Origin of the sequence: Thalassolituus pacificus, from assembly GCF_025318105.1 — a bacterium.
Lineage (GTDB): Bacteria > Pseudomonadota > Gammaproteobacteria > Pseudomonadales > Oceanobacteraceae > Venatoribacter > Venatoribacter pacificus.
In genome coordinates, this window is the sequence record NZ_JAOANI010000028.1 from 348,732 (window position 1) to 404,827 (window position 56,096).

Annotated in this window: 60 protein-coding genes (2 of these 60 cut by a window edge); 27 read left to right on the plus strand and 33 right to left on the minus strand. The window is 53.2% G+C overall.

Annotated features, from left to right (window positions below; all coding sequences use genetic code 11):
- The 6 genes from fis to NYR02_RS16305 all read right to left on the minus strand — a co-directional run.
- On the minus strand, positions 1–274 hold the 5' portion of the coding sequence (fis, locus tag NYR02_RS16280) for a DNA-binding transcriptional regulator Fis (protein ID WP_260977410.1). Its footprint begins 59 nt before the window's first position; the window shows 274 of its 333 coding nt (coding positions 1–274); it begins with the start codon at positions 272–274; its stop codon lies off the left edge, out of view.
- Positions 271–1,260, minus strand: a complete 990-nt coding sequence (dusB, locus tag NYR02_RS16285; protein ID WP_260977411.1) for a tRNA dihydrouridine synthase DusB — start codon at positions 1,258–1,260, stop codon at positions 271–273. The genes fis and dusB overlap by 4 nt, the downstream gene beginning before the upstream one ends.
- Positions 1,261–1,407: 147 nt before the next feature.
- The gene (locus NYR02_RS16290; protein WP_260977412.1) at positions 1,408–2,694 is read right to left on the minus strand and encodes a DUF3426 domain-containing protein; all 1,287 of its coding nucleotides are present in this window, start codon (positions 2,692–2,694) and stop codon (positions 1,408–1,410) included.
- 9 nt (positions 2,695–2,703) lie between these two features.
- The gene (prmA, locus tag NYR02_RS16295; RefSeq protein WP_260977413.1) at positions 2,704–3,594 is read right to left on the minus strand and encodes a 50S ribosomal protein L11 methyltransferase; all 891 of its coding nucleotides are present in this window, start codon (positions 3,592–3,594) and stop codon (positions 2,704–2,706) included.
- Between the two features lies 1 nt (position 3,595).
- Positions 3,596–4,045, minus strand: a complete 450-nt coding sequence (gene aroQ, locus NYR02_RS16300; protein WP_260977414.1) for a type II 3-dehydroquinate dehydratase — start codon at positions 4,043–4,045, stop codon at positions 3,596–3,598.
- A gap of 233 nt (positions 4,046–4,278) precedes the next feature.
- On the minus strand, positions 4,279–5,880 hold the full coding sequence (locus tag NYR02_RS16305; RefSeq protein ID WP_260977415.1) for a GGDEF domain-containing response regulator: 1,602 nt from the start codon (positions 5,878–5,880) through the stop codon (positions 4,279–4,281).
- A 69-nt stretch (positions 5,881–5,949) separates the two neighbouring features.
- Between NYR02_RS16305 and NYR02_RS16310 the strand changes: the two genes are divergently transcribed.
- The 3 genes from NYR02_RS16310 (at position 5,950) to NYR02_RS16320 (ending at position 9,209) form a co-directional block, all read left to right on the plus strand.
- The gene (locus NYR02_RS16310) at positions 5,950–6,711 is read left to right on the plus strand and encodes a transglutaminase-like cysteine peptidase (protein ID WP_260977416.1); all 762 of its coding nucleotides are present in this window, start codon (positions 5,950–5,952) and stop codon (positions 6,709–6,711) included.
- Between the two features lie 2 nt (positions 6,712–6,713).
- Complete coding sequence (locus tag NYR02_RS16315) at positions 6,714–8,702, plus strand: EAL domain-containing protein (protein WP_260977417.1); 1,989 nt, start codon at positions 6,714–6,716, stop codon at positions 8,700–8,702.
- Between the two features lie 81 nt (positions 8,703–8,783).
- Positions 8,784–9,209: a copper chaperone PCu(A)C gene (locus NYR02_RS16320; protein ID WP_260977418.1), complete on the plus strand. Its 426-nt coding sequence runs from the start codon at positions 8,784–8,786 to the stop codon at positions 9,207–9,209.
- 113 nt (positions 9,210–9,322) lie between these two features.
- Here the strand turns inward: NYR02_RS16320 and NYR02_RS16325 are convergent, their stop codons facing one another.
- The gene (locus NYR02_RS16325; protein WP_260977419.1) at positions 9,323–11,011 is read right to left on the minus strand and encodes a phytoene desaturase family protein; all 1,689 of its coding nucleotides are present in this window, start codon (positions 11,009–11,011) and stop codon (positions 9,323–9,325) included.
- 151 nt (positions 11,012–11,162) lie between these two features.
- Here NYR02_RS16325 and NYR02_RS16330 point away from each other — a divergent pair, with 151 nt between their 5' ends.
- Together NYR02_RS16330 and NYR02_RS16335 are read left to right on the plus strand one after the other, a co-directional pair.
- Positions 11,163–11,699 (plus strand): PadR family transcriptional regulator, encoded by a 537-nt coding sequence (locus NYR02_RS16330; RefSeq protein WP_260977420.1) that lies wholly within the window; start codon positions 11,163–11,165, stop codon positions 11,697–11,699.
- 18 nt (positions 11,700–11,717) lie between these two features.
- Positions 11,718–12,656, plus strand: coding sequence for a DUF808 domain-containing protein (locus NYR02_RS16335; RefSeq protein WP_260977421.1), 939 nt, complete (start codon positions 11,718–11,720; stop codon positions 12,654–12,656).
- A gap of 25 nt (positions 12,657–12,681) precedes the next feature.
- On the opposite strand, the gene yacG is transcribed toward NYR02_RS16335, so the two are convergent.
- From yacG to NYR02_RS16375, 8 genes are all read right to left on the minus strand, one after another.
- Positions 12,682–12,882 (minus strand): DNA gyrase inhibitor YacG, encoded by a 201-nt coding sequence (yacG, locus tag NYR02_RS16340; RefSeq protein ID WP_260977422.1) that lies wholly within the window; start codon positions 12,880–12,882, stop codon positions 12,682–12,684.
- A 56-nt stretch (positions 12,883–12,938) separates the two neighbouring features.
- Entirely contained in the window at positions 12,939–13,538 is a 600-nt protein-coding gene (coaE, locus tag NYR02_RS16345; RefSeq protein ID WP_260977423.1) for a dephospho-CoA kinase, read from the minus strand.
- Positions 13,539–13,554: 16 nt separating this feature from the next.
- Positions 13,555–14,394, minus strand: a complete 840-nt coding sequence (locus tag NYR02_RS16350; protein WP_270049648.1) for a prepilin peptidase — start codon at positions 14,392–14,394, stop codon at positions 13,555–13,557.
- Between the two features lie 41 nt (positions 14,395–14,435).
- Positions 14,436–15,662 (minus strand): type II secretion system F family protein, encoded by a 1,227-nt coding sequence (locus tag NYR02_RS16355; RefSeq protein ID WP_270049649.1) that lies wholly within the window; start codon positions 15,660–15,662, stop codon positions 14,436–14,438.
- 47 nt (positions 15,663–15,709) lie between these two features.
- Entirely contained in the window at positions 15,710–17,407 is a 1,698-nt protein-coding gene (gene pilB / locus NYR02_RS16360) for a type IV-A pilus assembly ATPase PilB (RefSeq protein ID WP_260977424.1), read from the minus strand.
- 139 nt (positions 17,408–17,546) lie between these two features.
- Complete coding sequence (locus NYR02_RS19465) at positions 17,547–18,041, minus strand: pilin (RefSeq protein WP_270049650.1); 495 nt, start codon at positions 18,039–18,041, stop codon at positions 17,547–17,549.
- A 259-nt stretch (positions 18,042–18,300) separates the two neighbouring features.
- A complete protein-coding gene (gene nadC, locus NYR02_RS16370) occupies positions 18,301–19,161 on the minus strand; it encodes a carboxylating nicotinate-nucleotide diphosphorylase (protein ID WP_260977425.1) in 861 nt (286 codons plus the stop codon).
- Positions 19,136–20,518: an alanine/glycine:cation symporter family protein gene (locus tag NYR02_RS16375; RefSeq protein WP_260977426.1), complete on the minus strand. Its 1,383-nt coding sequence runs from the start codon at positions 20,516–20,518 to the stop codon at positions 19,136–19,138. The genes nadC and NYR02_RS16375 overlap by 26 nt, the downstream gene beginning before the upstream one ends.
- A 143-nt stretch (positions 20,519–20,661) precedes the next feature.
- Here NYR02_RS16375 and ampD point away from each other — a divergent pair, with 143 nt between their 5' ends.
- A complete protein-coding gene (ampD, locus tag NYR02_RS16380) occupies positions 20,662–21,219 on the plus strand; it encodes a 1,6-anhydro-N-acetylmuramyl-L-alanine amidase AmpD (protein ID WP_260977427.1) in 558 nt (185 codons plus the stop codon).
- Positions 21,220–21,228: 9 nt separating this feature from the next.
- Positions 21,229–22,104, plus strand: coding sequence for a regulatory signaling modulator protein AmpE (ampE, locus tag NYR02_RS16385; RefSeq protein ID WP_260977428.1), 876 nt, complete (start codon positions 21,229–21,231; stop codon positions 22,102–22,104).
- A 310-nt stretch (positions 22,105–22,414) separates the two neighbouring features.
- Here ampE and NYR02_RS16390 read toward each other — a convergent pair whose 3' ends face one another.
- The 3 genes from NYR02_RS16390 to NYR02_RS16400 all read right to left on the minus strand — a co-directional run bounded on the left by NYR02_RS16390 (position 22,415) and on the right by NYR02_RS16400 (position 25,221).
- Positions 22,415–23,152, minus strand: a complete 738-nt coding sequence (locus NYR02_RS16390; RefSeq protein ID WP_260977429.1) for an FprA family A-type flavoprotein — start codon at positions 23,150–23,152, stop codon at positions 22,415–22,417.
- Between the two features lie 39 nt (positions 23,153–23,191).
- Positions 23,192–23,791: a hypothetical protein gene (locus tag NYR02_RS16395; protein ID WP_260977430.1), complete on the minus strand. Its 600-nt coding sequence runs from the start codon at positions 23,789–23,791 to the stop codon at positions 23,192–23,194.
- 92 nt (positions 23,792–23,883) lie between these two features.
- Positions 23,884–25,221, minus strand: coding sequence for an alpha/beta hydrolase family protein (locus NYR02_RS16400; RefSeq protein WP_260977431.1), 1,338 nt, complete (start codon positions 25,219–25,221; stop codon positions 23,884–23,886).
- A gap of 154 nt (positions 25,222–25,375) precedes the next feature.
- Between NYR02_RS16400 and rpe the strand changes: the two genes are divergently transcribed.
- Together rpe and NYR02_RS16410 are read left to right on the plus strand one after the other, a co-directional pair.
- Positions 25,376–26,050 carry a ribulose-phosphate 3-epimerase gene (rpe, locus tag NYR02_RS16405; protein WP_260977432.1) on the plus strand — a complete coding sequence of 225 codons (675 nt, stop codon included), beginning with the start codon at positions 25,376–25,378 and terminating at the stop codon, positions 26,048–26,050.
- A gap of 3 nt (positions 26,051–26,053) precedes the next feature.
- Positions 26,054–26,752, plus strand: coding sequence for a phosphoglycolate phosphatase (locus tag NYR02_RS16410; protein WP_260977433.1), 699 nt, complete (start codon positions 26,054–26,056; stop codon positions 26,750–26,752).
- A 94-nt stretch (positions 26,753–26,846) separates the two neighbouring features.
- On the opposite strand, the gene NYR02_RS16415 is transcribed toward NYR02_RS16410, so the two are convergent.
- Positions 26,847–27,338: a GNAT family N-acetyltransferase gene (locus NYR02_RS16415; RefSeq protein WP_260977434.1), complete on the minus strand. Its 492-nt coding sequence runs from the start codon at positions 27,336–27,338 to the stop codon at positions 26,847–26,849.
- Positions 27,339–27,658: 320 nt separating this feature from the next.
- On the opposite strand from NYR02_RS16415, the gene NYR02_RS16420 reads away from it, so the two are divergent.
- The 3 genes from NYR02_RS16420 (at position 27,659) to groL (ending at position 30,305) form a co-directional block, all read left to right on the plus strand.
- Positions 27,659–28,147: an FxsA family protein gene (locus NYR02_RS16420; RefSeq protein WP_260977435.1), complete on the plus strand. Its 489-nt coding sequence runs from the start codon at positions 27,659–27,661 to the stop codon at positions 28,145–28,147.
- A 168-nt stretch (positions 28,148–28,315) separates the two neighbouring features.
- Positions 28,316–28,609, plus strand: coding sequence for a co-chaperone GroES (locus NYR02_RS16425; protein WP_260977436.1), 294 nt, complete (start codon positions 28,316–28,318; stop codon positions 28,607–28,609).
- A gap of 55 nt (positions 28,610–28,664) precedes the next feature.
- Complete coding sequence (gene groL, locus NYR02_RS16430; RefSeq protein ID WP_260977437.1) at positions 28,665–30,305, plus strand: chaperonin GroEL; 1,641 nt, start codon at positions 28,665–28,667, stop codon at positions 30,303–30,305.
- A gap of 84 nt (positions 30,306–30,389) precedes the next feature.
- Here the strand turns inward: groL and NYR02_RS16435 are convergent, their stop codons facing one another.
- Positions 30,390–31,358, minus strand: coding sequence for an AraC family transcriptional regulator (locus tag NYR02_RS16435; RefSeq protein ID WP_260977438.1), 969 nt, complete (start codon positions 31,356–31,358; stop codon positions 30,390–30,392).
- A 136-nt stretch (positions 31,359–31,494) separates the two neighbouring features.
- Between NYR02_RS16435 and NYR02_RS16440 the strand changes: the two genes are divergently transcribed.
- The 5 genes from NYR02_RS16440 (at position 31,495) to NYR02_RS16460 (ending at position 34,668) form a co-directional block, all read left to right on the plus strand.
- Positions 31,495–32,319, plus strand: coding sequence for an SDR family oxidoreductase (locus tag NYR02_RS16440; RefSeq protein ID WP_260977439.1), 825 nt, complete (start codon positions 31,495–31,497; stop codon positions 32,317–32,319).
- On the plus strand, positions 32,316–32,795 hold the full coding sequence (locus NYR02_RS16445) for an anthrone oxygenase family protein (RefSeq protein ID WP_260977440.1): 480 nt from the start codon (positions 32,316–32,318) through the stop codon (positions 32,793–32,795). Before NYR02_RS16440 ends, NYR02_RS16445 begins: the two co-directional genes overlap by 4 nt.
- 7 nt (positions 32,796–32,802) lie before the next feature.
- Entirely contained in the window at positions 32,803–33,201 is a 399-nt protein-coding gene (locus NYR02_RS16450; RefSeq protein ID WP_260977441.1) for a hypothetical protein, read from the plus strand.
- A gap of 682 nt (positions 33,202–33,883) precedes the next feature.
- Positions 33,884–34,300, plus strand: coding sequence for a hypothetical protein (locus NYR02_RS16455; RefSeq protein ID WP_260977442.1), 417 nt, complete (start codon positions 33,884–33,886; stop codon positions 34,298–34,300).
- A gap of 14 nt (positions 34,301–34,314) precedes the next feature.
- Complete coding sequence (locus NYR02_RS16460; RefSeq protein ID WP_260977443.1) at positions 34,315–34,668, plus strand: SH3 domain-containing protein; 354 nt, start codon at positions 34,315–34,317, stop codon at positions 34,666–34,668.
- Positions 34,669–34,740: 72 nt separating this feature from the next.
- On the opposite strand, the gene NYR02_RS16465 is transcribed toward NYR02_RS16460, so the two are convergent.
- The 5 genes from NYR02_RS16465 to NYR02_RS16485 all read right to left on the minus strand — a co-directional run bounded on the left by NYR02_RS16465 (position 34,741) and on the right by NYR02_RS16485 (position 37,712).
- Positions 34,741–35,322 carry a nucleoside 2-deoxyribosyltransferase gene (locus tag NYR02_RS16465; RefSeq protein WP_260977444.1) on the minus strand — a complete coding sequence of 194 codons (582 nt, stop codon included), beginning with the start codon at positions 35,320–35,322 and terminating at the stop codon, positions 34,741–34,743.
- A 152-nt stretch (positions 35,323–35,474) separates the two neighbouring features.
- Positions 35,475–35,681 carry a DUF2798 domain-containing protein gene (locus NYR02_RS16470; protein WP_260977445.1) on the minus strand — a complete coding sequence of 69 codons (207 nt, stop codon included), beginning with the start codon at positions 35,679–35,681 and terminating at the stop codon, positions 35,475–35,477.
- 130 nt (positions 35,682–35,811) lie between these two features.
- Positions 35,812–36,372: a hypothetical protein gene (locus NYR02_RS16475; RefSeq protein ID WP_260977446.1), complete on the minus strand. Its 561-nt coding sequence runs from the start codon at positions 36,370–36,372 to the stop codon at positions 35,812–35,814.
- Positions 36,373–36,500: 128 nt separating this feature from the next.
- Positions 36,501–36,899, minus strand: coding sequence for a GFA family protein (locus NYR02_RS16480; RefSeq protein WP_260977447.1), 399 nt, complete (start codon positions 36,897–36,899; stop codon positions 36,501–36,503).
- A 12-nt stretch (positions 36,900–36,911) separates the two neighbouring features.
- Positions 36,912–37,712, minus strand: a complete 801-nt coding sequence (locus tag NYR02_RS16485) for a hypothetical protein (RefSeq protein WP_260977448.1) — start codon at positions 37,710–37,712, stop codon at positions 36,912–36,914.
- 157 nt (positions 37,713–37,869) lie between these two features.
- Here NYR02_RS16485 and NYR02_RS16490 point away from each other — a divergent pair, with 157 nt between their 5' ends.
- Both NYR02_RS16490 and NYR02_RS16495 read left to right on the plus strand, forming a co-directional pair.
- Positions 37,870–38,352: a hypothetical protein gene (locus tag NYR02_RS16490; protein ID WP_260977449.1), complete on the plus strand. Its 483-nt coding sequence runs from the start codon at positions 37,870–37,872 to the stop codon at positions 38,350–38,352.
- The gene (locus NYR02_RS16495) at positions 38,349–38,930 is read left to right on the plus strand and encodes a hypothetical protein (RefSeq protein ID WP_260977450.1); all 582 of its coding nucleotides are present in this window, start codon (positions 38,349–38,351) and stop codon (positions 38,928–38,930) included. The genes NYR02_RS16490 and NYR02_RS16495 overlap by 4 nt, the downstream gene beginning before the upstream one ends.
- Before the next feature lie 43 nt (positions 38,931–38,973).
- Here NYR02_RS16495 and NYR02_RS16500 read toward each other — a convergent pair whose 3' ends face one another.
- Complete coding sequence (locus NYR02_RS16500; protein WP_260977451.1) at positions 38,974–39,591, minus strand: TetR/AcrR family transcriptional regulator; 618 nt, start codon at positions 39,589–39,591, stop codon at positions 38,974–38,976.
- Positions 39,592–39,716: 125 nt separating this feature from the next.
- Here NYR02_RS16500 and NYR02_RS16505 point away from each other — a divergent pair, with 125 nt between their 5' ends.
- Positions 39,717–40,205: an HPP family protein gene (locus NYR02_RS16505; protein ID WP_260977452.1), complete on the plus strand. Its 489-nt coding sequence runs from the start codon at positions 39,717–39,719 to the stop codon at positions 40,203–40,205.
- A gap of 105 nt (positions 40,206–40,310) precedes the next feature.
- A complete protein-coding gene (locus NYR02_RS16510; RefSeq protein ID WP_260977453.1) occupies positions 40,311–41,561 on the plus strand; it encodes a glycosyltransferase in 1,251 nt (416 codons plus the stop codon).
- A gap of 100 nt (positions 41,562–41,661) precedes the next feature.
- Here NYR02_RS16510 and NYR02_RS16515 read toward each other — a convergent pair whose 3' ends face one another.
- Positions 41,662–43,479, minus strand: coding sequence for a 5'-nucleotidase C-terminal domain-containing protein (locus NYR02_RS16515; RefSeq protein ID WP_260977454.1), 1,818 nt, complete (start codon positions 43,477–43,479; stop codon positions 41,662–41,664).
- Positions 43,480–43,543: 64 nt separating this feature from the next.
- Here NYR02_RS16515 and NYR02_RS16520 point away from each other — a divergent pair, with 64 nt between their 5' ends.
- Entirely contained in the window at positions 43,544–43,723 is a 180-nt protein-coding gene (locus NYR02_RS16520; protein WP_260977455.1) for a hypothetical protein, read from the plus strand.
- A 56-nt stretch (positions 43,724–43,779) separates the two neighbouring features.
- Positions 43,780–44,898 (plus strand): putative solute-binding protein, encoded by a 1,119-nt coding sequence (locus tag NYR02_RS16525; protein WP_260977456.1) that lies wholly within the window; start codon positions 43,780–43,782, stop codon positions 44,896–44,898.
- Between the two features lie 46 nt (positions 44,899–44,944).
- Here NYR02_RS16525 and NYR02_RS16530 read toward each other — a convergent pair whose 3' ends face one another.
- Positions 44,945–45,532: a class I SAM-dependent methyltransferase gene (locus NYR02_RS16530; protein ID WP_260977457.1), complete on the minus strand. Its 588-nt coding sequence runs from the start codon at positions 45,530–45,532 to the stop codon at positions 44,945–44,947.
- Between the two features lie 128 nt (positions 45,533–45,660).
- Between NYR02_RS16530 and NYR02_RS19630 the strand changes: the two genes are divergently transcribed.
- Positions 45,661–46,050, plus strand: a complete 390-nt coding sequence (locus tag NYR02_RS19630; RefSeq protein WP_420864307.1) for a VF530 family protein — start codon at positions 45,661–45,663, stop codon at positions 46,048–46,050.
- A gap of 20 nt (positions 46,051–46,070) precedes the next feature.
- Here NYR02_RS19630 and NYR02_RS16540 read toward each other — a convergent pair whose 3' ends face one another.
- From NYR02_RS16540 to NYR02_RS16560, 5 genes are all read right to left on the minus strand, one after another.
- Complete coding sequence (locus NYR02_RS16540; protein ID WP_260977458.1) at positions 46,071–47,198, minus strand: ABC transporter permease; 1,128 nt, start codon at positions 47,196–47,198, stop codon at positions 46,071–46,073.
- Positions 47,198–50,017, minus strand: coding sequence for a ribosome-associated ATPase/putative transporter RbbA (rbbA, locus tag NYR02_RS16545; RefSeq protein ID WP_260977459.1), 2,820 nt, complete (start codon positions 50,015–50,017; stop codon positions 47,198–47,200). The genes NYR02_RS16540 and rbbA overlap by 1 nt, the downstream gene beginning before the upstream one ends.
- A 116-nt stretch (positions 50,018–50,133) precedes the next feature.
- Positions 50,134–51,108 (minus strand): HlyD family secretion protein, encoded by a 975-nt coding sequence (locus NYR02_RS16550; protein WP_260977460.1) that lies wholly within the window; start codon positions 51,106–51,108, stop codon positions 50,134–50,136.
- A gap of 499 nt (positions 51,109–51,607) precedes the next feature.
- Positions 51,608–52,822 (minus strand): cation:proton antiporter, encoded by a 1,215-nt coding sequence (locus NYR02_RS16555; protein ID WP_260977461.1) that lies wholly within the window; start codon positions 52,820–52,822, stop codon positions 51,608–51,610.
- Positions 52,823–52,839: 17 nt separating this feature from the next.
- Positions 52,840–53,166, minus strand: a complete 327-nt coding sequence (locus NYR02_RS16560) for a hypothetical protein (protein WP_260977462.1) — start codon at positions 53,164–53,166, stop codon at positions 52,840–52,842.
- 106 nt (positions 53,167–53,272) lie between these two features.
- On the opposite strand from NYR02_RS16560, the gene NYR02_RS16565 reads away from it, so the two are divergent.
- The 3 genes from NYR02_RS16565 to NYR02_RS16575 form a co-directional block, all read left to right on the plus strand.
- Positions 53,273–54,634, plus strand: coding sequence for a DsbA family protein (locus NYR02_RS16565; RefSeq protein ID WP_260977463.1), 1,362 nt, complete (start codon positions 53,273–53,275; stop codon positions 54,632–54,634).
- Between the two features lie 313 nt (positions 54,635–54,947).
- The gene (locus NYR02_RS16570; protein ID WP_260977464.1) at positions 54,948–55,709 is read left to right on the plus strand and encodes an SDR family NAD(P)-dependent oxidoreductase; all 762 of its coding nucleotides are present in this window, start codon (positions 54,948–54,950) and stop codon (positions 55,707–55,709) included.
- 7 nt (positions 55,710–55,716) lie between these two features.
- On the plus strand, positions 55,717–56,096 hold the 5' end (the start) of the coding sequence (locus tag NYR02_RS16575) for an acyl-CoA dehydrogenase family protein (protein ID WP_260977465.1). It continues 769 nt past the right edge of the window; only the first 380 of its 1,149 coding nucleotides appear in the window; its start codon is at positions 55,717–55,719; the stop codon falls past the right edge of the window.

Genomic DNA, 56,096 nt, shown 5'->3' on the forward strand with positions numbered 1-56,096 from the left:
CAACGGACGCTTTGGTCTGATTGTCGCGGGTATACTTCATGACGGTTTCCAGCAGTGGGGCTTCCACTTCGGACAGTACCATGTCGTAGATATCGACAACGGCCTGACCATCCAGGTGGTCAAAGTAGTTTTGCAGTGCTTTTTCCACACTGTCACGCAGGGTTTGTGTCGCTTCTAACGGGGTACGCAGATATTGCTGCAAGTCTGCTGAATCGGTCACTGTCTCAACCTTCCTTCTTTCGATTACTTCGCGGTTCAATGTATCGGTGTTCATGCTGCCAATTCCTTCTTCCGGATCGTATCCTTAAAAAACTGCCTCACCGCGTGTTGCTGCTCGGTGCTGCCTTCCAGCCGGTTAAAGCGGCTACGGAAATCGCCATCGCTGTTCTGATACTGGAGATACCAGCTCACGTGTTTGCGGGCGATCCGTACGCCCAGAAAATCGCCGTAAAATTCGTACAGCGCATCCAGGTGGCTTAATAAAATCTGTTCAACTTCCTGCAGTTGTGGGGCAGGGAGTTCTTCGCCGGTGGCCAGGTAGTGAGCCACTTCGCGGAAAATCCAGGGCTGGCCCTGGGCGGCGCGGCCAATCAATACGCCATCGGCACCGGTGTATTGCATGACCTCAAAGGCTTTGCGGGCGCTGGTGATGTCGCCGTTGGCAAAGACCGGAATTCCGACGCTCTGTTTGATGGCGCGGATGGTGTCGTACTCGACGGTATTTTTGTAGCCACAGGCCCGGGTGCGACCATGTACCGCCAGCGATACAATGCCGGCCTCTTCGGCGATACGTGCAATACGCTCGCCATTGCGGTTGTCCGGGTCCCAACCCGTCCGGATCTTGAGGCTGACCGGTACATCAACAGCACCGACCACGGCCTGTAATATGTCTTTCACCAAAGCTTCATCTTTCAGCAACGCTGAACCGGCAGCCTTATTACAGACTTTCTTGGCCGGGCAGCCCATATTGATGTCGATGATCTGGGCACCGTTGGTAACGTTAAATCGCGCGCCCTGAGCCATGATTTCAGGATCACCGCCCACGATCTGTACCGCGATTGGCTCGGGCTCGCCGGTGTGATCCAGGCGCAGCTGCGATTTACGCGTATGGCGCACATCCGGGCTGGATGACACCATTTCGCCGACCACCAGTCCGGCACCTAACTGGCGGCAGAGCTGACGGAACGGACGATCAGTTACCCCTGCCATTGGCGCCAGAACTACTGGATTGGGTAGTGTGTAAGGGCCAATCGAAGGCATGCGAAACCGCTGAGTTTTGATCAAAAAATGTGCTGTGAAAAAGTCGCGGTATGATACTCATAACCCCCTGCTGAATAAAGGGGGAGTTGGCTGCTTTTGTGTGAATAGTGTTAAAAATTCTGACGGCGGCCACTTGACCGCCAGGAATTATTGGTTGCTGACGATCTGTATGGCGTAGCTGACGGCTTCCGGGCCGGGATCGACAATTTCCAGTGCGATATGAATCGGTGCCTGGTTGGGCATATCACTCTGGCCGGCCAGCTCGCCGGACAGGTATTGTGCCGGGGTGAACTGGCGGCTGGCGACGACGTTGTCGTTCAGATCCCGGAATACCAGGGTCAGATCCGGGAACGGTTGTTCGTAGGCGGCTTTATTCAGCAGCAGGGTGTCGACCACCAGTGCCCGTTGTAAGTCGGGATGGGCACGTACCACCAGATGCTGGGTGGTCATTTCACGGATGTTCTGAATTTTCGGCAGACGGCAATCCATAACTCCGCAGATTTTTGCATAGTAAGGCCGCCATTGTGGCGTGCGCGCCCAATGATCAAATTGAAAATATAACGTCTGCGCAGCGGCGGCGAGCAGCATCAGAATGACACCACTGAACCATCCCCAGGGAAAACGGCGGCCACGGCGCTTTTTGGCCAGTTGCAGCGGTTCTTCCTGCAGGCCGGCAATGCTGTTGGTGGGCAGGTTAATTTCCATGGTTTCAGTCTGCAGACCATCATCACCCCCAAGGGTGAAGTCGTTACGGCCACGATGAGTGTCGTCATCGTCGTCCTCATCGAGGAAACCGTGAAAATCGTCTTCTTCCGGCGGCGGCAGGTCGAAGTTGAAGTCATCATTGCCACTCAGTTTGAGTTTGGCCGATGTGACCTTCTCTTCTTTCATCTGCCGGATGCTGTCATCGTCGTCATTCAGCAGGGCATTGGCCCAGGACTCGTCATCGTCGCTGGATTTTCCTTCTTCATCAAGGCTGAAATCGATGGTATCGCTGCTGGCATTGCGCAGGCTGAAAATAGAGTCATCCATTTCCAGCTCAATGCGTGGCTTGGGACGCTTCTGGTGATCGGGTGCGCGCAGATTGAAGTCGGTGAACGGATCGTCGGCCAGAGTTTCGGAAATCGGATCGTCATCCATATCATCATGAATCAGACCGGAGTCATCATCATCTTCAGGCTCCGGCTTGCTGACTGCGGGTTGGACAGGCGTTGCCGCCGGCTTAGCAGGGGCCGCGGGTCTGACTGCGGCCTGAGCCGGTGAGGCTGCGGTTTTCGCCGCTGCGGCCGCATTTTCCGGGATAATATGTTCGGCTGCTTTGAACACCTGCAGGCAGGAGCCGCAACGCACCATGCCACGGGCAGCATTCAGATGTTCATCGCGAACACGAAAGCTGGTCTGACAATGTGGGCAGCGGGTTACATGAACAGCCATGATCAGTCCTTATCGTTTAATCCCTGTAAGAATAACCCAATCACCCATTTGTTCCGCCGGGTTCATGATGAACCACTGATCATAACAGGCCGAGACTTCGTCTGCCTGTTCGGCCAACAGTCCGGACAATGCCAGTTTGCCGCCGCTGCGGGTCAGTTCAGCCATGTGCGGTGCGAGGCTCATTAAAGGTCCAGCGAGAATGTTGGCAACGGTCATATCGGCCTGAACTGCCGGCGTGGCTTCTGGCAGATAGATTTCGTACTGGCTGGCATCAATGCCATTGCGTTCGGCGTTATCGCCGGTGGCGGTCAGAGCCTGCGGGTCGATGTCGACACCAATCATATGTTTCGCACCGAGCAGCAGGGCCGCAATGCCCAGAATGCCGCTGCCACAACCGTAGTCGACCACCAGTTCGTTGCCCTCAACAGCACCGTCGAGGTATTTCAGACACAGCGCAGTCGTCGGATGAGTGCCGGTGCCGAAGGCCAGACCCGGATCAAGCATCAGATTAACGGCATCCGCTTGTGGCGGCTCACGCCAGCTTGGGCAGACCCAGAGGCGCTTTCCAAACGGCATCGGATGATAATCATCCATCCAGGCGCGGACCCAGTCTTTATCTTCAACCAGTTCAATTTTGTGCTCAGGCAGAGTGGTGCCACCTTCGGCAGCGTACATCAGGGCAATTTGCTCAAGCAGGGCGTCGCTGTCCTGATTGGCATCGAACAGGCCAATGATCTGAGTTTTATCCCAGATGGGCGTGGTGCCCAGTTCCGGCTCAAGAATCGGCTGGTCGGCGTCATCCTGCAAAGTGACAGACAAAGCACCCGCGGCCAGCAGAGCATTTTCTACAGCTTCAACATCGGCCTGAGTCGCGTGAATACGGATCTGAATCCAGGACATGTTATACGTTCTCCGCGCTTAAACGGCTGATCGCCGCCTGCAGCGCCAGGTCATAGCCTTGCACACCGAGTCCGGCGATCACTCCGACGGCAAGATCCGACAGGTAGGAGTGATGGCGGAAGCTCTCGCGTGCATGGACATTGGAAATATGAATTTCGATAAAAGGAATGGCAACACCCGCCAAGGCGTCACGCAGTGCCACGCTGGTATGGGTAAACGCCGCCGGGTTAATAATAATAAAGACGGTGCCATCGCCGCGGGCGGCATGAATACGGTTAATCAGCTCGTGTTCGGCGTTGCTTTGGAACTGTTCCAGAGTGAATCCGGCAGTCCGGGCGCTCTGGCTTAGCTGCTGTTCTATATCGGCCAGCGTGGTGTGGCCGTAAATATGCGGCTCACGGGTGCCCAGCAGATTCAGATTAGGCCCCTGCAATACCAGAATGCTCGCCATGATGATTACCCTGAAGATGAAGTCATGGGGTCGTCGACAGCTGACCTTGAGTGCAGGCCGGCCAATATGACCCGAAAGCCCGCGAGTTTGCCGAAAAAGCCGGCGAGCGTCCAGTTCTGGCGGGGTGAGTGGCGTTTTTTGCCGGATAGCGAAAAAACACCGGAGTATTCAGGGGGCTGTTCATGGTGCAATTCAGAGTGTGATTCAGAGTGCAGAGATACGGAAGGTTGGAGTTATTCACCCTCTCCGGCGAGTTGTACCTGATTGCGGCCATTGCGTTTAGCGCAATACAGCGCCTGGTCGCTGGCGGCAACCAGCTCGCTGATGCTCTGACCACTCCACTCCGCGACGCCGCAGGAGAAGGTTACTTTCAGTGACTGGCCATCGTGAATCAGATTGGCAAAGTTGAGGCGGATATCATCCATAATTTGCCGCGCCTGCTGGGCGGTGGCATCAAGCAGAATAATGGCAAACTCTTCGCCTCCATAGCGGCCGATAGGGTCGGATTTACGCAGACTCTGACGCAAAAACAACGACAGATTGCGGATGACCAGGTCGCCGACCGGGTGGCCATGACGGTCATTAACCTGCTTGAAATGATCAATATCGACCATAACAAAACTGATCGGCACATCGCTGTTGGTGCGCATGGCATCCTGCAGAGCACCCAGCAGGTGGGTGTGGTTAAGCAGGCCGGTGAGGCTGTCGCAGGCAATCAGGTTCTGTAATTGCCGGGCGCGGCTGACGCGGTTGCGCAGCGTCGTGAGCAGATGACCGGGATCGACAGGCTTGGTTAAAAAGTCATCGCCGCCTTCGGCCATCGCCGCCAGCTGGCGTTCGCGGTCTTCTTCACCGGAGAGGTAAATGATGGGCAGGTTGATGTATTCGCGTTGCTGGCGGATCACTTTGGCTAATTCCATACCGTTACAGCCTGGCATGTACATATCCATCAAAATCAGATCCGGAGTAAAACCACTGAGTACGTCGAGTACCAGCAGGGGATCGTTAGCGACCTGGGTCACCATGCCCGCTTTGTTCAGCACGTTTGCCGTGTGGGTTGCCTGAGCGCGGGAATCGTCGATGATCAGAATTTTGAACGGCACTTCCGGTGAACTGTCGAGCAGGTTCTCCAGATGACTGATAACAGACTGCACATCCATCTCTTCATAGATGCCCAGGCCGCCATTGCGCAACGTAGCAAGGCGTTGTTCCAGGGATGGCGGCGTATCGCGGTAGGTAAACAAAACCGGCAGCGGATTTTCACGGCTTCCTTGCAGGCTTTGCGCCAGCTCCAGGCCGAGTCCGGTACCGGCAAAGTCGAGATCAAGGACCACGGCTGCCGGGTGACGCCGCTCCAGTGCCTGGGCGAAATCGTGGGCAGTGCGCTGTAATTCCGGACGCAAACCAAAGTACTGCATTTGCTCGGCCATGGTCAGGGCATGATCGGTGTTGCTGAGTGCAATATAGACCGGCTTCTTTTCCGGAATCAGGGTATCGGCGGTTTTATCGTCGGTATGGCGTAACGCCGTTTTGCTGAGGGCAATAATGGTTTGGTTGAGGCTTTCCAGCTGCGCGCTGTCGGGACTGTGGCCGACAGCAATGTGTGCCAGGGTCGACAGTAACTGCCGGGCCAGTTTTTCATGCCGCGCCGCTTCAAAACGCTGGGCGAAACGTACCAGCTTTTCCACCGCCAGGGTGAAATCCATCATCCGCTCGGCGCTCCACTGCTGGGCTGGCAGCTGGCGCCAGAGGTCAATAACCTGACGAACCTGATTAATAACCCGGAAGGAAAAGTGTTGTTTTAACCGGGCTGCGGGGGTCAGGTTATCCGTCATCGTTGTTACTTCTTAGCTACAGATGATCTAAGAATAGCAGTTTCTGCTCCAGACTCATGTTGTCTGTCTATGCTTAACGGTAACAATATTTATCTGTTGGTTGCCTGTCTGCGCATGGATTTCTCCACTGCTGTGTTTCATTCCCGCCGTCAGCCGGGTTCCCCCTGGTGGCTGTTATGGCCGTTGACTGCCTTACTGTGCTGGAATCTGGCGGGGCAGGAGGCACTGTATGCGGATACTGAACGCTGGGTGCCGGAGGAACTGACGGGCAAAGCGAAGCAGCAATATGACGGCAAGGCAGCCGCACGTATTGATGCCTGGCGGCAGACGCTGCATGGTCTGGCGGATGCCAGTGAGGCTGACAAACTCAAAGGGGTGAATGCATTTTTTAACCGCGAATTACGCTTTGTCAGCGATGCCAAACACTGGGGAATGGATGACTATTGGGCAACGCCTTACGAAGCTCTGGGCAGTGATGGCGGTGACTGCGAAGATTATGTGATCGCCAAATATTATTCGTTGCGCCAGCTGGGCGTCGATACCAGTAAACTGCGCATCACTTACGTTAAGGCGATTCGTCTGAATCAGGCGCACATGGTGTTAACCTATTTTCCGACGCCGGATGCGGTGCCTCTGGTGCTGGATAATTTAATCGGCATTATTGCTCCGGCCAGCGAACGCAGTGATTTGTCGCCGGTTTACAGTTTTAATGGCGATGGTATGTGGCTGGAACGAATGAAAGGGCAGGGGATTCGTATGGGGAATCCGAATAAGCTCGATTTATGGACGGATCTGCGTGTCCGCATGAACCAACTGGGAATGGACTTATAACAATGACATTGCGACAACAATTCTCCCTGCTGACCAGTCTGTTAGTCATCATTCTGCTGGTGGGTAATCTGCTGGTGATGGTGATGAATGGCCGTGACTATTTTCAGCAACAGCTGAATGCCCGTGCTTACGATGCCGCCACGTCTCTGGCGTTGTCGATGTCGCAGGTGGCCGCCGATGATGAGGTTCAGCTGACGCGGTTGATGGATGTGTTGTTTGATCGCGGTTTTTTTGCCGTCATTGAATTGCAACGTATTGATAACGACCCAATTTACCGCCGCAGCCGTGACTCGGCGGGTGAGGCTGCAGCACCGCGCTGGTTTATGCAGTGGGTCGGACTGGAAATGATCGCGGCTGAAGCCGACGTTACCCGCCAATGGCAGCGTTTGGGTACGGTGCGGGTGATCAGCCATACCGATTTTGCATACCGTGATCTGTGGGCCATGGTGCGTGCCGAATTGATCTGGTTCTCCTGGGTGTTGGTAGTCACGCTGGTATTACTGCAGATATTGCTGAGCTGGCTGTTTCGCCCGCTGGCACGGGTTGAGCGTCAGGCGCTGGCCATTTGTGAGCGGCAATGGCAGGTGCAAACGGATATTCCACGCCCGCGGGAACTGCGGCGCATGGTGCTGGCGATGAATAAAATGGTGCAGAAGCTGCAAAGCATTTTCACCGAGCAATCGGCCATGACGGAGCAGCTGCGTGCAGAATCGTTTAACGATAACGTCAGTGGCCTGCTTAACCGCCGCGGTTTTGATCAGCGTCTGCAACACATTCTGGAGCGTGGCGAAGAACACAGCGGTGTGTTGATGTTAATGCAGTTGCAGAATCTGAGTGCGCTGAATCAGTCGCAGGGGCGACAAGTAGTGGATGATGTTCTGAACATGCTTGGCACCGAGTTGCAGCGTTGTTTGCAGGAGTTTCCAGCCGCTTTCAGTGGCCGCCGTTCCGGCAGCGATTTTGCGCTGTACATTCCCTGTGCTGATAAGGTGCAGGCCAATGAATTGCTGCAGCAAATGTTCAGCCAGCTGGCGACCAGCGTATTGTCGCGGCGTCAAGAGCTGGTCTTTCATCTTGGCGGTGTGTTTTTACAGGCCTTACAGGATGATCCGGTACAGGCATTGAGCTGCGCGGATGCTGCGTTACGCCAGGCACAACGCGCACCGGAAGGGCGTGCGCAACTTTACCAGGCTGACAACGCGGCAACGGTGCAGGAGTGGACGGCGGGTCAGTGGCACGAATTATTGCTGGGGGTATTGGAAGTGAATGCCCTGCAATTACAGTTTTTACCGGTCATCAGTAACCGCAACCGGCGTTTGCTGCAGTTTGAGGTCTTCAGCCGTATTGTCTGGCAGGGTGAAACACTGTCAGCGGCGCGCTTTTGGCCAATGGTCGAGCAGCATCAGCTGGCAGCACGTTACGATGCCAGTATTGTTGCGCAGGTATTGGCTCAGTTGAAACAGCAAACCCTGATGTCCGGCGTGACTTATTGCATCAATATTTCGCCGGCTTCGGTGCTTGATGAGCCGTTCCATCAGCGTTTAACCGAGCTGTTCCGCGATGCGCCGCAGCTGGCGGCGCATATTGCGCTGGAAGTACCGGAGTCGTCCTTGAATGGCATTGAAACGGCACTGGCGCGTCTGGCCTTGCAGCTGAAACCTTTTGGTGTATCCCTGGGGGTTGATCAGGTCGGTACCGGCAGTATGGCGTTTGCTTATCTGCAACGTTTGCCACTCGATTACATCCGCATTGATGGCAGCTTTAACCGTGGTTTGCATCAGGCTCAGGATCATCGTTTTTTTATTCAGTCGATGGTGCAGATCGCCCACAATCTGGATTTATTGGTGCTCGGTGAAGGCATCGAAGAAGCCGATGATGTGGCCGTGCTGCGTCAGACCGGCGTTGATGGCATGAGCGGTTATTTCTTCAGTAAGCCTTTGCCCTCACTGGCGGAAGCGCATCAATGGCAGCTACCGGCAGATGATGCCTGATTGACTGCGACATTTTGCCTCTGTGCAGCGCAGGTTTGGCGCGTACAATGCGACTACTGTTGAGTGTCCGGAGAAATAACTATGCGTAATCCAGCGTCTGTCTTTTTATTGTTATTGGGGTTGGCTGCGTCCGGACTGGCGACAGCACAAGGGCTGGCTGCCAGTGATGCCTATGTGCGTGAGCCGATTCCCGGACGTTATATGAGCGCAGCCTTTATGACACTGAGCAATGCAACGGATCAGGATAAAATCCTGACGAGTGTCAGTGCTGACTGGGCTGGTATTATCGAAATTCATACCCATCTGCATGATAACGGCGTCATGCGCATGCGCCAGCTGGAGTCGTTAACCATTCCGGCCGGAGAAAGCGTCAGCCTGCAACCGGGTGGTCTGCATTTAATGCTGTTTAAACTGAAATTGCCGCTGGCAGATACGTTGCCAATGACGCTGTGTTTCAGTGATGGTGAGTGTCAGACGGTGAGTGCGGAATTGCGCAGCTTGAAATGATGCTTTTACTTATCGGCCTTCGCTGCACTAAAAAATAACGCGCCCTAAGGCGCGTTATTTTTTTCAACTGGCTCCCACTCGGGACTTGGGAACGAGAAACGCGGAGCTTCGTCTCATCTGGCTCCCACGCTCTGCGTGGTAGTTTTTGCTGACGCAGTTGCATTCCCACACGGAGCTTCGGTTGTCGGTGGTTGCCATTCTTTTAATAGCTTTAATACGTCACCGGCTTTGCGGCCTTGCATGGCACATGCGGTCATCATACCGGCCATTAAGGCTCCGCCCACGCCAGCGGTCATAACATCCGCGCCGGTCATGTAGAGGTTCTTAACCGGTGTTACCGGATGCAGAAACGGCTTTTTGAAGCGATCGACAAAGTGGTCCAGGCCGTAGATTTCACCGGCGCTGCTTTTCTGGAACCAGTCACTGGACAGTGGCGTGGATAATTCCTGAAAGACCAGTTTCTCGCGCAGTTGTGGCAGGCGTTCGTACAGTTTTTCCAGCAGACGCTCGCTGACCTTGGCTTTGATCTGGTCGTATTCTTCTCCGCGCTGATTCCAGGTGCTTCCGGCCCATTGGCTGAACCACTCATGCCTGGCCACCGTTACGATTTCGACGGTGGATTTACCTGGGAAACGGTTGTTCCAGTCGGGATCTTTGGCCGATGGAAACGAAATATATACAACCGGAAATTCCTGTTCAGGATCGTCGTAATAGCGTTGCAGGTTACCTTCGTGATCGGCGCTTGGGTAAATCCACAGGTTGGTTGTGCTTAAACCAAGCTCTTCGGCGGTGCCATCAAAACCGGCATAAATACAATAATGCGCGCTGGAGCGTTGTACTTGTTCAGCCCAGCGTTCGGTGCCCAGTTTTTTCCGCACTTCAGCGGGCAGTAAGCGTTGTGTGGTGTTCCAGAATCCGGCGTTACTGACCACGCGCTCAGCCGTCAGCTCGGTGCCATTGGCCAGGCGAACACCGCAGGCGCGGTTATTGCGCACGATGATTTCGTCGACATCGGCGTAGGTAAACACCTCACCGCCGGATTTTTGAATGGTCGGGATAATGGTGCGGGCAATGGCCGATGCACCGCCCACCGGATACGCGCCACCGGCAAGGTAATGCTTGGCGATTAAGGCATGCATAATAAAGGCGGCGTCGGTAGGTGTTTGGCCGTAATCCCCCCATTGGCCGGTCAGAACTGAAATTAATTGTTGGTTGCCGGTGAGATTTTCCAGCACTTCGCGGGTGGTCTGAAAAAAGGCTTTTGGCAGCAGTAGCGGCCGGATGAGATTGTAGGCGCGGGCCAGTAATGGTGGCATGGCCTGGCCGGCAAAAAAACGTGGCGTTTTACGGCTCATTTCACGGATCAGTTCGATGTAGCGGTCAATGGCCTGTCCTTCCTGCGGGAAGCGCTCTTTCAGCATGGCGGCGAAGTTTTCCCGTCCGGCAATAAAGCCGTATTCTTCTTTGCCAAGAATAATGCGGTCATATTCAGGTGCCATCTCAGCCCACTGCAAACGTCCCTCACTGACCACATCAAATACCCGGCGCAGGGTCGAGGGTTTGTGTACTTCACCGATGTAATGCACGCCCACATCCCATTCAAAGCCTTCACGGTCGTAGGCGTGGGTAAAGCCACCGGCGGTGTAGTGTTGTTCCATGACGGCGACTTTCTGGCCGAGCAATGACAGAAAAGCAGCGGTTGTCAGTCCGCCCATGCCTGAACCAATAACAATCACATCGTAGTGACTGTCTGCACGACTAGCACGGAAGCGGGTTCCGGTTCTTACTTTAACCTTGCTCATTGCTGCTCCTCCGGGATGGGGCGGGTGTTTTGTTATTGTTATTGCGATCTGGTTATGCAAAAAATTGCATATGATTATCAGATTATCCCGCCTGCATAGGCGATGCAAGCCCGGACGGGTAGAATGGCTGCAGAAATTAAGGAGAGAGCGAGTGTCGCTTAAACACGCCATTCTGGTGTTACTGGAAACCGAGCCGGGGTCGGGTTACGACCTGCTTAAACGCTTCCGTGAGCATATGGGTTATTTCTGGAATGCCAGTCATCAGCAGATATACCAGCAACTGAAGTGGATGCACGAAGCTGGCTGGCTGGAGGCGAGTACCGAGCCGCAACAGGGTAAGCCAGACCGCAAGGTGTACGAGCTGACACCACAGGGGCACGAAGCCTTGTTGGCCTGGCTGGCAGAAACCAGTAAGCCGGAAAAAATCAACGACAGCCTGTTGGTACGGCTGTATGGCGGACATTTGCGCGATACCGAAAATATTCGCGCAGAGATGGCGCATCACCGCACGCTGTATGAACAAAACCGCGCGGCGCTGTTGTCGATTGAGCAGCATTACCTGGCGTTGCCTAAAGCGGAACAGCAGCGTTATCGCTTTCCGTATCTGACGCTGCGGCGCGGCATCCTGTCGGTAGAGGCCTGGCTCGACTGGGCGGATGAAGTCGACGCTTTTCTGAATCACCCATAAATTGAAAAAGGAATAACAATGGCAGGTGCAAGTTTGTTAGCGCTGCTCGACGACATTGCCACGGTACTCGACGACGTTGCCGTCATGTCGAAAATGGCAGCGAAGAAAACCAGCGGTGTACTGGGCGATGATCTGGCGCTGAATGCTCAGCAGGTCTCCGGTATTCGTGCTGAACGTGAGTTGCCGGTAGTGTGGGCCGTGACCAAAGGCTCACTGAAAAATAAACTGATTCTGGTGCCAACGGCACTGTTGATCAGTGCGTTTGCGCCTTGGGCGGTAATAATTTTGCTGATGTTGGGTGGTGCTTACCTGTGCTTTGAAGGCGTTGAAAAACTGCTGCACAGTTTTTTGCATCGCAAGGAGGCGGAAGCCGGCAAACAGCAATTGCAGCAAGCGTTGCAAAGTAGCCCCGAAGATTTAATGGCGTTTGAGCAGGAAAAAATCAAAGGGGCAATCCGCACCGATTTTATTTTGTCGGCAGAGATTATTGTGATTACGCTGGGCTCGGTGGCACAGGCCAGTTTTACCACTCAGGTGCTGGTGGTTTCGGCCTTAGCACTGCTGTTTACCTTTGGTGTTTATGGATTGGTGGCAGCCATTGTGAAAATGGATGATGCCGGTCTGTATCTCAGCGAACGCGGTAACGGCCTATTACAGGCTATTGGTCGTGGGCTTTTAGTATTGGCGCCGTGGCTGATGAAAACATTATCCGTGGTCGGCACGCTGGCGATGTTTCTGGTGGGGGGCGGCATTCTGATGCATGGCGTGCCTCAGCTGGAACATCTGGCGCATTCGGCTTCGGGTTGGGCGATTCACAGCTGGGGCACAACGCTGCCATGGCTGGCGGATATCAGCAGCGCTTTGCTGCCGTTAGCCTTTAACCTGCTGGTCGGCGTATTGGCCGGAGCAGTGCTGGTGGGAGTGATGACGGTGTGGGAAAAACTGCGCGGCCATTAAGGCCGCCGGATCACACCATGCGGGATCAGTTGTAAGGCTTGTCCTGCTCCTGCTGCCATTCTTCTGACATCAGTACTTCATCGGCCGGTTTGCCGGGAATGGCATGACCTTCGCTGGCCCATTCGCCCAGGTCTATCAGCTTGCAGCGTTCGCAGCAGAACGGCCGGTATTTGTTTTCCGCAATCCATTCCACTTCTTTTTTACAGGTCGGGCAGTTTACTTTCATGGGGTTCTCGCAGGTTTGCTAATCGCATGTCAGTCAGCGCGCTATTGCTTGCTATTTTATTGTGAAGCTGCACGCAACAGGTAGCTGCTGTGCAGCAGTTCCAGTTGCTGGTGCAGCTCGGCCAGCCCCAGACTGTTATCGGCAATGTCATCGGCGCGTGAGCGGCGCTCAGCACGTGACATTTGTGCGGCAATAATGCGACGGATCTGATCGGCGTTATTCTGATCGCGTGATGTCGCCCGTGCAATCTGAATGTCTTCAGCGACATCAATCAGCAGCGTATGCTGTGTTAATAGTGCCTGGCCGGATTCGAATAACAACGGCGAAACCAGAATGGCATAAGCCGAAGTGGCTTGCTGTAACTGGCGGATAATGTTGTCGCGGATGCGCGGATGCGTCTGAGATTCCAGCCACTTACGTTCTTCTGGCTCGGCGAACACTTTCTCGCGTAGCCAGGCGCGGTTGAGGCTGTTATCCGCGAGCAGTGCCTGGTCACCAAAGCGATCTTTAATGGCCTGCCAGGCTGGTTGTCCCGGTTCAACGACTTCGCGGGCGACAATATCGGCGTCGACCACAGTAATACCTTTGCTGGCGAAGAAATCACTGGCGGCGGTTTTGCCACTGCCAATGCCGCCGGTTAAACCCAAAACCCACATCGCTGATTATTACCTGTCAGAAACGCCCAAGATACCATTCGGTGATGTCATTACCCCAGAGAGCGGCGATCCAGCCGGCGGTAGCCAGATAAGGGCCAAACGGAATCGGAACGTTTTTATCGCGCCCCAGTATCATAATGCCGGCAATACCGACGACAGCACCCACCACGGAAGACAGCAGAATAATCAGCGGCAAACTTTGCACACCCAGCCAGGCACCAAGCGCGGCCAGCAGCTTGAAATCGCCGTAACCCATCCCGTCTTTGCCGGTCACCAGCTTGAATATCCAGAACACACTCCACAGCGCCATATAGCCGGCTACGGCACCATACACGGCGCTTTCCAGATCGGTGAATAATCCCTGGCTGTTGACCAGCAGGCCCAGCCATAGCAGGCTCAGGGTCATGGTGTCGGGCAAAATCTGATGGTCGATATCAATCACCGACATGCTGATTAACAGCCAGGTGAACACCAGCATTGCCGCCAGTTGCCAGCCCCAGGGATACACCAGCAGCAATGCGGTGCTGAGTGCTGCCGTCGCGATTTCAACCGCCGGATAGCGCAGGCTAATACGGGTACCGCAGCCGGCACACTTACCGCGCAGCAAGACCCAGCTCAGCACAGGGATATTCTGCCAGGCTCTGACCGGAGCCTGACATTTGGGGCAGTGTGAGTCAGGCTTTAACAGGTTGAAGGGCTTACTCAGATCGTCAATGGCCGGATGCTTGGGCAGAGTGGTGTCCATTTCCAGACAATCCTGCTTCCAGCTGCGGAACATCATCACCGGAAAACGCAGGATAACCACGTTGAGGAAACTGCCGATGAGGAGGCTGAGCAGTGTTATCAATATGGCCAAAAAAAGGTCATTTTCGAGTAAAAAACTGTAAGTTGAATTGATCAAATGGCATCACCCATTTGGAAAATAGGCATATACATCGCAATAATCAGACCGCCAATTACCACACCTAAAAAAGCCATCACCATGGGTTCTAACATCGCCGTCATTCCATCAACAGCGTTATCAACCTCTTCTTCAAAGTAAGTTGCCGCTTTATCCAGCATAGCGTCCAGAGCGCCGGACTCCTCGCCGATACTGGTCATCTGTACCACCATATTGGGGAATACACCTGTTGAGCGCATTGCAAAGTGCATTTGTTGGCCAGAAGAAACTTCGTCGCGGATTTTTAGTACTGCTTCTTTGTATACGACGTTACCAACCGCCCCTGCAACCGACTCAAGGGCTTCAACAAGAGGAACACCTGCTGCAAAAGTAGTTGACAATACTCGTGCAAACCTTGCAACTGCTGCTTTACGAATTAAATCGCCAAAAACGGGAACCTTTAGAGTAAAACGCTCAAAACCATCACGAAATGCGGGAGAGCGTTTCATTGCTTGGCCAAATGAAATACCCAGAATGAGTAGAATGGCAAAAACTTGTATGTAGTATTCTTGTGCTGTATCAGACAAATAAACTACAAATTGTGTTGGTGCAGGTAATTCAGAACCAAAACTCTCAAACATGTCTTGGAATGTAGGAACAACCTTTATCAGCAAAATTAAAGTCACAACAAACGCAATTGCTAAAGTAACTAGGGGATACATTAGCGCCTTTTTGATTTTTTTACGGAGTAATTCCGTTTTTTCTTTGTAGATGGCGACTTTATCAAGCATCGTTTCTAGCGCACCAGCCTGCTCTCCGGATTCGACTAAATTACAGGTTAGGTTATCGAAATACTCCGGGTATTGTTTCAATGCCGACGCAAAGTCATTACCGGCAGAAACGGAGTCACGGATACCAAAAATCAGTTCTTTCATCGAAGGATTATCAATACCATCTGCAACGATATCGAATGACTGGACCAGTGGCACACCGGCTTTAATCATCGTCGCCATCTGACGGGTAAAGAACGTTATATCAGCCGATGTTATTTTTCTTTTCTTCGTCCCGCCTATTGTTAGTAATCCTTGGCTGCTTTTACGAACCTTGATCGGCGTTACACCTTGTTTGCGCAACAGGGCCTTTACCATCGCAGCGTTCTGACCCGTCATATCACCTTTGATGGTCTGACCGCGACGGTTAATCCCTTCCCAGGTAAAGGAGCTGTTTTTAACTTGCTTAGCCATAATGCAATATGTCCATACATGGGCAGTGCTAAGCACTGCCGTAAAACTTAGTCGGTGGTTACCCGGTTGGCTTCTTCCAGGCTGGTAACCCCTTGTGCAACCTTTTGCAGGGCCGATGTCCGTAAATCGTTAAAGCCTTCTTTACGGGCGGCATCTGAGATCTCAATCGAGTTGCCGCCCTCCATGATAATACGGGAGATGGCATCCGTTATTCTAACTACTTCATAAATACCGACGCGGCCTTTGTAACCGCCCTTGCATTGTTCACAGCCAACAGGCTTATAAATTTCGGCGCTTTGCAGTTGCTCCTCCGTTAATCCAGCCTCCAGAAGCAATTCTTTGGGTATTTCTGCGGGGGCTTTACAGTTTGAGCAGAGGCGGCGAGCCAGGCGCTGGGCAATGATCAGGCTGACCGATGTGGCAATATTGAATGATGGTACACCCATATTGGCCAGACGGGTGAGGGTTTCTGCGGCGCTATTGGTGTGTAGGGTGGAAAGCACTAAGTGACCGGTCTGTGCAGCTTTAATCGCAATGGAGGCAGTATCCAAGTCACGGATCTCACCGACCATCACCACATCCGGGTCCTGACGCAGGAAGGAACGCAGAGCGGCTGCAAAGTCGAGGCCGACGCGGGCGTTCACGTTTACCTGGTTAATACCTTCGAGGTTAATTTCCACCGGGTCTTCGGCGGTGGAAATATTCGTGCCTTCGACATTAAGAATATTCAGGCCGGTATATAACGATACGGTTTTACCGGAACCGGTGGGGCCGGTAACCAGAATCATCCCCTGAGGCTTGGCCAGAGCTTCCATGTACAAGGCTTTCTGGTCTGCTTCGTAACCGAGCATATCAATGCCCAGTTTGGCGGACGAGGGATCAAGAATACGCAGTACGATCTTTTCACCCCACAGGGTTGGCAGGGTATTTACCCGGAAATCAATGGCCTTTGTTTTGGACAGTTTCATCTTGATGCGCCCATCCTGCGGGACACGCCGTTCAGAAATATCCATCTGCGACATCACCTTTAAACGAGCAGCGATCTTACCGGCAAGGTTGACCGGCGGGCTGGCGACTTCATGCAACATGCCATCGGTACGGTAACGTACCCGGTAGCGCTTCTCATAGGGCTCAAAGTGAATATCAGATGCGCCACCTTTAATGGCATCGAGCAACATTTTGTTTACGAAACGTACAATAGGAGCATCGTCACCGGAAGAATCTTTCTCGGCTTCCTGAGCTTTTTCACGTGCATCCGGGTCTTCAAGGTCAACATCATCCAGCTCGCTGTCCAGTTCACCAAAACTGTTATCGTTGGCGGCCAGAAACTTATCAACGGCCTGCCCCAGCTTGTCTTCTTCTACCAGTACCGCTTCTACCGTCATACCGGTATTAAATTTGATTTCATCAATGGCCATCATGGCCGAGGGGTCACTCTGGGCAATAAACAGGCGCGTACCGCGCTGAAATAAAGGTAATACGCGGTGTTTTTCAATCAGATCCTTGCTGACCAGTTCTCTTGGGATTAATTCCAGATCAAAGGCAGCTAAATCAAGGACAGGCAAGCCAAATTCTTCTGACGCCAATAAGGCAATTGCGCGCGATTTAATGTAACCGGAGGCGACAGCAGCGGCGACAAAGCCAATTTTGTCTTGTTTGGCCTTGTTGACGATTTCCTGAGCCTGTTGGCTGTTGACGAGATTTTGTTCGACGATACGGCGTGGCAAGCCGGTTAGAACGGCCATAGAGACTTCCCCAAAGGCATTATGCTTTTTGCACCAGAACATACCAGAGGGTAGAAGAATCTACTAGTTCTGTTTGTTTACGCTAAAAACAAAAAAGCACCCCACTAGAGGGTGCTCTTAATTACTGCCGATTGGTTAATTAGCCAATTTTAGGCAGGAATTTCGCAGGAACTGTACTATTAGTTGCATCTACAGCAAAACGAACAGCGCCATTAGTATTCACGGTAACATCAATTACCAGTGTTTTACCCTGCATTTCAGGCTCAGAAGTCGGACCGGCACCTGTGCATGCAGTATCTGCAGTTTCGCCAGCACCATAAGTTGTCGCAGTGATAACCCCAGCAGTAGCTGATGAGTATGTGTAGGCAACATTTTTAACGTGGCCTAAGCAGTTAGCTACTTCACCGGTTGACCATTGAACAAGTTCAGTTGCACTGGTTGGCAGCTTTTGTTCGATAGCCGCATATTCGGCCAGAGCGAGCTGGAGAGGACGAACAGCACCAACCAGTTCAGGACCAGTTTGTGCACGGGTTGTATAGGTTTTGTATTGTGGGATGGCAACAGAAGCCAGAATGCCAATGATCGCAATAACGATCATCAATTCAATCAGGGTAAAACCTTTTTGAGCTTTCATAGAAAATTCTCCACTCTCGATTGAGATTTTAGTTATGGGCAATTCAAAGCGGGCTTTGAATTGCTGTGTCACATCAGGACAGTGCGAAGAGTGTGCCAAGCTTAGTTGGCCGCTGCAAGCCCTGATTCCGGGCTTTTATCACGTTTTTTGATCCATGTCCGGCGATAACCTGAACGCTGATTAATCAGATTGTCAGAGAGTGACAAATATTGTCACTCTCTGCATGTCAAAACAGAGTGTTGGCCTCTAAAGACCCTCTTCACACCAACCGCATCGACAGGTCAATCGCTTTGCAGTCTTTGGTCAGGGCACCGATGGAAATGTAATCCACACCGGTTTCGGCGTAGGCACGCAGGCTGGTATCGGTAATGCCGCCGGAGGCTTCCAGTTTTATCACTCCATTGGTACGGCCCTGACTTTTCTGTCTGGCATGGACAACGGCAACGCGCATTTGTTCAGGATTAAAGTTGTCGAGCATGATGATGTCGGCACCGGCGTCGATGGCTTCATCCAGTTGCTGCATGGTTTCCACTTCTACCTCAATCGGTTTGCCGGGGGCAATGTCGTGCGCCTGGCTGACTGCTGCGCGAATGCCACCGGCGGCCATGATGTGATTTTCCTTAATAAGGAAGGCATCGTACAGGCCAATGCGGTGGTTAAAGCAGCCACCGACGCTGACTGCGTACTTCTGTGCGATACGCAGACCAGGAATGGTTTTGCGGGTATCGAGCAACTTAACACCGGTACCGGTCACTTTGTCGGCATAGAAACGGCACAGGGTGGCTGTGCCGGACAGACTTTGCAGGAAGTTCAGGGCGCAGCGCTCGCCGGTCAGCAGCGAGCGGGCACTTCCCTGCAGTTCAAACAGCGTCTGGTTGGGCCGTACCCACTGGCCTTCAGATACACGCCAGATCACGCTGACAGCCGGATCAAGCTGGCGGAATACTTCATCTACCCAGGCGCGTCCGGCGATAATGGCGCGCTCACGGGAAATGATGCGCGCTTTGGCTTGCTGAGTGGCCGGGATCAGACGGGCGGTAATATCGCCGCTGCCCACATCTTCTTCCAGCGCACGGGCAACGATGGTGGCGATATCATTTTGATGCAGGCTCAGATCCATGGTTTAAGAAACTCTTTGTCAGCTTGAAGACGACCGGGCTCAGCAGTAACAGGGCAACCAGGTTGGGCAGCGCCATCATTGCGTTGAGGGTATCGGCAATCAGCCAGGCGACGTCGAGTTCACGCGTTGCACCGATCGGAATGGCCAAAACCCAGATGATCCGGAAAATGGGCACGGATTTTACACCGAACAGATACTCTGTGCATTTCTCTCCATAAAAAGACCAGCCGATAATGGTGGTGAAGGCAAAAATCGCCAGCCCCAGAGTCACGATATAGTTGCCGATGCCGGGTAAACCGAGGGCAAACGCCGCAGAAGTAAGGTTGGCACCACTTAAACCTTTACCGGCAACACACTCGGCAATTTCCGGCGGACACAGCTGCCAGGCGCCGGAAGCGACAATCACCAGACCGGTTATTGTGCAGATAATAATGGTGTCGATAAAAGTACCGAGCATGGCGATGCTGCCCTGACGTACCGGGCTGTCGGTTTGTGCGGCGGCATGAGCAATGGGCGCGCTGCCGAGGCCTGCTTCGTTAGAAAATACACCACGCGCTACACCAAAACGGATGGCAGCCCATACGGCAGCACCGGCAAAACCTCCCATGGCGGCGGTCGGGTTAAAGGCGTGGTGGAGGATCAGTTCGACGGCTTGCGGTACGCGGTCGGCGAAAACAACCAGCAATATCAGGCCGCCGAGAATGTAGGCAATCGCCATAAAAGGAACGAGCTTACCGGCCACTTCAGAAATACGGCGGATACCGCCCAGCAGGACCAGACCAACCAAAACGGCAATGGCTACGCCGGTCACCCACTCAGGAATACCAAAGCCACCATGCAGGGCGTCGGCTACGGAATTTGCCTGGACGCCATTACCAATACCGAAGCCCGCTAACATGCCGAAGAAAGCAAACAGCAGAGCCATCCAGCGGAATTTCGGGCCAAGGCCATTACGGATGTAGTACATCGGGCCGCCAACATACTGGCCTTTCTCATTGCGTTCGCGGTAATGAACGGCAAGCACGGCTTCGGCGTATTTGGTGGCCATACCGAGTAAGGCAATTAACCACATCCAGAACAGCGCACCTGGCCCGCCGGAAGCGATGGCGGTGGCGACCCCGGCAATGTTACCGGTACCAATGGTCGCCGAAAGCGACGTCATCAGTGCGTTAAAACCAGAGATTTCGCCCTGACCTTTACCTTCGCGGTTTACCCATAAATAGACGAAGCCGCGTTTAATGTTACGGATTGGATAAGCTTTCAGACCCAGGGTCAGATACAGGCCGGTGATGCTGATAAGAAGCAGCATCGGTGCTCCCCAGGCCCAGCCATTGATCGTCTTAATGAACTCCAGCATCCGCTTCTCTCTTTATGTCATGTTGTGTCAGCGGTCACTATAAAGGTTGTCGTCGGGGCTGCCAAACTGACGGCACCGTTAAAAACCGCTAAGGTGTCGACTTTGTTCAATGGTGTAGAAGCGCACAGAGGAAGGACACGAGCATGAAAGTGAGTGAAGGGCGTCTGGATATTGCCTGTTGGTGTCCTTCGCCTAACTTTGGCCCCCGCCCGCCCGGGCCTGATGGTGATATCACGCTGCTGGTTATTCACAATATCAGCCTGCCGCCAGGTCAGTTTGGTGGTGGTTATGTGCAGCAATTTTTTCAAAATAAACTCCCGGCTGATGCCCACCCATACTTTGCAGAAATCGCTGCCTTGCGGGTCTCCAGCCATCTGCTGATTGAACGCGACGGAGCCGTGACTCAGTTTGTGAATTTTAATGATCGGGCCTGGCATGCGGGACGCTCGGTTTATGAAGGCAGGGCAGACTGCAACGACTATTCTGTAGGTATTGAATTGGAAGGTACGGATACCGATGCTTACTGTGCGGTGCAGTATGAGGTTCTGGTCGATATTGTGCGTGCGTTGCAGGCAGAATATCCGGCCATTGGTCGCCGTATTACCGGGCACGAGCACATTGCGCCAGGCCGGAAAACCGATCCGGGTCCGGCTTTTGACTGGCAATATTTATTCCGCACCTTGGCTTTGTCTGACAATTGAGAGGCTGTTATGAAATTTCTGATCGTTTTTATTGCGCTGGTACTGCAATCGCAATTGCCGTTACCCCAGCGCAGTACCAGTAGCAGAACCTTTGCTCACTGGCTCAGCTTTTGGCTGCCTCGGGGATTTTTTCAGCGTTTTCCCCGGCATATCAAATATGCGTTGGTTGTGGTTATTCCGGCCATGCTGTTAGCGGCTGGTTTCTGGTATATCGAACATTTAGCCTGGGGATTAATCAGCTTCGCGCTGGAAATTCTGTTGCTGCTGTACGTTCTTTCGCACATCGGTATTGAACGGCACCTGCAGGAATACCGTGAAGATTTACAGCAGGGGGATACTCAGGGCGCTTATCACTGTGCGGAAAAATTTCTCGCTGTTCCCGAAGTCAGCGTGACGGAAGACACCGGGCAGATGAATGAGCAGGTCATTAAAGCGCTGTTGCATCGCTGGTTCGAATATTTTTTCCTGATGGTTTTCTGGTACATGATTGCTGATGTCGCCGGGGTTTTATTGGCCTGGTTCAGTGTGCAATATGCACGCGCCAGCGATTGTGATCAGAAAGCCTGGCGTTATCTGCATTGGCTGGAATGGATTCCGGTTCGTCTGTTAGGGCTTACTTACGGTTTGGCGGGTAACTTCATGCGCGCTTTACCGGTATGGCAAAGTTATTTATGGCAATTAAAGGCGAGTGGTGCCGATGTATTGTTTTCGGTCGCCAGCAGTGCATTATCCCATAATGGCGAACAGCGCCAGTGGCACAGTGTGGCCGATGATGGTGAAGCGGCGGCACGTGAACTGGATGAGTGGCATCAGCTGCATTTGCGCAGCGTCTCAATCTGGATGGTGATGATTGCCGCGGCCACGGTTGGCGGCTGGTTACTGTAAACGATGCTGCTGTCGTGATGACAGCGGGTTTATTGACGTGGGAGCGACTTTTAGTCGCGCTAACCGCGGGTCTTGCGACCACGATTTGCGGGCATGGCCCGCTCCTACAGTACGGCGTTTTTCATAAGTGCTGTTATTGCAAGGAGCTCCGGCGACGCGGTAATCCATCTGTGCAGAGATTGCTTCGTCGTTCCTCCTCGCAATGACGGTGGTGGTTGAGGTGTTTTCGCGGCTGAAAGCCACTCCCACATGGAAAGCCACTCCTACACTGAAAGCTACGCCCAAAGTGTGCGGTCAATTTCTTTTCCGCTCAGCCTTTAATAGCAATGCCCACCGGCAGATCTTCAAACCAGTTGAGGAATTCCTGCACATGAGGTGGCTGAAACAGCCGGCCATGTTGCGGTGCCATAATCTGGATATCCAGTTGTCGCGCACGACGAATCCAGTCCAGCTTCGCCTCGTTTGATGGCATCCAGCGCTGATGAAACTTACGCATTTTAGGAATATGGGTGCTCATGGTATCGACCCAAAGCGGAGCATCGGTAGACTCCATCGCCGCTCCCACATCGCCACTCATTAGTATTTTTGCTTTCGGATCGTAAACGTGAAAATTACCGGATGAGTGCAGATAGTGCGCGGGAATAAACTGCAGCTGAATACGACCAATATTGAGCGTCATGCCTTCGTCCGGAATGGCGCAGAATTCAATTTTCTCCATACCAAAATGACGGATAAAACTCTCCCATAACCAGGGCGAGTAAAGCTTGGCATTCGGTAAGGCCTGATCCCATAACCCCAGGGATGAAATAATGTCGGGGTCCTGATGCGAGGCAAACAGATGAGTAATGTGTTCAGCCGGTACAAATTTTAAGACCGCCGACAGCATCGGCGCGAATAATTCAATGCCGCCCGGATCAAGCAAAATAGCCTGATCGCCACTTTGCACCATGTATTGATTGGTATCGATAATCCCTTCGGCTTTTTGCGGATCGCGGGCGAACATAATCCAGCGGTGATCGCCGTCTTCGTACAGTGTGGTGGCCAGCATAGTGTTATTCCTTGTCCTGCGTATTGTCCGCCAGAGGGATCATGGAGTGTGTTTCTGCCGTTGTCCGAGCAGGCGTCTGGCCTGACTCAGATGGGCGCGGATTTTATCAGCGGTATCGGTGATATTTTGGGCGATCACTTCCAGCTGATTACGGAAGTCACCGGCTGAGGCAGCTTCTACTTTACTGGACGTGGCGATCAGGTTCGCGGTGCGGATGTGTTTGTCGCCTTCTTCCAGCTGCTGTTCTAACTCACGTAAACCACGGCTCAGGGTGTGTGACAGAGCCTCGCGTTGCTGGTAACAGCTTTGCATCGCGTGATGAAGCGAAGCGATGTTGTCGCTGTGCTGTGTTTCGATCCAATCAAACTTTTCTGCAGCGGTACTGGCACGCCAAAGCGCGACGGCGTTGTGCGAAAGATGTTCAGATACGCCATTGATGTATTGCGACTGGCGGATAATGTCGGACGCCAGCTCATCAATAAAATGCGTAATCGCCTTAAAACCTACCGTTTTCGAACCTGCGCGCACGGCTAATGCACGGGCATTTTTAGCGGTTAAGGCCAGCCCTTTGGCTTCCAGCATGGCCTGATGCAGTTCGGCGGCAATGCTGGCGGCGGTAACAAAAATCGGTGTCGCCATAAATCGGTTCGCTATTCAGTTCGCTGTGATAAGGGCTGCTTGGATGAGTGCAGGGTACGTCCAGTATAGATAGTTTTTGGCAGACCCTTGAGTTAAGGCATCGCGGTGGTTTTTGTCGCCAGTTCTGTACCGGCGGCATTGGTTTTCAACCAGCCACGCACCCGCCGCACAATCACATTGCTGTCATCGTAATTAAGGTCAAACGCAGGAACGGCAATTTGCTGGTATTGCTGTCGCTGTTTGTGGCGCATGGCGCCTGCGCGCTGTTGGTTGGCATAGGCCGGGCTGATGCTCTGCTCGCTGATCAGATCCAGCAAAGGCATATCCAGTTGCACCATTTGCTGATTGAGCGGCACCGGAGAGAGTGAATTATCAACCGCATCAATCAGAATCAGTGCCAGCCCCCGCTCCTGAGCTTTAGCCTGGTCTGGTGCAGTGCCGCCTGTGGCTGCGGCCTGTGGTTGCGACTGGCTGCGGGCCAGCAAAAAGTCGACCGCCCAGTTGGCGCTGTTACCGCAGGCGATCACCACAATATTCAACTGGCCGCGTTGATTAAGGTAACTGACGCCCTGGCGGATACGGGTCAGCATCTGTTCGCGGTATTCAGCATTGCGATCAACCGCCGGTGCTATCGGCGTGGCGGCTGCATTGGCGTTGGCAGGCAATGGTGGCAGTTCGCTCAGTCTTGGCAGGGCAGGCTCGGCCGCATTTAAAACGCTGTCCTGTTCTGCGCTGGCGTCGGCTTTTTCGATGGCCGCGATGTTGGCACTGTCAGCGGCGTCGGCTGCCGGAGTGGCTGGCACAGCATTGCCCGGTGCCGCATCCGCGGCTGTGGTTTCTGCTGTTGCTGGCGGACTGTCCGGCGTTGTGGTCATGCGGGCGCTGTATTCCGTTTCCGGAGTGCGTGCGGGGGGTTGTGCCGCAGGCAGCTCTGGCAGTTCAATGCTCAGTGTGGTCCAGCCATGAGCGGGCAGGGTTTCACGCAGGGGCGCGACGATTTCCGGCCAGTGGCTGTGCTGACCATTGTCATGCAGAATCAATACGCCGCCCTGAGGCTGGCCGCGGGTTTCGGTCAGCAGCAGACCATAAAATTCGCTTTCCGCCGCGACCAGACGAACCATTTCATACTGGCGGTTATTCAGTTGCAGATACTGCAGCAGACCCTCATGGCGGCTGGCGGCTACGTCGGGGATGACGCGCATTGACGTGTTCTGATCCGTTGCCTGCGTCTCTTCTCCGGCACTGCTGGCACCATCTCCGGTATTTTGCTCATCCGGCAAGGCGGCAGCGCCTGCCGGCACCGGGTTGCCGTCGGTAGTGGTATCGTTGGTCGTATCACCGTCAGCGGCATACAGGACGCTGCTGCACAGCAGAAGCAGTGCTGATAAGGCCTGGGGCAGGAATTGGCGATAAAAGAGCGTGGCCTGCATCGGCGGGCGATCCTTAAAAACGGGCGGTTAGCGGGTTTACAGCAAAAGCTGTTCCTGTTTTCAGGTTAGCCTCTGAGCGCGGATCTGTGGCGGTAGTGTTCGTTGCCTTCAGACCTTACAATGCGCGCTGAATTTCTATTTGCCGGAACCGCTGATGAAAGACTTCCTGATTGCTCCATCCATTTTATCTGCCGACTTTGCCCGCTTAGGGGAAGAAGTTGAAAATGTGCTGGCCGCCGGAGCCGACGTCGTACACTTCGATGTGATGGATAACCATTATGTGCCCAACCTGACCATCGGCCCGATGGTGTGTAAAGCACTGCGCAATCACGGTATTAAAGCACCGATTGATGTTCATCTTATGGTCAAACCGGTCGATCGTCTGATCGGTGATTTTATCGAAGCCGGTGCAACCTACATCACTTTCCACCCGGAAGCTTCCGAGCATATCGACCGTAGTCTGCAGCTGATCAAATCTGCTGGCTGTAAAGCTGGTCTGGTGTTTAACCCGGCGACACCATTGCATTACATGGATTATGTGATGGATAAGCTGGATGTGGTGTTGCTGATGTCGGTTAACCCGGGTTTCGGTGGCCAGTCATTTATCCCGACGACACTGGATAAACTGCGTGAGGCGCGCGCCAAAATTGATGCCTCCGGTCTGGATATCCGTCTGGAAATTGATGGTGGTGTTAAAACCGATAATATCCGCGAAATTACCGCCGCCGGTGCCGATATGTTTGTCGCCGGTTCGGCCATTTTTAATGCTCCTGATTACAAAACTGTGATCGACCAGATGCGCGCAGAAATCGCTGCAGCGGTGAAGTAATTGATGGGCTGGAACGCCGCGCTGAAGGCACACTTTGCACCGGCAGCCGGACCTCAGTTGTTGTTGCTGGATCTGGATGGCACGCTGATCGACAGCGTACCGGATTTAGCGGCCGCAGTGGATGCCATGCTGCTGGGTTTGCAGCGTATGCCTGCCGGTGAAGAAAAGGTCAGCCACTGGGTCGGTAACGGTGCCGATGTCTTAATTCGCCGGGCATTGTGTGCTGGGGATGAGCAGGCGGCGGTTGCGCTTGCAGCCGATGATGTGACGCCGGCACGGGCGTTATTTGATGCCGCCTATCTGCAGGCGTTGCATCATGCCACCGGCGCATATCCGGGTGTCAGTGAGTGGTTGCAGCGGGTGACAATACCGAAAGTTTTAATCACCAATAAACCGCGCTTATTTACGCTGCCATTACTGGCGTCTCTGGGCTGGAGCGATTATTTCGTGCAGATATTGTGCGGTGATGATCTGGCCGAGAAAAAACCATCGCCCATGCCTTTGTTACACGCCTGCCAGGCGCAGAATGTGACACCGCAACAGGCGCTGATGATCGGTGATTCACGCAACGATATTCAGGCGGCGAAAGCGGCCGGTATTGCCAGTGTCGCTGTGACTTACGGCTATAACCACGGTGAAGATATCGCTGCATCGAAACCGGACTGGACGGTGGAAAATCTGCTGCAGTTGTTGGCAGGCTGAGAGACAATCAACAGCCTGACAGACTGAAAACAGGCGCTGGTTTTTTGGCCACCGCCTGTTTTTGTCTTTTTCCTTGCCGGATCAAGCCGGTGATTTACAGGTATTTCTGCCAGAACATGGCTTTGCCCATGGCCGCATCCAGCTCGTAGCTGGCATAACCCAGTGAGCGGTAGGCATTTTGCGCGACGGTATTGCCTTCCAGTACTTCCAGCGTCAGTTTACAGCAGCCCAGTTCGCGGGCGATTTCTTCGGTTTTGTTCATGATGCGCTTGGACAAACCGCGTCCCTGAAATTTTTCCATCACGGCGACGTCATGCACGTTCAGTAACGGTTTGCAGGAGAAGGTGGAAAAACCTTCGATAGAAATCACCAGCCCGGCAGGTTCGTCATCAATAAACGCCAATACCACGTGTACGGTCGGGCGTTTGGCCAGTTCGGCAGCAAGATTACGGCGGGTAAACTCTGACAGCTCTTCACCGCCGCCCATAATGCCACTGGCATAGTGACTCAGCAGTTGAGTCATGGCGTTGGCGTGCAGGGGATTGTTCAGATCAGCAATAACGATTTGTTCAGATTGTTCAGACACAACACTATTCCGGTTTCTATAAAATTCTCAATAGCCTCTGACTTTACACTTCCTCCGGCGCACTGCCCACCCTGTGTGCGGTCATTTTTCCGCATATTCACACGGCTTATTCGAGGGGGCTGTACGGGCCTTTGCACTTATTCAGCGGCTGTTTAAGCGTTATTTATTTTTTTGCGTAGAGTGGCTCCCTTGCATTCTGGGTTGCCTGCTCCCATATAGCTTTTACCATCCGCCTTACTGTGCTGAGTCAAACTTTGCTGAGCCAGATTTTACCGGACAGAAACGGCGGCCAATTAAGCACTGACTTCGCGGAGTTGCCCGTGCCTTTGTTATTTATCTTTATTCTGGTGCCGATGATCGAGCTGGCCGTTCTGATCAAAGTTGGCTCCCAAATCGGTGTGTTGTGGACGTTGGCACTGATTTTTCTGACGGCGATTGTCGGCGTTACCCTGTTGCGCGCACAGGGCCTGGCCACGCTGATGCGTGCGGGGCAGCGTTTGCAGGAAGGCAGCCTGCCGGCACAGGAACTGGCAGAAGGTTTCTTACTGGCACTGGCTGGTGCCTTGTTAATTACCCCCGGATTTGTCACTGATGCGATTGGCTTTACCCTGTTACTGCCGGGTATACGCGGGCATTTTGCCGGCTCAGTCCTGAAGATGTTTAAGCCACAAATGATGGGCGGTATGGGCAATTTTGGCGGCGGACGTGGCCCGCGGGATGTGCACGGTGAAACAGAACAGCCGGGCCGCATTCACCCGAACCAGAGTCGTCCGACCATTATCGACGGCGAATATCGCCGCGAAGACTAATCACACGTCTGCTTTGCGCCTGAGAATACGAATTTTTTTAGTCGGGGGTGTTGAAAACACTGTTCGCCACCCCCAATAAGCGAACACAACAGTTTGGGGACGAGGGTGCTTCAGCGCCTGACCCCGGTTATCAGCAATCATTGCTTTAAACATTGGAGAAAACCTCAAATGAAAATCCGTCCTTTACACGATCGCGTCGTTGTTCGTCGCAAGGAAGAAGAGCAAACCACCGCTGGCGGAATCCTGCTGCCAGGTGCCGCGGCTGAAAAGCCAAGCCAGGGTGAAGTGCTTGCTGTCGGTACGGGTCGCATTTCCAACAATGGTGAAGTGCAGCCTATGTCGGTGAAGGTTGGCGATACCGTCGTATTCGGCAAGTACTCCGGTTCCAACACCATCAAAGTGGATGGTGAAGAACTGCTGATCCTGAACGAAAGCGAAATCTACGGTGTTCTCGAAGCGTAAGTGTTTCTGCTTCAACCGTTCGTATCGAAACTCACAGAATTGAAAGGAAATAGAAATGGCTGCTAAAGAAGTTAAGTTTGGCAATGACGCCCGCGTAAAAATGCTGGCTGGCGTTAACGTACTGGCTAACGCGGTAAAAGTCACTCTGGGCCCTAAAGGCCGTAACGTCGTGCTGGAAAAATCTTTCGGCGCTCCGACCATCACCAAAGACGGTGTATCCGTAGCGCGCGAAATCGAACTGGAAGACAAGTTCGAAAACATGGGCGCACAGATGGTTAAAGAAGTCGCGTCTCAGGCAAATGATCAGGCTGGTGACGGTACAACCACGGCAACCGTTCTGGCTCAGGCGATTGTTAACGAAGGCCTGAAAGCTGTTGCTGCTGGCATGAACCCAATGGATCTGAAGCGCGGTATCGACAAAGCCACTGCGGCCGTTGTTGAAGCGCTGAAAGCACAGGCTCAGCCATGCACCGATTCCAAAGCCATTGCTCAGGTTGGCACCATCTCCGCTAACTCTGACGAAACCGTTGGCACCATGATCGCAGAAGCGATGGCCAAAGTCGGTACCGAAGGCGTTATCACCGTTGAAGAAGGCAAAGGCCTGAACGACGAACTGGAAGTGGTTGAAGGCATGCAGTTTGATCGCGGCTTCCTGTCTCCATACTTCATCAACAACCAGGAAAAAATGGTTGCTGAACTGGAGCACCCGGTGATTCTGCTGGTCGACAAGAAAATCGACAACCTGCAGGAACTGATCCCGATTCTGGAAAACGTGGCTAAATCCGGCCGTCCGCTGCTGATCGTGGCTGAAGACGTTGAAGGTCAGGCGCTGGCAACTCTGGTTGTGAACAACCTGCGCGGTACGTTCAAAGTGGCTGCGGTTAAAGCGCCTGGTTTCGGCGACCGTCGTAAAGCCATGCTGCAGGATATCGCTGTTCTGACTGGTGCTCAGGTGATTTCAGAAGAAGTAGGTATGTCTCTGGAAACCACCACCATCGACATGCTGGGTACGGCTAAGAAAGTGGTTATCAGCAAAGAAAACACCGTCATTGTTGATGGCTCTGGTAACGAAGGCGACGTAAAAGGCCGTGTCGAACAGATCCGTGCCGAGATGGAAGCCTCCACCTCTGACTATGACAAAGAAAAACTGCAGGAACGTGTGGCTAAACTGGCTGGCGGCGTAGCCGTTATCAAAGTCGGCGCCGGTTCTGAAGTTGAAATGAAAGAGAAAAAAGACCGCGTAGACGATGCTCTGAACGCTACCCGCGCTGCGGTAGAAGAAGGCGTGGTCGCTGGTGGTGGTGTTGCTCTGGTTCGCGCCCTGACTCTGGTTGACGTGAAAGGCGACAACGAAGATCAGAACGTCGGTATCGCTCTGGCACTGCGTGCAATGGAAGCTCCGATCCGTCAGATCGCTGCCAACGCCGGTGCCGAAGGTTCCGTGGTGGTTGATAAAGTCAAAGCCGGCTCCGGTGCATTCGGCTTTAACGCCGCCAGCGGTGTATACGGCGACATGATCGAAATGGGTATTCTGGATCCTGCCAAAGTAACCCGTACTTCTCTGCAAGCGGCGGCTTCTGTTGCTGGTCTGATGATCACTACCGAAGCGATGGTTGCAGAAATCCCGAAAGAAACGCCAGCAATGCCAGATATGGGTGGCATGGGCGGAATGGGTGGCATGGGCGGCATGATGTAATCTGACGCCCGCCCGGCTGTCTGTAAGAACAGCGCCCACACCAAGGGCACTGCATAAAAACCGGCCTCATAAGGGCCGGTTTTTTTATGCCTGCGTAGTGGTGCCGGAGTGGTGTTTAATCTGCCCCGGCGGGTAGCCGATAACGCGTTTAAATGCCCGGGAAAATGCTGCTTCAGATTCGTAGCCGTAATCGTTGGCAAGGACTATCAGCGGTTCGCTGGCCTGTTGCAGGCGCTGGCAGGCGAGCTTCATGCGCCACTCTGTCAGATAATTCTTAACGCTGTTACCAAGGCGCTGTTTAAAGTGCGCCGAAAATCCGGAACGCGACATGCCGGCGATACGGGCGAGGGAATCGACCGTCCATTTTTCCTGTGGTTGCTGGTGGATAGCCCGCAGTGCTGCACCAATATGCCGATCGCGAATCGCCCCCAGCCAGCCTTCGCTGGCGTCAGGCGAGTGATTCATCCAGTGACGGATTAACTGGATCACCAGAATATCCCCCAGATGCGTAATGATGGTTTCGCCGCCGGGATGCAGCCGACTCGCTTCTTCGGCGATGAAATCCAGCGTACTGGTTAGCCATTGGTTGGTGGTCTGATCCGGTTTCTCCAGCATCACTACCGCGGGTAATTGCTGTATCAGTTGCTGCCCGGCCAACTGATCAAACCCCATAATGCCGCACATCAGACTGGTTTTTTCACCGTCACCTTCGATCCTGAGAACTTCATAGCGGTCGCTGACACGCTGTATGTCGCAGTCCAGCAGAGGGACCGGCTCAATATCGGTACGGCTGCTGACCAGGTGACCTGAGCCATGAGGTACCAGCACCAGCGAGCCTTTGTTCAATGCTACCGGCGCTTGCTCGTCAATGGTCAGCCAGCAGTGCCCGGCGGTGATGATGTGAAACATCATCTTGCCAGGCAGGACCGGCATCGACAGCGACCAGTCTCCGGCCAGTTCCGAGCGGCAATAGAGACTGCCTTCCAGTCGCAGGTGATGCAGCAGCTCGCCCAATGGATCGTTGGCTGCGGGAAATTGCGGGGCTTCAGCCATAGCTATCCTGATTCTGGACGAATGGTTAAGAATAATGGATTAATGATCATTAATCGTCCATTCGGATATCACCATACTGTGTTGTATGGGGCGCAGCAAGGCCCCCCATAACCAACAACGTGGATGGAGATTTGTAATGACAGCAACAACACTGATCGTCGGTGCGAATGGCAAAACAGGCTTGCGCGTAAGTCGTAAGCTGAGTGAGGCGGGGTATCCGGTACGGGCAGTCTCCCGATCCACCGTACCTGCGTTTGATTGGCATCAACCTGAAGACTGGGCTGCGGTGATGGATGGATGTGAACGGGCTTATGTATCTTTCCAGCCGGATCTGGCCATACCTGCTGCTGAAGAGGCTATTCGTCTGTTTATCGCTCAGGCCCGACAATCCGGTGTGAAGCACCTGGTGTTATTGTCCGGTCGCGGAGAAGACGGTGCCCGGCAGGCGGAGCAGCAGCTGATTAACAGTGGCCTGAGCTGGAATGTGGTGCGGGCCAGTTGGTTTGCGCAGAACTTCAGCGAGGGCTTTCTGGTAGATGGCATCCTCCGTGGTCAGCTCGCACTCCCCGCTGCCGATGTGCCGGAGCCCTTTATTGACGTGGACGATATTGCCGATGTGGCAGTCGCCTGTCTGACGCGTACGACGCTGCATAACCGGCTATTTGAAGTAACAGGACCGGAACTCTTAACCTTTGCCGAGTGTGTGCAGATGATTGCCAACACCCTACAACGCCCGCTGGATTTCACTGCTATCAGTGCCGAACAGTTTCTGCAGGGATTGGCTGAGCAAGGTATGCCGGATGATCTTCTGTGGTTGATGAATGAGTTGTTCACACAGGTTATGGATGGCCGTAACAGCCGGGTGGAACATGGTGTTGAACAGGCACTTGGCCGACCGGCAACGTCATTCAGTGATTACGTTAAAAAAACTGCTCAGGCCGGTAGCTGGAGTGTGGCATGAGCCCGGCAGCGGAGTTGATCCTGACGTTGACTCTGTGGGGGCTGACCCTCAGCGCTGGCGTTATGGCCGGGGTGTATTTTGCATTTTCTGCCTTTGTTATCACGTCACTGGATAAGCTGGCCGCCAGCAGCGCAGCAGCTGCAATGAACAGCATTAACCGCATAATCGTCAGGTCCGCCTTTATGCCATTGTTCTGGGGCTCGTCATTGCTGGCGGTAATGCTGATTGCGCTTGCCGGCTGGCATAGCACCGGAATGCTGGCCACCCTGACAGGTGCTGTTTACCTGGCGGGTATGCTGCTTGTGACAGCCCTGTTCAATGTGCCTTTGAATAACCGGCTGCGCGATTGCCGTGAGCAGGAATGCGCTGATGTCTGGTCCGTGTATACAAGGCGCTGGACCTTCTGGAATCATGTCCGCACGGCAGCATCGTTGCTGACCATGGTGATGTGTATCTGTCTGCTGAACATTATGTGAGGTTTATATGATTGCAAAAATACTGATCAGTCTGGGTGTGCTGGTTTATATGGTGTTAATTCCCTATCTGGAAATGAATGCTTCCCATGTATTTAATCCACAATGGCCGGGTCATGCCCGGCTACATGAAGTCTGGCAGCTGACCACCAATATCTCGCTTGGGCTGGTGGCGCTGTGGCTGACCTGGAAAGAAGAGCGCATTCAGATGGCAGGGGTCATTTCCATCTGCGTGATGGGCGGTGTATTGGTGGCTCATGTGACCGAAGGGTTTTATGACGGGACGCTACTGTCGGGGAATATCGCGAAAACCGTTCTGGGACTGGAATTGGCCGCTTTTATCGCTTTAGTGGTGGTGCTGCTGTCCATCGTTGCCATGGTTACAGAGCGCAACAGAGCATTGCGGTAACCGACGGTATGATGAAATTTCAGCCGTCGGCTTGAGTGATATCCACCGGTTCAGATTTCACGCTTGCTAGGGCCTGTCGACACTAAGTAAATCCGGCCTGCTGAGAGCCAGTTTTTCTCAGAACAAGGAGAGAGGAGTGATATTAACGGGTTAAATGAATGACAAACGACGAAGCTAATGAGGAAAACTGGCCTCAGCCCGAAGGGTTATAGCTAAAAATCCCTCATTCTGCGTTACTGTTCGCTCGCTTAACCCGTTAGGCCACACTCTCAGCGCCTTGCCTGAGAAATTTTTAGCCGATAACAGGTCTGTTTAATTGCCCTGGTCGTCTGTCCTCTAAACCCATCACTTGGTTTGTTACCTTCGGTTTACCAATGCTTGTGTGGTTTGATTATCCAATCCACGCCAAAGACACTGCATAAAAACCGGCCTCATAAGGGCCGGTTTTTTTATGCCTGCAGTTTGCGTTGTTCGTGTGGGAAAATGCACAATACTCTTATTGTTATATGTAATAACAACTTGATAGATCCGAAAATCCGTGCATCCTGTGTCAGTCATCGCTGAATTATTCAGTGCTGCCCTGATGAAAATATCACGAATTATTTTACAGGCATTCTGCCGTGCGGTTGCGGCGATGCGTTGTATTAAATATGGGTATAGGCCATAGAGCGGGGAGTTTCCGATGTTCGTACCAAGAAAAACAGAAAGCCAGCCTCACTGGACGGATCAGGACGGCATTAAGATATACACCATTACTGTTCATGATGCTGCCGTTGATCAGAGCCGCTTCAGCGAGCGTTTGAATACTGTAAAACAAGCGAAAGCTCTGCCATGGGCAGAGACTGCCGCATTTACTATTTTTCATGAAGGCGCAGGTTTTCTTTATTTGATTCTCGCCTGGTGGGGGAATGATAATGAATTATTCACCTCCGTTTCCGTACTGACAGAAGAAGGCTGGGTGGAAGATCCGGGCCGATTCTCTTTCTGTGTTTATGATCTTGAAGTGTTTTGGGCAGAAAGAAATATTTACATCGACACATTGTATTGCGCGACCCCAGATATTCAGAAATACCGTGAACAGCGTATGGGGGAAGAATGACTGACGGAGCCGGGATGAAGGTTGTTGTTATTACGGAACACGTTTCAGAATATACCGATCCTGTTTTTCTGAGAAAAGGTGAGCAGGTGACTCTTGGAGAAACGGATGATGAATATCCTAACTGGATATTTGCGACGAGTGTCTCAGGTACGCAGGGATGGGTGCCGCTGCAATATCTGGAGCAATCAGCCTGTAAAACCTCAGGCAATATGCTGTGTGATTATGATTCTCTGGAACTGAATACAAAATCCGGGGAAATATTAACGGTTCAGTTTGAACTGCATGACTGGTATCGGGTAACAAGAACTAACGCAGAGGTTGGCTGGGTTCCGGTGATGACGGTACAGTCTGTTCCGGTTGATGCTTGACTGCAGGCTCCTGCAGTTGCAGACGGGTAACAGGAGACAGCTAAAAGGAAACAGGCTTTTTACCGTTGTCAGTCACTGGCGTTGATATTGCAACTGCAATTGGCGTAACAGGTTTTCGAATGCGGTTAAATCGCTGTATTTTTCCGCCTCCGTAGCCGGATGTGTCAGAAATATTCCGCCACTCAGTGCAATCCCGCCTTCAATCATCAGGTTATCGTGCAGGTCAAACCGTTCAATACTTAAGCCATCTCGGTCGTGTAATTCAGACTGGCCATATTCCCCCTGGCCAAATAACGCAAAGGTACGTTCGCTGAAGGATGCCGGATCATTGCTGTAGCCGTGAATCACTTTGCCCAGACCGCGTGCGAGGCCTATTTCGTAAACCGTACCGACATCGGCGCTGGCTCCGCGAAAGGGCGTCAGATTGGCGATCACCAAGTCGGCATTGCGGATTAATTGTTCGTTGGCCGCACTGATGGCAAAGCCCAGTTCACGGGCGCTGCCGCTTGCTTGCACTTCGCCATCCAGTGGAAATAAGCCGTGGAAACCATAGTGCTTACATAACGCTTTTTTGCGGGCGCCAAGTTCACTGGCCTCCGGGCAGAACACTTCCGGCCCGGCAAGATAGATTTTACGCAGAGTGGGGGTGGCCATTGTCGTCATCCGTCAGCTTAGAAACAGAATGCCTAAACTAACGGAAATCCGGCGTTAACCAAAGGGTATAAGCGCATGGGAGGGGACTGTAGTTGAATAACGTGCTGTTCTTGTCGTTTAGTTGCTGTTGAGCTGCTGTTGTTGAATTGTTGTTATTTAAAGCGCATCGATAACTTCTGAATGGTCGGGCCGGTAACAAAGGCAATCACAAAGGCAGCAGGCCACGCCAGTACCCACGCATTAAACCAGCGCAGAAAAAATTCGTCGGTAAATCCGAGATTGAGAAAGGTAATCCAGCAGGTCATCAGCACCGATAACACAAAAGACATCATCAGGGTAAATGCAATGCGTTGTTTCATCGCTGGCTGCCTCGAAGGTAAACAGATTGGGCGGGAGATAAGGCGACGCAGATTACGCCTGGTCAGGCAGAAAAAGAAGTGCCGGCACAGGAACAGAATATCCCGGTGCCGGCAACAGCGCAGGCAGGGCTTACAGCAGGGTCAGATATTGCGGCTCAACATCCACCGCCAGATAAGCCAGGCCCAGTTTGTTCAGGTAATCCATGCGGTCACATTTGAACGGATCAATCTCGGCCAGGGTTTTACCGTTGTTTTCGTACAGTTCACGCAACCAGGCCAGATACAGATTACCCGGCTCCATTACCAGGGCAGCGCCACCGGCATCGGTTGTAACCAGTGCCTGTTGTTCCTGTGGCAGGTTCACCTCGAAGATCACCGCTTCTTCACCACCACCCAGATACAGGTTACGCGTATGGGTTTTCTGGCTGGCCCAGAAGTACGCCAGTTCTTTGCTTTGGGTTAAAAATAACGGGTCTTTCTGCTCGCTGGTATCGTGGCCGATGGTGCTCAGTGTTTTCAGCTGGCGCGCCATAATTTCAGCGTCGCCGGAACCTTTCAGGCCTTCGCTCTGAATCGCAGAAATCAGGCCGGAAGAGGTACCGTGATACCAGGTGCTAGAGGTCGCAATGCCGTTGTCAGACAGCAGCTGGGCAAGATCCTGAAACTGAGTGGGGGTGGTAAATTCTTTCATGTTCTGGGTTCCGGACTAAGGGCCGGCAGGTCTGGCCGGCTGTTAATCAATGGTCGTGTAAAAGCGGCCATTGTAGCAGGACTCTGGCCCCTTGTCTGAGCTGGTCGCTTCCCATCTGGGCGCCAATATCAGTCTTTACCCGGCGGCCATTGGGCAAAACCGTCAATGCCTTCCCAGCTCAGCCAGGGCTTGTCGTGTTCCTGCCAGATATGTGCCTGAGGTTGTACCCCCGGGTCTTCATCAAGGGTGGCAACACGCACAATCACCAGCGGCATCACCGGGCGTTCGGCCATTAAATGGCTGCCGCAGCGAGAACAGAACCAGCGGTTTTTACCCGGTGATGATTCATAGCAGCTGAGCTTGTCTTCACCGCTCAGCCAACGGAAGTGTTCACGCTTAACACCGGCCGTGGGTACAAACGCTGTGCCCTGGGCCTTGCGGCAGGTATCGCAGTGGCAATGCATAATCGGCATGGCCAGTTCGTCCGCTTCATAGTTTACCGCGCCACACAGGCAGCTTCCTTTCATGTTTCGTTCCTTCTATTTTTTCAGGCGGGAATAGACCAGCAAATACGCGACCGAACACAGCAACGAGGCGGCCGTGCCCCAGTGCAGGCCAAGCAGTGGATACAGATAGCTGACTGCCAGCGCATAAACCACTAATGCACCGATACCATCGGGGTAATGTTTGATGGTGGCGTTAAGCACACCGGCGCCGTAGCTGATGTGCAGGATCAGCATCAGCGGGAAAAAACTCACCGGAAAAGCCGCCAGCAAACCGGCGCGGGTCGGGCCAAGCAAATCGGCAAGACCGGTAATCAGCAGTATCGATGCTGTGGCAATACTGGCACGGAACAGCAGCGTCGCAGCCTTACCGGATAATAATTCGGCCAGCTTATTGGCCGGTGGCTGGCTGCGGTCAATCTGTTGCTCGGCAATATCTTTAAACAGTGTGCGGAATAAAAAGATGGCCGCAACCACCACCGCCAGACTCAGCCAGCGGTTGGCAGGCAATTGCTGCAGAATCACGCTGGCCGAAAAAAAGCAGGCAAATCCACTGAGCGTTGCCAGCGGTAACCACAGCAGACCGGGTTTGCGTTTGATTACCTGCCAGTAGCCAAAAGCCAGACAGATGGCGGAGGTTAGCCCGGAAAGGGTAAATACGGCGCTGTCGGCGGCAAATTGCGGGCTCTGCTGCCAGCCAAAAAAATACAGCGCAATGGCGGTGCCCAGGGGGAATCCAGCCAGCAACCCGGCATGGCGCGGGCTCATGCGTTCGGCCACTTTGGCCAGTAAAACCACCGTTAAAAACGTCACCAGAATCTTTGCAATTAACAGCACAACAACCTCGGTAGTCAGAATGGCGGGTACAGTGTCGGCAGGAGAATAAAAAAGTAGTTTAACAACAATGCGCAGTCAGGCGAATGAGTAGTTTTACCGCCGTATATTCTATGGCAGAGTCAGTACAGGAATAACAATAATCCAACAGGGAAGCGCGATGAAAGATTATCTCTACCTCGCCATTATTGCCGCACTCGGCTCTGCGCTGGTGTATCAGGTATTCAATCCGCCACAATGTCCTGTACAGCAGGAACTGAATACCGCAAAGGACGAGCTGCGCAATTGCCGCAACGAAAAAGACGACCTGACAACCGCCAATGCTCTGCTGAATAACCAGCGCACCCAGGCTGAAGCACAACGCGATGCGGCAAAGCGGCAGGCCGACCAGGCCGAAGGCAAGGTGGCCGGGCTGAACAACACCATCACCCAGCGTACGCGTGAACTGAATGAACAGATTGCCGCTTTTAATCGTTTAAAAACCGGGCGTGACCAACTGCTGGCTACCAATCAGCGGATCAGTGAGCGTCTGAGCTTATTAAAAACCCTGAAACAACAGGGCTCCGCGCGCAGCCAGCAGCAGCTGGATGAATTGCTGGCTGAAGACATCGACGGTTTTCTGGTATGGGAGGGCAGCCAATGAAACTGAGCCAGAGTCTGTTTGTTGTGGCGCTGCCGCTTTTCCTGCCGGGTTGCGTGATGCTGACCAGTACGCACAATCAGTTAATGGCGGCAGAAGCGTACCGGGTGAATGACCTGAAACATCAGTTGCAGCAGGTTAGCAGCGAGCGTGATCAGTTAAAGCTGGATCTGCAGAGCAGTGCCAGTCAGCTGCAGGAATGCAGCTCGGCATTGAGCGTATGCAACCGTGAACGTGCCGCGTTACAGGCGCAGCTGGAACAATGCAATAAGCGGCCGACCGGTCCGGTAGCAGTGGCCGATTGTAGTATTACCGATGTGCGCTTTGAAGCATTGGAAGACAATAAACCGCCGCAATGGCTGCGCGATTTTAACGTACCGGAAATCCGTATTAAGCCACAAAAAGATGGCACCAATGCACAGGGTGAAGCGCTGTATTACCTGTCGGCGGCGCAGCTGGAAGAACTGAATAGCGGCATTAAATTATTAATCCGTGCCAGTCGCGGCTGGCCGATCTGGTATCGCGAAGTGCTGGAGAGGCCAGTTAATCAGATGCCGAAGCCGCCATTACGGGGCAATTGACGGCCCTTCACTTAGCCGTTTGGTTAAGACATCTCTGAATTATTCAGAGGTGCCTTAATAACCCTGATGCTATTAAAGCCGCCTGCCGGGCGGCTTTTTTATTGCCCTGCACCTGGGCGCAAACAATCGCGCCTTCTTTTAATAAACATAAATCATCCGCCAGTTTTTTTGCGCTTTTTATATCCAGCCACTGGCCCAGCTGCTTACCCAGCATGCGGCAAAGCCGTGCTTTGTGTTGTGCACAGTGCTGGTGAACCGGATGAGCCGGATCGGTAAATTCGGCCGCGCTGTGCATAAAAAAGCAGCCGCGGAATTCCTGCAATTCGGCCACGCGGTTATGAAACCAGTCATCCAGGGCGGCAAACCAGTTCTGCACCAGCGCTTCTGCTGTCGCCGCGTGATGGATGCGGCTTTGCAGCCAACTGAAAAATACCTCATCACGATACGCCAGCACCGCCAGCACCAACTCGTCTTTGCTGGCGAAATGATGATACAGGGTTTTTTTTGCGATACCGGATTCCTGCAGAATCTGATTAATGCCAACGCCATGAATGCTGTCGCGGTAAAACAGGGTAAACGCGGTGTGAACAAGCTGCTGCTGTTTTGCGGGTGCTGATGCCGGGATTGTAGGGGTTGTCGTTGTGGATGTTGTCAGTGTCATGGCAAAGGCTCCGCTGAAAACCCGATATTGACAAAGGTATACCGAGTTGTCTACCTTATGGTTTCTGGTAGACAGGTTGGTCTACTTTTATGTTTAACCGTTCAAGCCGTATCACGGGAGAATTTATGTTTCATCTTTTACGCCACCCATCCATAACCTCGCTCAAGGCTGCATTACTGGCCGGCGCCGGGGCGATGCTCTGTATCAGTAGTCTGGCATTACTGCAGCACTGGCAGCACAGCCTGCTGATCATGGCGCCCTTTGGTGCCACCATGGTGATTCTGTTTGCCTTGCCCGACAGCCCGCTGGCACAGCCGCGCAATATTATCGGTGGCCACCTGCTGACCGCTCTGATCGGGCTGCTGGTTCTACAGTATCTGGATGTGAATCCACTGACTCTGGGGCTGGCGACCGGGCTTGGGGTTAGTCTGATGGTGCTGACCAATACTTTGCATCCACCGGCCGGCGCGAATCCATTGCTGGTTATGCTGACGGTTCCTGAGTGGGATTTTCTGCTGACTCCGGTGTTTAGCGGCACCTTATTGATCGTGCTGTTTGGTGTGATCTATCACCGTATGATCAACCGTCGTGTGTATCCGTTGCGCTGGTTTTAAGGCACCGCTGAATTATTCAGTGGTGCCTTAACCTGATAGCGGTCGGGGCCTTGCGGCCGCTATAATCCGCCGATGACTGATTTCAAGACTTCCCCCGAAATGACCATGCCAGAAAAAAAATTGCTGGTGATTGGCTATGTCTGGCCCGAGCCCAACTCCTCGGCGGCGGGCAGCCGTATGCTGCAGCTGATTCAGGCGCTGCAGCAGGATGGCTATGCCGTGCATTACGGCTCACCGGCTGAATACAGTGAACATGCCGCCGATTTACCGGCGCTGAATATTCAACCGCATAAACTGGTGCTGAACTGTTCATCGTTTGATGCGTTTATTCAGCAGCTGAAGCCCGATGCGGTGATGTTTGACCGTTTTATGATGGAAGAACAATTCGGCTGGCGGGTGGAAAAATATTGTCCGCAAGCGTTGCGTATTCTCGATACCGAAGACCTGCACTGTCTGCGTTATGCGCGCGCGGCCATGGTGAAGGCTAACCCAGAACAATCAGCTATTGATCCGCCTGCAGAATTTATGCACAGCGAGTTGGCGGTACGTGAAATTGCCGCCATTCTGCGTTGCGACCTGAGCCTGATGATTTCAGAGTTTGAAATGCACTGGCTGCAGTCACGGTTTAATGTGCCGGCCACTCAGTTGTTGTATCTGCCGTTTATGCAGGCTGAAAAAAACAGCGGACAGGTCGTGCCGGATTTTGCACAGCGTCAGCACTTCATCAGTATCGGTAACTTCCGCCATGAGCCTAACTGGGATGCTGTACGCTATTTAAAAGAATCTCTGTGGCCGGTCATTCGCCAGCAACTACCCCAGGCGGAGTTGCATATTTACGGTGCTTACCCGCCTCCCAAAGCCACCCAGCTGCATAATGCGCGGCAGGGATTTCTGGTGAAAGGCTGGGCTGATGATGCACAACAGGTGGTGCGCTCCGCGCGGGTGATGCTGGCGCCCTTACGCTTTGGGGCCGGATTAAAAGGCAAACTAATAGATGCGGCCGAATGCGGTACGCCAGCGGTGACCACCGCCATTGGTGCGGAAGGTATGTATGCTCCGGGCTCTGCAGCGGCACTGGTTGCCAATCGTGCAGAAGATTTTATTCAGCAGGCAGTGACGCTGTATCAGGATGAAATTCAGTGGCAGGGGTTACAGGCTAATGGCCTCAAGCTGATTAGTTCGCGTTTTTCTTTCCGTGAGCATGCGCCGCGTTTGCAGCAGCGTCTGGCCGCTATCGGTAAGGATATTCAGGCCCATCGTCAGCAGCATTTTTACGGCATGATGCTGCGTCATCACAGCTTAAAAAGTACGCAATATATGGCGCAGTGGATTGAAGCCAAAAACCGTATTCAATAAACCGGCTAACGCAGGCATAAAAAAAACCGGCCAGGCATAACGCCGGGCCGGTGATTTTTAACGCTTATGGCGACAGAATGCGTCGCTTATCCGCTGTTGCTCAGGGCGCAACGTTTACTGATTTAATACAGTAATTCGCAGCGTCCAGTGGCGGTAAAATATTATCGGTTAGGACGTCACGGAAATATTCGATTAAGGGGACGGCATAAGCAACATCCGATTCCTCAAACGCCGCCGGGTTGGCTGCACGCACATCGGCAAAGGTGTTGTAGCCGTCTTTACCCAGTGCGGTAAACGAGTTGGTGGCTACCGCGTAGGTGGCGTTCATATCAATCGTGCTCCACACGCCTGTGGCACGGTTGCGCACTTCAACATTATGAATACCGGTACCGGCAGGCGCACCCAGTGTCACGTCATAACGCAGATTGGATGAATAAGGGAAAGCACCGGTCGAACCAGAGATGCCCTGTGCATAATCCAGACCTTCGTTCAGCACTTTGACAATCTCAGCACCGCTCATATCGATGGTGACCACCGTATTGGAAAACGGCAGAATGGTATAGGCATCGGCCACGGTGAAATTACCGCTGGCCATTTCAGCCCGGACGCCACCGGCATTCTGAATCGCCACATCGGCTTTCGGCAAATACTGCATAAACGCATCGGCTACTACCTGCGCGGCGTAGCTGCCTGACGGTGTGTCACCATTATTAAAGGGTTGTGGAATACGGGTAAAAGGCATGGTGTTGGTCACTGTGCCCAGTGATGCATTTTTGAAGGTTTCCAGCTCTGTTTTATACGGAGCAAGAATATCTTCGATGCGGCTGTCCGGTGCTATTTCACGGATGGTTTTCAGATTCTGGATGGTATTTTTAATCTGAGTCTGCTGCTCTGCCGTTGCATCCACCCAGGCGTTACTGTCATTTTTGACCTGATAAGGCGCACCAACCAGTAATTCTAAATTACCGTCGATGGTGGTGATCTCACCTTGTTTATCAAAAGAGATATTCATACGGCCAAGGCCTTTGGCATATTCCCAGGCTTGCGCAATATAAACCGGTTTACCGGCCGGGTTCATAATTACGGTTGGATAGGCACCATGTACATCTACCCCCATGTTGCTGAGTTCACCGCTGGAATCGAGCACGTCATGGGTATCGCCGCCGATAATAACATCAACATCGGTCACGTTGCGGGCGAGAACCTGATCAAAATCGTAACCCAGGTGGCTCAGTACAATAATTTTGTTCACGCCTTTTTGCTGCAGCGTGCTGACGTGAGCTTTTACCGAAGCAATTTCTTCATCAAACTCAACGGCATCGGTAACCAGTGATGATTCACGGGTTTTCTCAACTTTTAATACGCCGAGAATTGCAACCAGTTCGCCATCGACTTCTTTAATAACGTAAGGCTGAATATCAGAGCCATACAAAGGGCTGCTGCTGGTTGGGTGAATATTACCGCTGATCACCGGAAACTCGGCCAGATCAATCAGTTCGGCCAGACGGCTTTCACCTTCATCAAATTCGTGGTTGCCCAGCTCGTAAGCATCCAGGCCAATGGCATTGAATACTTTAAAGTCCACTTCACCTTTAAACAGGCTGAAGTACAGTGTGCCGTTCAGCTCACCGCTGTTCAGTACCAGCGTATTGTCATCACGGTATTCGCTGATGGCACTGGCAATACGGGCAAAGCCACCCAGATTCAGACGAACATCATCAGCGGCGCTGGTGGCGGTGTTGTAGTTCAGTTTCAGGTCGTAGGTCTGGCCATCAAAATAAGAATGGTGATCGTTGGTGTGAAGGATGGTCAGATCGATGGCTTTAGCAGAGTCTTTTTTGTCATCGTCCTGACAACCGCTCAACAGGGTCACCAGACCCAAACTGCTGAGGGCAATAATACGGCTTAACGGTTTCATGGCAGATCTCACAGGGTTACTGTTGATTAATGTCTGTACAGGCGTGAGAGGCTAAGGGTCTGGCATGACGGTTTGGTGTCAGTTTTATGATCCTGATGTGTATTTTGTCATTTATTGTAAGGTTGGCCTTTGGCTGCTGTGCTGGCAGGGCATGGCCGATCCGGCCAACAACATGCCTATCGTTTCTTTTTTTCACCTGCTGCTGCCTGCTGCATCAGGCTACTATCGTGCATGCCGTGTCTGACCGGATAAGTACTGCCAGACAGCACAATAATAACAATTCAATACGCAGGCACTCCCATGATCCGATCGTTACTGTTCTCACTGATAGTCTTCACCGCTGGCGCACAGGTCGCGCAAGCAGCACAGGCAACAGCCGCAACCGAGGCCTGGCGGGCTAAGGCAATGAATCCGGCGTTATCGGAACATGAACGTATCGGTGCCATTAAAAAGCTTTACAGCGATACTCTGGTGGATGGCAATATTCCGCCACGTACGGTATGCGTCTGGGATATTCTTGGCCGCTCCGGGCCTATTTATGCCGCCGCCGTCGATCAGCAGGCACGGATGCTGGATATGGGCGTCACCATTAATATGGAGGCCTACACCAACGAAGGGGTGCTGGCCGATGACCTGAAAGCCGGTCAGTGCGATGCTGCTTTATTTACCGGTATCCGCGCGCGTTTATTTAATAAATTTACCGGCACCATCGATGCCATTGGTGCAATCCCGTCATCCAGGCATATGAATATGCTGATGAAAGTGCTGGTGAACCCGAAAAATGCACCGCGCATGGAAGAAGGTCAGTTTGTGGTGATGGGCTTTGCGCCAATGGGCGCGGCTTATATTTTCGTCAACGATAAGCAAATCAGCACCCTGGCCAAAGCAGCCGGTAAGCGGGTGGCGGTAATGGATTACGATCTGGTGCAGGCGGAAATGATTCTGCAGCTGGGCGCCAACCCGGTGCCGACCAGTGTGGTCAGCGCCGGCAGCAAGTTTAATAACCATGCCGTGGATGTTTTACCGGCACCGCTGGTGGCTTACAACATTATGGAGTTGTACCGTGGTATCGGCGATAAAGGCGGCATTGTGAATTATCCGTTCTCGCAATTAACGCTGCAGTTAATTGGCCGTAAAGATAAATTTCCGACTGAAATTGCCCAGCTGGTGCGTGAGAATTTTTACAGCCGCTTTGCCGCTATTGAAAAAGAAGTGGAACGCCAGACCGGTGATGTGCCGGAGAATCTGTGGATTCATATTTCAGCGGAAGATAAAGCCGAATATCAGCTGATGATGCAGCAGGCACGGATTGCTCTGCGTGATCGCGATTACTATGACGGCGATATGCTGACCCTGCAGCGCAAAATCCGCTGTAAGTTCGAGCCTTCGCATTCCGAGTGCGCGCAGCCGGTCGAGTAGTTTCTGCTGCCCGGAGGCTGCCTGAATCCGGGTAGTCTCTGGTTGTTCAGGGGTAAAAAGACGCTTGTTTACGGGCAAACAGATGGCAGCTCAGTGCTGTCTGACCGGACAGTGTTTTTTCTGTGCGGATTTCATCCTCCTCAATACTGAATCCAGTGAGCAGTGCGCGCAGCTCCGCAGGACGGCTGTGCCACATATCGATACCAAATCCGGACATAAACCTTACGCCATCAACATGGCAGAATTCAGCCAGATATAAGCAGCCTCCCGGTTTAAGCCATTGCCAGAGTTGCCGGATCAGCGTGCTGCGTTCCTGTTGGCAGGGGATGCAGGTTAAAACGGCACAGGCCAGAATGGCATCGAAGTGATCCGCCGGAAATTGAGCCAGTGGATCATCACTGTGTAACAGCTGCAGCTGTGGGAATTCCTCCCGGCCACGGCTGATCATTGCTGCGGATGCATCCACACCATAAAGATTGCAATAACCCGCCCGCTGCAGCTGTTCGGTAATACGGCCATAGCCACACCCCATATCGAGAATGCGCGCAGAATCCGCCAGCCCCTGCGAGAAACGTGGCAGATCAATGGCTAAACTGAAATCAATTGTCGGGGCTACGTCCTGCCAGAGGTCCATCAGTATTTCCTGTGTATGTATCTGTGTTCGTATCGCTGCATTTGTCTGTAGCGCCAGTTTGCGGCCTATGCGCCTGTCTGTTCATCTGCTAAGGTCGCGCCTTAAGTACGAACCCGGAAGAGAAAATCATGACCGATACCCCGCCTGCTACTCCATTTGCACCACGTAAAACCGACCATCTGCAGGGTGTTACGCTGGAAAATCTGCTCAACCAGCTGGTGGATCAGTACGGCTGGGCAACGCTCAGCGATCTGGTGCGTATCAACTGTTTCCGCTCCAACCCCAGCATCCGCTCCAGTCTTACCTTTCTGCGCCGCACGCCCTGGGCCAGAGCACAGGTGGAAGCGGTGTTTATTGGTTTTAAAGATGGACTTGAGGTCGAAGCCATCCGTGGCCGGTTAAAAACCATGGCCGCCGGTGATGGTTTAAGCAAAGCGGCGCAGAAACAAAAAAGCGCTGCCGCCAAACCCCGTAAACCCGGCGCCCCGGACCCCTGGAAAAAAGCCCGCAGCGAATAAATCCGGTTGGGCTGAATGCATCAGCCCATACTGACAATGGCTTTGCGGAAGCGTGCCAGGGCCACGCTGAAAAACACCGCACCAATGGCCAGCAGGATCAGCAGCAATGGCCACACACTCTCAATGCCTGCCCCGCGATAGAGAATATCCTGCGCCAGCGACACAAAATGGGTGGATGGCGACAGCTGCATAATCCAGCGCAGCGCATCGGGCATGCTTTCCTGCGGCGTGGTGCCGCCCGACAGCAGATACATAATCACCACCACCGGAATAATCAGCAGGCCGAACTGCGCCATTGAACGGGTCAGGGTGCCGAGCATAATGCCCAGTGAGGTCACCGAAAATAAATAGATTGCAGACGCCAGCGCAAACAATCCCACTGAGCCATGAATCGGCACCTCCAGCAGTTTATTCACGACCAGCCAAAGCGACAGCAGCGTTGCTATTAAAATCACCAGACCATTGGCCCAGATTTTCGCCAGCATAATTTCTGCTGGTGTTACCGGCATCACCAATAAATGCTCAATAGTGCCATGCTCGCGCTCACGGATCAGTGCGGCACCGGTCAGAATAATGCCGAGCATGGTCACACTGTTAATCACCTGCATCACCGAGTTAAACCAGGCCGAGCTGGAGTTCGGATTAAACAGCTTACGCACGCTGATGTTAACCGGCAGTTTGTCGGTAAAGTTGAGTGTTGGTGACAGCGCATGAATGGCCTCGGCGAGAATGATCTGCTGAATATACACCGCGCCATTACCGGCCTGAGTCATGGCGGAGGCGTCGACGTTTAATTGTACTTCCGGTTTTTTTCCCTGCAGCAGATCGCGCTCAAAGTTTGGTGGAAATACCAGTACAAACACAAACTCGCCCTGGTCCAACACCTCATTCATGCGCGAAGCATCAATCTTTACGGCGGGCTGAAATTCTGGTGCTAACAGGCTTGCCGTAATTTGCCGTGACAGCGGTGAGTTATCATCATCAACCACGGCGACCGACGCGTTTTTAACTTCAAAATTGACCCCGGTTGCGACGGTATAAACCGCCACCGAAAAAATATAAATAATCAGCAGTAATAACACCGGGTCGGCTTTCAGGCTGTATAACTCTTTAATGCCTAACTGAGCGATATTTTTCAGACGCATCATCAACGCTCCTGTTTGTTCAGGCCAAGCCAGGCCAGCAGAGTAAAGAGCAGTACAAAACCAGCCAATGCCAGATGGTTATGCCACAGCTGCGAAAAGGTCAGGGCTTTGGTAAAGCTGCCCATGCTGATCTGCTGAAACCAGGCGGAAGGAAAGCCCAGTCCCAGCCATTGGCTGGCACCGGTCAGCGACGATACCGGGGTTAATAAACCGGAGAAATTCACCGCCGGTAAAATGCTGAGCACCGCCGCCGCAAACAGCGCCGCAACCTGAGTACGGGTGAACGAAGAGATCACCATGCCAAAACCGGTCGTCCCCCACACATACAGCAATGCACCGCTGCTTAATGTCAGCAGTGAACCACGTACCGGCACCTGGAATAGCAACACGGCCATTAATAACAGGGTGATGTAACTTAAAAAAGCAATGGCAATATACGGTGCCTGTTTGCCGAGTAAGAATTCCAGCCGGGTAACCGGCGTTGAGCGGAAGTTGGCAATGGAGCCGGTTTCTTTTTCACGCACAATGCCAAGGGCGGTCATCATCGCCGGAATTAATGCCAGCATCAGCATCACCACGCCCGGTACAATGGCAAATACACTTTTAAATGCCTGATTAAAATGGAAGCGGGTGCTCACCGTCATCGGCATGCTCAACCCGGCAGCCTGAGGGCTGGAAGCCGCAATGGCCTGCAATTCCTGCAGCATCAGTCCATCAATATAACCGGCGCTGGTTTCGGCTTTAAACGGCATCGCGCCGTCGATCAGTACACCAATTTCCGGCTGCCAGCCGAGTAATAAATGGCGGCCAAAGTCCGGTGGGATTTCGACCAGCATACTCAGTTCTCCGCTGCGCAATTGTCGCATACCATCGGCAAAATCCAGCGGAGCGGGTTGCTCGTCAAAATAGCGCGATCCGGATAAACCTTCGAGTAATAAACGGCTTTCACGCGAGTGATCCTGGTCGATCACTGCGTATTTTAAGTTATCCACATCAAAAGAAATGCCGTAACCAAAGGTCAGCATTAACAGCAGCGGGCCGAACAAGGCAAACAACAGACGGATAGGATCGCGCTGAATTTCCAGCGTTTCGCGCCAGGCATAGGCCCACCAACGGCGCAGGCTGAAAATACGGCGTGGTGTTTTGGGTGATGTATGGCTTTCTGCCGCCGTTGGCAGCGCATTGGCTTTTTCAGCGCTTTTCTCGGTTCTTTTCTCCGTGCTTTTGTTATTCGTATTGGGGGCCGCTGACGGTTCTGGCGTATCGTTCAGACCGGCGGCTTCGCGCAGATAATCAACAAAGGCAATTTCCAGTGACGCACTGCCACGCTGCTGCGCCAGTTCGGCGGGTTTTCCCACCGCCAGTACTTTACCGGCGTGCATCAGCGAAATACGGTCGCAACGTTCAGCCTCGTTCATAAAGTGGGTGGAGATAAAAATGGTCACGCCCTGTTCGCGCGACAGGCGGATTAAATGACTCCAGAACTGATCACGCGCCACCGGGTCAACGCCGGAGGTTGGCTCATCCAGAATTAAAATATCCGGCTGATGCAACACCGCAACCGCCAGTTGCAGACGCTGACGGATGCCTAAAGGCAAACTTTCCGGCAGGCTGTTCTGTACTTCGGCAAGTCCGAACTCTTCCAGCACATGGGCAATACGCTCCGACCCTTGTTGTTCATCCAGTGCATAGAGTTTTGCGTGCAGTTCCAGGTTATGGCGCACACTGATTTCGCTGTACAGAGAAAAACTCTGCGACATATAGCCGACTTTTTTCCGCGTTTCCATATCATTGGCCTGCGGTAGCTGGCCGAATAAACGCGCTTCACCGGACGAGAAGGGCAGTAATCCCGTCAGCATTTTCATGGTGGTGGTTTTGCCACAGCCATTGGAACCTAAAAAGCCGAATATCTCGCCGCGCTGAATGCGGAAAGACACATCATTCACGGCAATAAAATCGCCAAAACGCCGGGTTAAATGGCGTGCTTCAATGGCCGGAGGGCCATCGTGCTGTACCGCAGGGGGCACCACCACCTCATGATGGCCGGCACGTTTTTCTTCTGGCAGCAGGGCAATAAAAGCCTTTTCCAGTGTGTCGCAGCCGGTTTTATCCAATAATTCCTGCGGTGACCCGGTGGCGATTACCTGGCCGTCATCCATGGCCGCCAGCCAGTCAAATTGCTGTGCTTCTTCCATATAGGCGGTGGCCACCAACACGCTCATCTGTGAGCGGTCGCGGCGGATATCCTGAATCAGCTGCCAGAATTGCATACGCGACAACGGATCAACCCCGGTGGTGGGTTCGTCCAGTACCAATAAATCCGGATCGTGAATTAATGCGCAGCACAGGCCGAGTTTTTGTTTCATACCGCCGGATAATTTACCCGCCGGACGCTCAAGAAAAGGCGCCAGCCCGGTGGCTTGGGTTAAGCGCTGAATACGACTGGTGCGCTCGGCTTTGTCCTGACCAAATAAATGCCCGAAAAAATCCAGATTTTCCGCCACGCTTAAGGTGGGGTAGAGATTTTTTCCCAGCCCCTGCGGCATATAGGCGATGCGCGGCAGGCTGGTATTACGGTGGCGGCGATTATTAATATCACCATCGAGTACCGTCAGTTGCCCTTGCTGCAGTTTGCAGACGCCGGTAATTAATGACAGCAGGGTCGATTTGCCAACGCCGTCAGGGCCGATAAAACCGGCCATTACCCCAGCAGGAATATCAATATCCAGCGGTGCCAGGGCTTGCGTTGTGCCATAGAGATGGCTGAGTTTTCGGGCGCTGACAATGTGGGTAAAGGCGGGCTTATCCATAGATGTATCCATGCCGGAATCCGTGCGTTGTTCTGTTGGCGTTCTGTGCAGCAGCGCTTTTTACAGCGCTGTGTGGAAAAGCATCAGCAGCGGTGCCGGGCAGATAATGTCTGCCACAGGCTCCGGTACTAAGGTAATTGCACGGTGAGATCAGCCGGCCATTCTTTACTGCTGTCGGTGCGCACATAGGCACTGCCGCGTACGCCGGTTTTGACTTTTTCTTCATGCAATTTCAGCAGTTGCGGATCAATGCTGAGCTTCACCCGGAACATCAGGTTATTGCGTTCTTCGCTGGTTTCTACCGACTTGGGAGTAAATTGCGCATCACCGGCAATAAACGAAACCCGCGCCGGCACCACATATTCCGGAATCGGATCAAGCACCAGCCGTGCCTCGTCGTTAATACCCAGTTTGCCGACCTGAGTGGCCGGTAAAAAAATGGTCATATACACATCGGAAACATCCAGCAAGGTAATCACCCGGCCTCCGGCAGCGAGCACTTCGCCCGGTTGTGCCAGCACATACTGCACACGCCCATTACGCGGGGCGTAAATTTGTGTGTCGTCGAGCAGGCTTTGTAATTCCTGCAGTCCGGCGCGTGCGGCTTCAATGCTGGCCTGGGTACGTTTTTCGGTGGCCTGCGCCAGACGCAGACCGGCGCTGGCGGATTCCTGCTGGCTTTCGGCCTGATCGAGTTTGTCCTGGGTCGCTACTTTTTGTTTAAACAGTGTCTGGGCACGTTTTAATTCTGAATTGGCCAGTTTTAATTGGCTCTGACGTTGCGCTACCGCCGCCGCGGCTTCTTCCGCTGCCAGTTGCGCCTGTGAAATCTGCGCTTCGGCTTCGCGTTTTTTCGCCAGCAGTTGTTGGTTGTCGATGCGTACCAGCAAATCACCAGCCGCGACCATCTGACCTTCGCTGACCAATACTTCGGCAACCCGTCCGGCGGTTTTAATGGCGACTTCCACCTGTTCGGCTTCTAACCGGCCGTTAGTTTCAACCACCCCGTCGGGCAGGGCAGAAGGATTAAACAGGGTCCAGGCCAGCGTACCGGCCGCAGCAACAAGAACAAGGCCGGCGGCGAGTAATTTTTTTGTATCCATGACAAAGACTCCGTAAAAACAAAACAAGGGTAGGCGGTTCAGGTTATGCGGTTCAGATTGTATTGAGCAGGCCCTAGGGCCTGTCGACACTAATGAAACAGGCCTGTTATTGGCTAAAAATATCTCAAACAAGGCGCTGAGAGTGTGGCCTAACGGGTTAAGCGAACGAACAGCAACGCAGGATGAGGGATTTTTAGCCATAACCCTTCGGGCTGAGGCCAGTTTTCCTCATTAACTTCGTCGTTCGTCATTCATTTAGCCCGCTAATATCACTCCTCTCTCCTTGTTCTGATAAAAACTGGCTCTCAGCAGGATCTATTCAATTAGTGTTGACAGGCCCTAGAGTACTCAATCCGGGCCACAAGGCTATTGATATTGCGCAAACATCTGCCGTGCAAGGTTTCACCAGCCAATCCGGCCATTGTCTGTCAGGCCAGTCTTTATGCGGTTTTGCTCTGTTTTTCTCAGAGGCGTTGCATTTTCAGGACAGAGTGTTCGGTTATCCGTGCTTCGTTGCCACGCTCAGGCGCGTGAAAAAGCGGGCGGACATACCGTGCAGAAAAATGCTGAGCAATACGGTAAGGACGGTGGTGGCAAACAATTCGGCATGAGCCGGATTGCTGTCGCTGAAGCCCAGCTGCTCGCTGACCAGCAGCAGATACAGAATGCTGGCAATACCGCGCGGGCCAAACCAGGCTAAAAAAATGCGCGCATTCAGCGGCAAGCCGGCTCCGGTTAGACTGATTAATACCGGAATCATACGGATAACGGTCAGGCTCAGCAGGGCATAAATCCAACTGTTGAGAGTAATATGCGGCAGAGCGTCGGGTACGAAAATCAGGCCGAACAAAAAAAACATGGTCAGGCTGAGTAATTGCCCTTCGGCTTCGCCAAATTCTTTCAGGCGTTGCAGCACCAGCGTGTGGTGTGATTGCAGAAACAACCCGGCCAGAAAAACCGCAATAAACCCGTTACCGCCCAGCACCTCCGCACCACTGTACGCCAGCAAGGCCAGAATGGGTGCCGATAAACGCTGAAACGGCGCTGTCATCCACTGACGTTTGGCGGCGGTTTCTGTCAATAAGCCGCCCACCCGGCCAGTGAGTACACCGCACAGAATGCCGATTAAAAATTGCTGACTGATAAACAATAACCAATGCAGATGATCGACTTCTGCGCTGGCACTGGAAGCCAGCATGGCCAGAACAAATAATAAAACCGGCAGGGCAATGCCATCATTCAGACCGCTTTCGACGGTGATGGAATGGCGCAATGATTCATCAATGTCTTTTTTATTAAAAATAGATTGCGCCAGAGCCGCATCGGTCGGGGTTAGCATAATGGCGAGCAGGGCTGCCAGTAACCAACCGCCGCCGAATAACGGATAAGCCAGCAATGTACCGGCAATCATGGTCAGCGGCAGACCAATAGCCAGCAGGCGGATGGGTAATACTTCAAATTTAACCAGGTGCGCGCGCTCAATCTGACTGGCATCAACAAATAAAATCAGCGCTAGGGTAAATTCTGCAAGCAGCATCAGGCCTTTGCCATCAATGTCGGCGGCAACCCAGTTAAGCGATACCGGCCCCAGTAAAATCCCCAGGGCGGTAAACATCATTGGCGCAGTCAGCGCGGCTTGTTCGGTTTTTCTGGAAAATAACGCGTAGGCAAAAACAACGGCGGCAATTAACAGAGCAAGTGGTTCGGCCAGCATGGAAAAATCCTTTGCGGTTATTCTTCCCAGATAATACGCAGGGGTTCGCCAAAATCATCGTAGATCACTTTTTTGCGCGGACGGCGATTTTTTTTCTCTGCGGCCGGTTTGCTGTGTTTACGGCCAGCTTCGCGCCGCTGATCGATGGTTTTTAAAACATCGCTCAGCGGTGTGCGTTCTTCTTTCGGCTTATCAAAGGCAAGGGAGTGATCGTTATAACGGCCATTCTGCAGCCCGGTTTCACCACAGGCCACCTCTTTTACTTCGCCACCCTGACGCAGAAAGTCATCGACTTCCTGATTCAGCTGATCGCGTAAATCGCGTTTGCTCGGGCGTTTATTCATAGGCTCGCTTTAGCGCACTGATGGTCGTACAAGGAGTCAGGACACGAACCTGACATGTCTGACACGGAGGTTTAGTATAAAGCATCGAATAACAATAAGAATCCCAATGACACGAATACCGCCGCTTTTCCTCCGTGCCCGTCTGCAGGCACAGGCCGCGCGCTTGCTCAGTCAGCCCGGTTTACTGGCCCTGCGCCACCGTGTGCGCGAAGGTCGAAGGCTGCTGGCCAATCGCCCGCATGAAATACAGGTCTTTTTGCGCATCGACGACCCTTACAGTTACCTGCTGGTACAGATACTGGCGGATTTTCAGCAGCATTATGGCGTCAGCGTACGCTGTTTTACCGTGCTGGAGCTGCAGGACGATATGTACCCCGAGCCTGCGCTGTGGCATAGCAATGCCTTTAAAGACGCCGGTTATCTGGCCGGGCTGTATGGGCTGGATTATCCATCGCAAGCGTTGCCGGATTCGCAACAACAGCGCCAGTTGCGCGCCATGCGCCGCTTGCAGGCCAGTGCGCAGCTGTTATTGCTGGAGCGTCGCGGCCAGCCCGACTGGCAGGCGGTAGAAAAGGTATTCCGCGCTTACTGGTACGACGATACACGCGTACTGGACGGCTATCCGCTGCTCAACCACGACCTGAACGAACATCTGCGCCGCAATGAACAACGCCTGCAGCAACTGGGGCATTACCTCAGCGCGACGCTGTATTACGAAGGCGAATGGTACTGGGGGCTGGATCGTCTCGATCATCTGCAACAGCGTCTGCGCGACCTGGGCCTGCAGCAGGCCGATAGCACCCTGATGGAATTTGACCGTACCTGGCGTGACTTCTGCTGCCATCCTGTTGCTGATATTCCGTCCGCAGAAAACCAGCCGCTGGTGCTGTATTTTTCCGCGCGCAGTCCTTACAGCCACCTGGGGCTGGAACAGATGCTGCAACTGGCACAGCACTACCGCCAGCCATTAATGATTAAACCGGTATTGCCCATGCTGATGCGCGGGCTGAAAGTACCGGCGCTGAAAAAATGGTACATCTTCGCCGACACCCAGCGCGAAGCACGCAAGCGCGGCATTGCGTACGGTTATGTCGCCGACCCGCTCGGTGCCGGGGTGGAGCGCTGCTACAGCCTGTTCGCCTGGGCGCAGCAGCAGGGCAAAGCCGCCGACTATTTACTGAGCTTTTCCCGCGCGGTTAACAGCGAAGGCGTACTGGCTGAAACCGACTCCGGCATGCGCTTTATCGTGCAGCGCGCCGGCCTTAACTGGCTTGACGCCAAAGCCATTCTGCAGCGTGATGACTGGCGTACACACTGGCAGGACTGGGCCGAAGCCAACCGCCAGGAAATGATCAGTTATGGGTTATGGGGCGTGCCCAGTATGCGTTATGGCGAGCTGGCGGTGTGGGGGCAGGACAGGATTTTTGTGATAGAGCGGGCGTTGAGGGATGCTGGGGCGGTTGAATAGCCGCTGCGCGGGCTGGCTACTAAGCCGAGCCAGGCATTGGCTTTAAATTAATCGCAAAAGCGAGTCCGCGCAGCGGCTGCCAGCATTGGCATTGATAAGAATACAAAGTGGCTGCCTAAACTTCGCCAGTGCAATAGCCGGTCGCCAGCCCAACCTTTTCCTGCTTTTTTTTGCCAAATTTCCTGCGCAATCTTGTCATGGTTTGCTCTGCCAAGCTGCGTCACACTGAACTCCGCTGTTTATTTATCGTATAGCCCGTTAACGGGGTTTCCAGTCAGGAAAATTAATAACAACTAATAACAAGAGGCATGTCATGGAATTTAATAATGTAGCCGCCATCGTCACCGGCGGCGCGTCAGGTTTGGGCGAAGGCACGGTACGCGCACTGGCCGCCGAAGGTTGCCGGGTAGCGATTTTCGATTTACAGGAAGAGCGTGGCGAAGCGCTGGCCAAAGAAGTCGGCGGTATTTTTGTGCGCTGCGATGTGTCGTCGGCCGAGAGTGCCGAGGCCGCTTTTAAAACCGCACGCGAAGCTCATGGCCTGTGTGGCATTGCCGTCAACTGTGCCGGTATTGCTCCGGCGGCAAAAATTGTTGGCCGCGAAGGGCCAATGGCGCTGGATGCTTTTAACCGCGTTATTCAGGTCAATCTGGTGGGTACCTTTAATATTATGCGTCTGGCCGCGGCCGAGATGATGGAACGCGAAGCCAATGCCGACGGCGAGCGCGGCATTATTATCTGCACCGCGTCGGTGGCGGCTTACGAAGGCCAGATTGGTCAGGCGGCTTACAGCGCGTCCAAAGGTGGTGTGGTGGCAATGACACTGCAGTCGGCACGTGAATTAGCGCGCAGCGGTATTCGCGTCAATACCATTGCCCCCGGCCTGTTTATGACACCGATGATGGCCGCTATGCCGCAGGAAGTGCAGGAAAGTCTGGCCGCGACACTGCCATTTCCGCAGCGCCTTGGTCGTCCGGAAGAATTCGGCATGATGGTGAATCAGATGGTTAAAAATCCGATTCTGAATGGCGAAGTTATCCGTCTGGATTGCGCTCTGCGCATGGGACCGAAGTGAGAACAGCATGAGCTTTATTAAAGAACCTCAGGAACGCGCACTGTTCCGCGATAACGTAGCGCGCCTGCTCGAAGCCGAAGTTGCTCCGCATTACGAGCAGTGGGAAAAAGACGGCATTGTTCCGGCACAAATCTGGCGCACTTTGGGTGAGTCGGGTTTGTTATGTGTCGATATGCCGGAAGAATTTGGCGGCTGCGGTGTACCGTTTGATTATTCCGTCGTGGTCGGTGCCGAGCTGGCGCGCATGGGTTTTGGCGCACTGGCGACTAATGTGATGGTGCATTCCGATATTGTTGCGCCGTACCTGCAGCATATCGGCAGCGAGCAGCAAAAACAGCAGTGGTTGCCGAAAATGGCCAGTGGTGAAATCGTGGGTGCCATCGCCAT

Bases quoted from the DNA above. Each gene is read 5' to 3' on its own strand.
- coaE (WP_260977423.1), bottom strand. From the start codon at position 13,538: ATGTGGGTTTTGGGTTTAACCGGCGGCATTGGCAGTGGCAAAACCGCC.
- NYR02_RS16540 (WP_260977458.1), bottom strand. From the start codon at position 47,198: ATGATGCGTCTGAAAAATATCGCTCAGTTAGGCATTAAAGAGTTATAC.
- NYR02_RS16495 (WP_260977450.1), top strand. From the start codon at position 38,349: ATGAAACTGAGCCAGAGTCTGTTTGTTGTGGCGCTGCCGCTTTTCCTG.
- NYR02_RS16325 (WP_260977419.1), bottom strand. From the start codon at position 11,011: ATGAGCAAGGTTAAAGTAAGAACCGGAACCCGCTTCCGTGCTAGTCGT.
- ampD (WP_260977427.1), top strand. From the start codon at position 20,662: ATGAAAGTGAGTGAAGGGCGTCTGGATATTGCCTGTTGGTGTCCTTCG.
- NYR02_RS16320 (WP_260977418.1), top strand. From the start codon at position 8,784: ATGCGTAATCCAGCGTCTGTCTTTTTATTGTTATTGGGGTTGGCTGCG.
- prmA (WP_260977413.1), bottom strand. From the start codon at position 3,594: ATGTCCTGGATTCAGATCCGTATTCACGCGACTCAGGCCGATGTTGAA.
- NYR02_RS16480 (WP_260977447.1), bottom strand. From the start codon at position 36,899: ATGAAAGGAAGCTGCCTGTGTGGCGCGGTAAACTATGAAGCGGACGAA.
- NYR02_RS16560 (WP_260977462.1), bottom strand. From the start codon at position 53,166: ATGAATAAACGCCCGAGCAAACGCGATTTACGCGATCAGCTGAATCAG.
- NYR02_RS16410 (WP_260977433.1), top strand. From the start codon at position 26,054: ATGGGCTGGAACGCCGCGCTGAAGGCACACTTTGCACCGGCAGCCGGA.
- NYR02_RS16400 (WP_260977431.1), bottom strand. From the start codon at position 25,221: ATGCAGGCCACGCTCTTTTATCGCCAATTCCTGCCCCAGGCCTTATCA.
- groL (WP_260977437.1), top strand. From the start codon at position 28,665: ATGGCTGCTAAAGAAGTTAAGTTTGGCAATGACGCCCGCGTAAAAATG.
- NYR02_RS19465 (WP_270049650.1), bottom strand. From the start codon at position 18,041: ATGAAAGCTCAAAAAGGTTTTACCCTGATTGAATTGATGATCGTTATT.
- aroQ (WP_260977414.1), bottom strand. From the start codon at position 4,045: ATGGCGAGCATTCTGGTATTGCAGGGGCCTAATCTGAATCTGCTGGGC.
- NYR02_RS16440 (WP_260977439.1), top strand. From the start codon at position 31,495: ATGACAGCAACAACACTGATCGTCGGTGCGAATGGCAAAACAGGCTTG.
- NYR02_RS16310 (WP_260977416.1), top strand. From the start codon at position 5,950: ATGCTTAACGGTAACAATATTTATCTGTTGGTTGCCTGTCTGCGCATG.
- NYR02_RS16505 (WP_260977452.1), top strand. From the start codon at position 39,717: ATGTTTCATCTTTTACGCCACCCATCCATAACCTCGCTCAAGGCTGCA.
- NYR02_RS16375 (WP_260977426.1), bottom strand. From the start codon at position 20,518: ATGCTGGAGTTCATTAAGACGATCAATGGCTGGGCCTGGGGAGCACCG.
- NYR02_RS16425 (WP_260977436.1), top strand. From the start codon at position 28,316: ATGAAAATCCGTCCTTTACACGATCGCGTCGTTGTTCGTCGCAAGGAA.
- NYR02_RS16335 (WP_260977421.1), top strand. From the start codon at position 11,718: ATGGCAGGTGCAAGTTTGTTAGCGCTGCTCGACGACATTGCCACGGTA.
- NYR02_RS16475 (WP_260977446.1), bottom strand. From the start codon at position 36,372: ATGAAAGAATTTACCACCCCCACTCAGTTTCAGGATCTTGCCCAGCTG.
- NYR02_RS16550 (WP_260977460.1), bottom strand. From the start codon at position 51,108: ATGGATACAAAAAAATTACTCGCCGCCGGCCTTGTTCTTGTTGCTGCG.
- NYR02_RS16470 (WP_260977445.1), bottom strand. From the start codon at position 35,681: ATGAAACAACGCATTGCATTTACCCTGATGATGTCTTTTGTGTTATCG.
- NYR02_RS16555 (WP_260977461.1), bottom strand. From the start codon at position 52,822: ATGCTGGCCGAACCACTTGCTCTGTTAATTGCCGCCGTTGTTTTTGCC.
- NYR02_RS16355 (WP_270049649.1), bottom strand. From the start codon at position 15,662: ATGGCTAAGCAAGTTAAAAACAGCTCCTTTACCTGGGAAGGGATTAAC.
- NYR02_RS16445 (WP_260977440.1), top strand. From the start codon at position 32,316: ATGAGCCCGGCAGCGGAGTTGATCCTGACGTTGACTCTGTGGGGGCTG.
- NYR02_RS16530 (WP_260977457.1), bottom strand. From the start codon at position 45,532: ATGGACCTCTGGCAGGACGTAGCCCCGACAATTGATTTCAGTTTAGCC.
- NYR02_RS16390 (WP_260977429.1), bottom strand. From the start codon at position 23,152: ATGCTGGCCACCACACTGTACGAAGACGGCGATCACCGCTGGATTATG.
- NYR02_RS16455 (WP_260977442.1), top strand. From the start codon at position 33,884: ATGTTCGTACCAAGAAAAACAGAAAGCCAGCCTCACTGGACGGATCAG.
- NYR02_RS16520 (WP_260977455.1), top strand. From the start codon at position 43,544: ATGACGGTTTGGTGTCAGTTTTATGATCCTGATGTGTATTTTGTCATT.
- NYR02_RS16450 (WP_260977441.1), top strand. From the start codon at position 32,803: ATGATTGCAAAAATACTGATCAGTCTGGGTGTGCTGGTTTATATGGTG.
- rpe (WP_260977432.1), top strand. From the start codon at position 25,376: ATGAAAGACTTCCTGATTGCTCCATCCATTTTATCTGCCGACTTTGCC.
- NYR02_RS16570 (WP_260977464.1), top strand. From the start codon at position 54,948: ATGGAATTTAATAATGTAGCCGCCATCGTCACCGGCGGCGCGTCAGGT.
- nadC (WP_260977425.1), bottom strand. From the start codon at position 19,161: ATGGATCTGAGCCTGCATCAAAATGATATCGCCACCATCGTTGCCCGT.
- NYR02_RS16395 (WP_260977430.1), bottom strand. From the start codon at position 23,791: ATGGCGACACCGATTTTTGTTACCGCCGCCAGCATTGCCGCCGAACTG.
- NYR02_RS16515 (WP_260977454.1), bottom strand. From the start codon at position 43,479: ATGAAACCGTTAAGCCGTATTATTGCCCTCAGCAGTTTGGGTCTGGTG.
- NYR02_RS16305 (WP_260977415.1), bottom strand. From the start codon at position 5,880: ATGACGGATAACCTGACCCCCGCAGCCCGGTTAAAACAACACTTTTCC.
- NYR02_RS16460 (WP_260977443.1), top strand. From the start codon at position 34,315: ATGAAGGTTGTTGTTATTACGGAACACGTTTCAGAATATACCGATCCT.
- ampE (WP_260977428.1), top strand. From the start codon at position 21,229: ATGAAATTTCTGATCGTTTTTATTGCGCTGGTACTGCAATCGCAATTG.
- NYR02_RS16435 (WP_260977438.1), bottom strand. From the start codon at position 31,358: ATGGCTGAAGCCCCGCAATTTCCCGCAGCCAACGATCCATTGGGCGAG.
- NYR02_RS16510 (WP_260977453.1), top strand. From the start codon at position 40,311: ATGCCAGAAAAAAAATTGCTGGTGATTGGCTATGTCTGGCCCGAGCCC.
- NYR02_RS16525 (WP_260977456.1), top strand. From the start codon at position 43,780: ATGATCCGATCGTTACTGTTCTCACTGATAGTCTTCACCGCTGGCGCA.
- NYR02_RS16465 (WP_260977444.1), bottom strand. From the start codon at position 35,322: ATGGCCACCCCCACTCTGCGTAAAATCTATCTTGCCGGGCCGGAAGTG.
- NYR02_RS16315 (WP_260977417.1), top strand. From the start codon at position 6,714: ATGACATTGCGACAACAATTCTCCCTGCTGACCAGTCTGTTAGTCATC.
- yacG (WP_260977422.1), bottom strand. From the start codon at position 12,882: ATGAAAGTAAACTGCCCGACCTGTAAAAAAGAAGTGGAATGGATTGCG.
- NYR02_RS16500 (WP_260977451.1), bottom strand. From the start codon at position 39,591: ATGACACTGACAACATCCACAACGACAACCCCTACAATCCCGGCATCA.
- NYR02_RS19630 (WP_420864307.1), top strand. From the start codon at position 45,661: ATGACCGATACCCCGCCTGCTACTCCATTTGCACCACGTAAAACCGAC.
- NYR02_RS16565 (WP_260977463.1), top strand. From the start codon at position 53,273: ATGACACGAATACCGCCGCTTTTCCTCCGTGCCCGTCTGCAGGCACAG.
- NYR02_RS16490 (WP_260977449.1), top strand. From the start codon at position 37,870: ATGAAAGATTATCTCTACCTCGCCATTATTGCCGCACTCGGCTCTGCG.
- dusB (WP_260977411.1), bottom strand. From the start codon at position 1,260: ATGCCTTCGATTGGCCCTTACACACTACCCAATCCAGTAGTTCTGGCG.
- NYR02_RS16290 (WP_260977412.1), bottom strand. From the start codon at position 2,694: ATGGCTGTTCATGTAACCCGCTGCCCACATTGTCAGACCAGCTTTCGT.
- rbbA (WP_260977459.1), bottom strand. From the start codon at position 50,017: ATGGATACATCTATGGATAAGCCCGCCTTTACCCACATTGTCAGCGCC.
- pilB (WP_260977424.1), bottom strand. From the start codon at position 17,407: ATGGCCGTTCTAACCGGCTTGCCACGCCGTATCGTCGAACAAAATCTC.